39 protein-coding genes are annotated in these 55,891 nt (G+C 50.9%); 23 read left to right on the top strand and 16 right to left on the bottom strand.

All coding sequences use genetic code 11. The features are described from left to right. Positions 1-64 precede the first annotated feature (64 nt). Complete coding sequence (locus J0X19_RS23150) at positions 65-640, bottom strand: hypothetical protein (protein WP_206986797.1); 576 nt, start codon at positions 638-640, stop codon at positions 65-67. 161 nt (positions 641-801) lie between these two features. Between J0X19_RS23150 and dptF the strand changes: the two genes are divergently transcribed. From dptF to J0X19_RS23130, 4 genes are all read left to right on the top strand, one after another. After that, positions 802-2,532: a DNA phosphorothioation-dependent restriction protein DptF gene (gene dptF / locus J0X19_RS23145; protein WP_206986796.1), complete on the top strand. Its 1,731-nt coding sequence runs from the start codon at positions 802-804 to the stop codon at positions 2,530-2,532. Position 2,533: 1 nt separating this feature from the next. Continuing rightward, positions 2,534-3,940 carry a DNA phosphorothioation-dependent restriction protein DptG gene (dptG, locus tag J0X19_RS23140; RefSeq protein WP_206986795.1) on the top strand — a complete coding sequence of 469 codons (1,407 nt, stop codon included), beginning with the start codon at positions 2,534-2,536 and terminating at the stop codon, positions 3,938-3,940. A gap of 7 nt (positions 3,941-3,947) precedes the next feature. Next, positions 3,948-9,110 carry an FtsK/SpoIIIE domain-containing protein gene (locus tag J0X19_RS23135; RefSeq protein WP_206986794.1) on the top strand — a complete coding sequence of 1,721 codons (5,163 nt, stop codon included), beginning with the start codon at positions 3,948-3,950 and terminating at the stop codon, positions 9,108-9,110. A 252-nt stretch (positions 9,111-9,362) separates the two neighbouring features. Further along, entirely contained in the window at positions 9,363-10,508 is a 1,146-nt protein-coding gene (locus J0X19_RS23130) for a cysteine desulfurase family protein (protein WP_206986793.1), read from the top strand. Between the two features lie 4 nt (positions 10,509-10,512). Here the strand turns inward: J0X19_RS23130 and J0X19_RS23125 are convergent, their stop codons facing one another. The 6 genes from J0X19_RS23125 to J0X19_RS23100 all read right to left on the bottom strand — a co-directional run bounded on the left by J0X19_RS23125 (position 10,513) and on the right by J0X19_RS23100 (position 18,809). Beyond that, positions 10,513-11,751 carry a DGQHR domain-containing protein gene (locus tag J0X19_RS23125; RefSeq protein WP_206986792.1) on the bottom strand — a complete coding sequence of 413 codons (1,239 nt, stop codon included), beginning with the start codon at positions 11,749-11,751 and terminating at the stop codon, positions 10,513-10,515. Beyond that, positions 11,732-12,331, bottom strand: coding sequence for a hypothetical protein (locus J0X19_RS23120; RefSeq protein WP_206986791.1), 600 nt, complete (start codon positions 12,329-12,331; stop codon positions 11,732-11,734). The genes J0X19_RS23125 and J0X19_RS23120 overlap by 20 nt, the downstream gene beginning before the upstream one ends. A gap of 23 nt (positions 12,332-12,354) precedes the next feature. Continuing rightward, positions 12,355-13,914 carry a DndE family protein gene (locus J0X19_RS23115; RefSeq protein ID WP_206986790.1) on the bottom strand — a complete coding sequence of 520 codons (1,560 nt, stop codon included), beginning with the start codon at positions 13,912-13,914 and terminating at the stop codon, positions 12,355-12,357. Between the two features lie 14 nt (positions 13,915-13,928). After that, positions 13,929-16,034 carry an AAA family ATPase gene (locus J0X19_RS23110; RefSeq protein WP_206986789.1) on the bottom strand — a complete coding sequence of 702 codons (2,106 nt, stop codon included), beginning with the start codon at positions 16,032-16,034 and terminating at the stop codon, positions 13,929-13,931. A 66-nt stretch (positions 16,035-16,100) separates the two neighbouring features. Continuing rightward, positions 16,101-17,489 carry a DNA phosphorothioation system sulfurtransferase DndC gene (gene dndC / locus J0X19_RS23105; protein ID WP_206986788.1) on the bottom strand — a complete coding sequence of 463 codons (1,389 nt, stop codon included), beginning with the start codon at positions 17,487-17,489 and terminating at the stop codon, positions 16,101-16,103. Between the two features lie 231 nt (positions 17,490-17,720). Further along, positions 17,721-18,809, bottom strand: coding sequence for a GIY-YIG nuclease family protein (locus J0X19_RS23100; RefSeq protein ID WP_206986787.1), 1,089 nt, complete (start codon positions 18,807-18,809; stop codon positions 17,721-17,723). 178 nt (positions 18,810-18,987) lie between these two features. Between J0X19_RS23100 and J0X19_RS23095 the strand changes: the two genes are divergently transcribed. The 5 genes from J0X19_RS23095 to J0X19_RS23075 all read left to right on the top strand — a co-directional run bounded on the left by J0X19_RS23095 (position 18,988) and on the right by J0X19_RS23075 (position 24,862). Continuing rightward, positions 18,988-19,134, top strand: a complete 147-nt coding sequence (locus J0X19_RS23095) for a hypothetical protein (protein WP_206986786.1) — start codon at positions 18,988-18,990, stop codon at positions 19,132-19,134. Between the two features lie 57 nt (positions 19,135-19,191). Beyond that, positions 19,192-19,509, top strand: a complete 318-nt coding sequence (locus tag J0X19_RS23090; protein ID WP_206986785.1) for an FtsZ/tubulin family protein — start codon at positions 19,192-19,194, stop codon at positions 19,507-19,509. Between the two features lie 462 nt (positions 19,510-19,971). Next, on the top strand, positions 19,972-20,877 hold the full coding sequence (locus J0X19_RS23085) for a helix-turn-helix transcriptional regulator (RefSeq protein ID WP_206986784.1): 906 nt from the start codon (positions 19,972-19,974) through the stop codon (positions 20,875-20,877). Positions 20,878-20,938: 61 nt separating this feature from the next. Then, positions 20,939-22,699, top strand: coding sequence for a DUF262 domain-containing protein (locus tag J0X19_RS23080; protein ID WP_206986783.1), 1,761 nt, complete (start codon positions 20,939-20,941; stop codon positions 22,697-22,699). Positions 22,700-22,711: 12 nt separating this feature from the next. Then, positions 22,712-24,862 carry a DUF262 domain-containing protein gene (locus tag J0X19_RS23075; protein ID WP_206986782.1) on the top strand — a complete coding sequence of 717 codons (2,151 nt, stop codon included), beginning with the start codon at positions 22,712-22,714 and terminating at the stop codon, positions 24,860-24,862. A 130-nt stretch (positions 24,863-24,992) separates the two neighbouring features. Here J0X19_RS23075 and J0X19_RS23070 read toward each other — a convergent pair whose 3' ends face one another. After that, on the bottom strand, positions 24,993-27,467 hold the full coding sequence (locus tag J0X19_RS23070; RefSeq protein ID WP_206986781.1) for a DEAD/DEAH box helicase family protein: 2,475 nt from the start codon (positions 27,465-27,467) through the stop codon (positions 24,993-24,995). A gap of 354 nt (positions 27,468-27,821) precedes the next feature. Here J0X19_RS23070 and J0X19_RS23065 point away from each other — a divergent pair, with 354 nt between their 5' ends. Further along, positions 27,822-29,462, top strand: coding sequence for a hypothetical protein (locus tag J0X19_RS23065; protein ID WP_206986780.1), 1,641 nt, complete (start codon positions 27,822-27,824; stop codon positions 29,460-29,462). 95 nt (positions 29,463-29,557) lie between these two features. Here the strand turns inward: J0X19_RS23065 and J0X19_RS23060 are convergent, their stop codons facing one another. Together J0X19_RS23060 and J0X19_RS23055 are read right to left on the bottom strand one after the other, a co-directional pair. Continuing rightward, positions 29,558-32,047 (bottom strand): Hsp70 family protein, encoded by a 2,490-nt coding sequence (locus J0X19_RS23060; RefSeq protein WP_206986779.1) that lies wholly within the window; start codon positions 32,045-32,047, stop codon positions 29,558-29,560. Between the two features lie 32 nt (positions 32,048-32,079). After that, positions 32,080-32,508: a hypothetical protein gene (locus J0X19_RS23055; RefSeq protein ID WP_206986778.1), complete on the bottom strand. Its 429-nt coding sequence runs from the start codon at positions 32,506-32,508 to the stop codon at positions 32,080-32,082. Between the two features lie 731 nt (positions 32,509-33,239). Between J0X19_RS23055 and J0X19_RS23050 the strand changes: the two genes are divergently transcribed. Beyond that, positions 33,240-33,881, top strand: coding sequence for an IS1 family transposase (locus J0X19_RS23050; protein WP_206986777.1), 642 nt, complete (start codon positions 33,240-33,242; stop codon positions 33,879-33,881). A 169-nt stretch (positions 33,882-34,050) separates the two neighbouring features. Continuing rightward, positions 34,051-35,301, top strand: a complete 1,251-nt coding sequence (locus J0X19_RS23045; protein WP_206986776.1) for a PDDEXK-like family protein — start codon at positions 34,051-34,053, stop codon at positions 35,299-35,301. Between the two features lie 156 nt (positions 35,302-35,457). On the opposite strand, the gene J0X19_RS23040 is transcribed toward J0X19_RS23045, so the two are convergent. Then, positions 35,458-36,468 (bottom strand): helix-turn-helix transcriptional regulator, encoded by a 1,011-nt coding sequence (locus tag J0X19_RS23040; protein WP_206986775.1) that lies wholly within the window; start codon positions 36,466-36,468, stop codon positions 35,458-35,460. Between the two features lie 330 nt (positions 36,469-36,798). On the opposite strand from J0X19_RS23040, the gene J0X19_RS23035 reads away from it, so the two are divergent. The 5 genes from J0X19_RS23035 to J0X19_RS23015 all read left to right on the top strand — a co-directional run bounded on the left by J0X19_RS23035 (position 36,799) and on the right by J0X19_RS23015 (position 43,814). Next, positions 36,799-37,212, top strand: a complete 414-nt coding sequence (locus tag J0X19_RS23035) for an exodeoxyribonuclease X C-terminal domain-containing protein (protein ID WP_206986774.1) — start codon at positions 36,799-36,801, stop codon at positions 37,210-37,212. A 348-nt stretch (positions 37,213-37,560) separates the two neighbouring features. After that, entirely contained in the window at positions 37,561-38,841 is a 1,281-nt protein-coding gene (locus tag J0X19_RS23030) for a reverse transcriptase domain-containing protein (RefSeq protein ID WP_206986773.1), read from the top strand. A 46-nt stretch (positions 38,842-38,887) separates the two neighbouring features. Beyond that, positions 38,888-39,856: a hypothetical protein gene (locus J0X19_RS23025; protein ID WP_206986772.1), complete on the top strand. Its 969-nt coding sequence runs from the start codon at positions 38,888-38,890 to the stop codon at positions 39,854-39,856. A gap of 13 nt (positions 39,857-39,869) precedes the next feature. Continuing rightward, entirely contained in the window at positions 39,870-41,987 is a 2,118-nt protein-coding gene (locus tag J0X19_RS23020; RefSeq protein WP_206986771.1) for an ATP-dependent DNA helicase, read from the top strand. A gap of 15 nt (positions 41,988-42,002) precedes the next feature. Further along, on the top strand, positions 42,003-43,814 hold the full coding sequence (locus J0X19_RS23015) for a DUF7017 domain-containing protein (RefSeq protein WP_206986770.1): 1,812 nt from the start codon (positions 42,003-42,005) through the stop codon (positions 43,812-43,814). Between the two features lie 540 nt (positions 43,815-44,354). Here J0X19_RS23015 and J0X19_RS23010 read toward each other — a convergent pair. The 3 genes from J0X19_RS23010 to J0X19_RS23000 form a co-directional block, all read right to left on the bottom strand. Next, complete coding sequence (locus tag J0X19_RS23010) at positions 44,355-45,464, bottom strand: Fic family protein (RefSeq protein ID WP_206986769.1); 1,110 nt, start codon at positions 45,462-45,464, stop codon at positions 44,355-44,357. Positions 45,465-46,060: 596 nt separating this feature from the next. Then, a complete protein-coding gene (locus J0X19_RS23005; protein WP_206986768.1) occupies positions 46,061-46,330 on the bottom strand; it encodes a hypothetical protein in 270 nt (89 codons plus the stop codon). 1,056 nt (positions 46,331-47,386) lie between these two features. After that, entirely contained in the window at positions 47,387-47,563 is a 177-nt protein-coding gene (locus tag J0X19_RS23000; RefSeq protein ID WP_206986767.1) for a hypothetical protein, read from the bottom strand. On the opposite strand from J0X19_RS23000, the gene J0X19_RS22995 reads away from it, so the two are divergent. The 5 genes from J0X19_RS22995 (at position 47,562) to J0X19_RS22975 (ending at position 51,081) form a co-directional block, all read left to right on the top strand. After that, positions 47,562-47,888, top strand: coding sequence for a hypothetical protein (locus J0X19_RS22995; RefSeq protein WP_206986766.1), 327 nt, complete (start codon positions 47,562-47,564; stop codon positions 47,886-47,888). The genes J0X19_RS23000 and J0X19_RS22995 overlap by 2 nt on opposite strands. Positions 47,889-48,009: 121 nt before the next feature. Continuing rightward, positions 48,010-48,612, top strand: a complete 603-nt coding sequence (locus J0X19_RS22990; protein WP_206986765.1) for a hypothetical protein — start codon at positions 48,010-48,012, stop codon at positions 48,610-48,612. A gap of 542 nt (positions 48,613-49,154) precedes the next feature. After that, positions 49,155-49,373, top strand: coding sequence for a hypothetical protein (locus J0X19_RS22985; RefSeq protein ID WP_206986764.1), 219 nt, complete (start codon positions 49,155-49,157; stop codon positions 49,371-49,373). Positions 49,374-49,766: 393 nt separating this feature from the next. Next, positions 49,767-50,636: a ParA family protein gene (locus J0X19_RS22980; protein WP_206986763.1), complete on the top strand. Its 870-nt coding sequence runs from the start codon at positions 49,767-49,769 to the stop codon at positions 50,634-50,636. Next, a complete protein-coding gene (locus J0X19_RS22975) occupies positions 50,626-51,081 on the top strand; it encodes a hypothetical protein (protein ID WP_206986762.1) in 456 nt (151 codons plus the stop codon). Before J0X19_RS22980 ends, J0X19_RS22975 begins: the two co-directional genes overlap by 11 nt. Positions 51,082-51,280: 199 nt before the next feature. Here the strand turns inward: J0X19_RS22975 and J0X19_RS22970 are convergent, their stop codons facing one another. Further along, positions 51,281-52,558 carry a type II toxin-antitoxin system HipA family toxin gene (locus J0X19_RS22970; protein ID WP_206986761.1) on the bottom strand — a complete coding sequence of 426 codons (1,278 nt, stop codon included), beginning with the start codon at positions 52,556-52,558 and terminating at the stop codon, positions 51,281-51,283. A 4-nt stretch (positions 52,559-52,562) separates the two neighbouring features. Then, a complete protein-coding gene (locus J0X19_RS22965; protein WP_206986760.1) occupies positions 52,563-52,886 on the bottom strand; it encodes a helix-turn-helix transcriptional regulator in 324 nt (107 codons plus the stop codon). Between the two features lie 656 nt (positions 52,887-53,542). Here J0X19_RS22965 and J0X19_RS22960 point away from each other — a divergent pair. Continuing rightward, complete coding sequence (locus J0X19_RS22960; protein WP_206986759.1) at positions 53,543-53,878, top strand: recombinase family protein; 336 nt, start codon at positions 53,543-53,545, stop codon at positions 53,876-53,878. Positions 53,879-55,891 lie beyond the last annotated feature (2,013 nt).

The raw sequence follows: 55,891 nt of genomic DNA, 5'->3' as shown, positions 1-55,891 counted from the left end.
GCTCGCCCCATCAATTTGAAGCTGACCTGTTCCAACACCTACCTTAGCTCCCTGTCCGTTTCCACTAGACCACCCCAAGGATTGAACTATGGCTTCGGAGGTAATCAGCCCAAGCATCATGTATCTCAATTGCACCGTTTGTAAGTCGGTATGGAGCGCGGGCACTTGTGGCAGCTAATTCAGCTATTCGGCCGTTGACCTTATGCTCAGGCAGTCCTCGCGTCTCTGAAGCAAAGAAAGGGCGAATGAATCGGTAAGGTACCCACCGGAGCAACTCTCCCACTTGCTTGTAAAGCATTTCTAACTCCGTGGATGAAAGTGATAGCTTGAGTTGAGCCAAAAGGCTTGGTGCAGTAGGCCGGTTATCAACGGTTAAATAACTTGAGATGGTATCGGCTATAGGCTTAAATCCGTCCTGCTTACCGAAGGAGAGTTTGAAATAATCGAGTGGATACCACACACCTGCCATCATTAGGAGAGACAGCTCACGCAAAGTGACGCGGTTATTAGAGCTGATTTCTAAGCTCTCAAGTATGGCAAGCAACCAGTAAAACTTATATGAGTTAGTAGTATCCCCGAAAACAGCGGTGAGTTTCGCTATGTCTAATCGGGCATCTTCAGGTAGCGGTATGTCAAACATCTTATTTGTCCAAGTTCGGTTTCAGCCTACCTTTAGCTAGTTTAAGTAAGCCTGAAAGCAAAAGGTATAGCTTAACATACACATCTACGACGCAATCAGAAAGGGTATTACTACCCTAAGCTGCTCTTCTGCAGCAGACTCGTTACCCTTGCCATCTATATATGAGCCTGAAAAGTCTACTTGATACCCTTCGTATTTCATCAAAAGACGCCATAGTAAACGGCGATAGTGCCACTACCGGGGCTTTGAAAAACTACTTGCACGTCAAACGTAGCGTGGAAGAGCGGCTGAGTTCAATTATATCCCTAGGAAGTGCCCAAAGCAAGCCTAGGTTAATATTCGTCATCGGCAATGTTGGTGATGGCAAGTCACACCTCATGTCTAAAATGTGGGAAGCCCATGCTGCGGAACTTGGCAGGTACACCTTGCACAATGATGCCACAGAGAGCAATGACATTAACAAGACCTATATCGAAACGCTTTCTGAGGTCCTGGCTCCTTTCAACGACGCACAGCTCGCGGATACCTCAAATACCTCAAAGACGATAGTCGCGATAAACCTAGGCACCTTAGCTAACTTCCTGGCTGCAAAAGGAGATCTTTTCACCATACTGGGCGAGTATATCGAGAAGAATAATATTATGGAGGAGGGTGGGGCGGTAGCAGAAATAGAAAGTGACTATTTCAGTTTTATAAACCTTGCTGATTACCATATTTTCTCCTTAACTAAAGAAGGAGCCAAGGCTGACATCTTATTGGAATTACTGGAGAAGATAACAAAACCAAGCAAAAATAATCCATTTTACAATGCTTACCAGGAAACGTATGCCGAAAACCAGAATCTTGATAACTGCCCAATTAAATACAATTACGATTTAATTTCTGATAAGAAAGTTCAAGAATCACTTTCGAAGTTAATAATATTCATCCTTGTAAAGGATAAAGTTATCATCTCAATCAGGCAACTGTTGAATTGGATTTATGATATTCTCGTCGCGCCCAGATTTGCTAATCTTCCTTATGACAAAGTAATCGACTTATTAGATGATGGCACTGGAAAACACCAGTTCCATTACGACATATTACCATCCCTCCTTTTCGACAACGCTGGCACTTCAAATATACTAAAGCTTATAAGCAAGTACGACCCGATAAAAGAGGGAAATGAAGAGCTTGATAAATTAATAACCACGTTAGGAAAGACCCGGGCTCCGCTCAAGCACTTTATCAATGAAGGCTTAGTTCAAGGGCATTCACAATTATCCGCTTCGATAGAGACTGTTGATGTACAAGAGCGTGTCAAGCTATTTGTCCGGCTCAACTACCTATTGCAAAGCAATACAGACTTGATTGACAAGAATGAGAGTTTCACAGAATACACTCGAATACTATTCAGCTACCATTCTGGAGATAAAGCAGGTCTTAAGCCGCTTTACAACAACATGATGAATGCTATTTACCGTTGGAATGGGACAACCAAGGATAGTGGCAAGTCAGTGAATATTGGCGTGGGTAAAGACCAAACGGCCTATAAGATTACTCACGAGCTCGTTTTGGAGTTCAGCCCTGCTGTTCAAAGTCAAAACAGCACACCATCAATATACCGATTCGTAAAATTTGCCCCTATTTCGTTTAAAATAAAAAATGATTCTACGGTTTTCGATACAACAGTAGACTATAACCTTTATAAGCTTGCCGTGGATATGAACAAGGGCTACCGTGTCAACTTAGTAGACAAACGAGAACATCTTGATTTTTCAACCTTTGTGGACCGTATTAGCAATCATCAATCTTCGACTAAGGACTTAACCATACAGGTTTACCAGGGACAAATACAAGAAACGCACACTCTGAAATACGATGCAGGCTTTGATACCTTCCAATTCGAATAATATGTCAAGTATCTCATTCGACCTGGAAGGGGTCAAGAAAAATATGCTCGCGAAAGAGGGCACATTCAAGCACAATACCGGCAAACGAGCAAAGCTTTTTCCATTTGCTGCCAATGACGCCAAAGTCTTTAAAATGGAATATGACTTAGTAGACTTTGGAGGAATAGCAGCTGCTTGCTACCGCGAATGCGCTGCGCTTTCGCATAAAACCAATTTCAACAAAGCTGAGTTTATTCAGCAGGCTTGTTTAAAGGCTAGTGCCTCGAACCCTGCGGCCTTGACCGACATAATAGAAAAAGTCGCATTTGATGACAGTGGCCGACTGTATGCATATGACACCGAAGTGTATGCTTATTTGAATTTTGCATACCCAATCGAGGCACTTACAAATATAGCAAGGTACATCACCTCTCTGCTATTTGACGATGAGCTGAAGGCAGCGTTTCGAACCATGGCGAAAGGCGAGCCTCAGAACCTGCTTTACAAACTGCTTTCCACATCCTTCCCTCCTACAGTCCAGGAATTGAAAGAAGATGAGCATTTTTACATGCCCTCGGAAACTATCAAAGCAAAATTTAAGGATGATTTTAATTTTTTAATAGCTAACAACCATAAATATAAATTTGTCGAGTATTTTCCGACGTTGATAAAATTTTATTTTTTTCGATCTGTAACAGATTTAAGTTTAGAGCTAAATTCTTTTATCGCTCAAGCTAAAAAGCCAATAATATTTTTCTCGCTGGATTGGGAGAAGCTTCAGGCTTCTCGTCCTGCCTCTAATAATGGCTGGAAGTTGTTTGACGCCATGTTGGACTCAATGTTTATACATGCCAACACCTTTGAGCTTCTCAGTTACATCAACCTACCAATTGCACGTACCGGCTATAATGAAATAGAGTCATTTGTGAAACAGTCAGCCGATGCTGATCATCGGCAGCTGGCTAATACCATCGACCAAGTTACTGTATTCTATAAAGAGAAGAACCCCCAGGTGGAGTGGGCTAATCTACCGCTGAGTCATAATGATGCTGAGAGGATGCCAGTTCAAAGGGCAATCAATACCCTTTGGAAATCCATCGAGTATCAGTTCACAACGACAAAGAAACGCCAGCTGAGGGCTTATAAACACCTGTTCGTTCAGTTTGCCAAATTCAATTTCGGCAAGAAAAGAGGACCAAATGGTTATTCCTTAAGCCTCAAGCACGCAGACGTACTCTTCCTCACTACCCTGAGCATTGGGGCCCAGGACAAAGTTCGCTTGAAAGACCTCCGAAAGGAGTTTGAAGACCGGGGCATATTTCTGGACGGCATATCCTGGACCCATTTGATTGACTATTACGAAAAGGTGAACATGCTAGAAAAGAAGAGTGACAGCGGCGATGGGCAATATGTTAAACACCTGAACTAGTGTACCCATGCACAACGCAAGTTTTTTTGAATATACAGCTGGGGTTATACTAGACTTCTTCGCAAACTCGGATTTCCTGGCAGGAGACCATTACCAAGTATCCTTTGAACATCGTGATGATGTTCTCGGTCAGCAGGCTGGCTTACAGGCAAAAGCTATTGATTACGAGGGGGTTGAGGTTGGAAAATTCTCCTATAAGAATTATGAGACGCTGAAACTTGTCTATAAGGGCTGCGACCTAATTATTGCAACCAGTAACAATGTAGAAGGAGACTTCCTAACGGCGCTCCGAAACAGGGTTGTGGAGCAAAGCACCCCGGAGTTCAAAGGTGCAGCGGTGTTATTCATACATAACACCTCGCTGGACAGCATTATCGGAGGTTGTAAAAACCTTATGGATGCCGGCATGCCCTTGAACTACCAGTCGCTTCGACAGAACATCACCGAAGATGCGGCAAAATCAACGAGCTTAAAGAAATACGAAAAGGTTATTTTATCTGAATCGCTGAATCGGCTTGGAGTAGAAGCCGACGAGAGCTACAACCTCTTTGACTTCGAGGCCTACTTCTCCATTTTGGAGCAAGGCACTATTACCTTAAAGGACTATGCAGCTTTGAGTATATTCCCTGATCAGGACCTTGCCAATACTACCAAGGAGGCCGAGATAAAGAAGAGGCTGCAGAAAAATGAAGAATGGTATACTGAGATAAATAACGGCTTCCAGTATGGAGGCGTTGAGAATGTTCTAGATAAGCACTTTAGCACCGCTGGTGTAAGTAAAATAATCAAGAACGAGGACCATTGGAAGGAGACCGACTTCGTTGACCTGGTGAAGTGGAACGATGACAAAAATAAGGTCACCATTCCTTTCATCCTTGAAGACAAGGGGGAAACAGAAGATAAGCTCATCTGCTGGAGTAAGGTTGAGGGTGACACGGCAACCCAAAAGAAACGGCGTCACATCATCATTTTTAATCCTGATGGTAAAGAGGTCATATCCCACTCCATCGATTTCAATGCAAAACTGAAAGATGGAACGCCCAAATCGACCTGTTTAAATAGTAGTACAACAATACAAATAGTCCACAAGTCTATACTCTTCGATATTAAGCTCCAAAATCCTAATGAATTAGCGTATTCTAAAATTACTTATAAGCACAAGAACTACACTTTCGTCTTTTTCATTCTCATCCTACCTATTGAGCACACTTTGATTGAAGGGCTTAAACCCCACTACCTAGTTAAGGAGGCTAAGAAAAGTATTCACTTGGCTCTTGACACCGAAGTGCTCAATTTGAGGCAGGGATGGCCTCCGTTGTTGGTGCAGGACTTAGAACTGGGTACCGAGTATCCTTTTTCCACTGAGCCTGATGCTTTTGTTGAAGTCAAGGAAAGCTCCTACGAATTTGACCAAGAGCTCAAAGAGATCAATCTGGTGTTTGAGGGAGTGGTACTTCCCGCACGCATCACAACCCATGCGAATCGGGCGAAAGAGATATCAGGCCTGGATGTGTGGAATCTGAAGCGGGTACATTCAGAGTCTTTCAGAACTTATGTGTCGGAGTCTAATGCGGGCTACGAAACCATAATTCTCACCCAGGGTACCCATAAGTATTATCCAGTTGCTGCCTTCAGAAATAATCTCAAGCTTGAAGAGCAACTAATCCGCTCATCGGCTCTGGCACACTACCAGTTACTTGATGGGACGTTGGAAGTGCGGGACTCTATACCGAATGAAGACCCCATCTACCAAACTTACCAGAGCATTATCAACTACTTCGTCCGCAAGGGCTTGTTACCGAGCCTGGCGTTTATTGATGATGAGCTCGCCAACCTGTATGCTTCCTATGTAGAAACCTTTATTGACCGACTCCAACGGCTAGAAGATAACAGCGCCGTGAGCAAGAGTGATAAGAAGCTACTCTACATTGGGACGGTGCAAGAGCTGGTGGCAGAGCGAATGCTCATATGCACACCGCTTCATCCTCTAAATGTTGCTTATCAGCTAGCGATAAGAAACGAGGTACAACATCACTCCTTGCCGAAATACTTGTTGAGCAAGTTTTCTCCGGCCAATCTTCTTCCCTTCATCAAAGTGGATGTTAAGGGTCGGAATTCAAATTATCTGTATTATCAGACCCTTAGCCAGAGCCATTCGCCTGAGTGGCAATACTACTATTCCGACGAAATAAGTAAGCATTCGACTCGTGACTTCATTCCGAGGCTGGTACTTGAGAAGATTGAGCAATTTATCACTCACTTCTCGGTGTTGTTCGTTGACAACAAGCCTGCACTAAAAATCAACGTTATTAACCAGGGGGATTGCCAGGAAGTGCTGCAGGGCATACTGGATTATTATGCCAAATTCTTAAGCAAGAGCGCTAAGAATGGCGTTGAACACGCCTTAGCGATAAGAGTCAATATCTATGGTTCGACCGATTATTCTACGAAGTTTGAGGAGATAACATTATGGAATAATCCCAACTTCGTCGAAAAAGAGATTGGCGTAAAACTTAATGTGGCTCCCGATACGGTTACAGATTTGTTAGAAGCCTTCAATACCAAGGTGTCGTTTTTCAAGCTAGAGGATGAACAGTACGCCTACTCTCATCTTTCCTTCTATGAATTTGACCCTAGCGAGGTAAAAAAGTCACATTACAGCTCTGATAATATTCCAACGGGAATTAGTCTGAATGGCTTGCTTTCGGACGTTCCCTCCGTTCACGAAGCGGACTCTTACCGTACGGGGTTTGGCACAAAGCATATATCATCCAAGCGAGGCTTGTTAACGTCATTAGCCTCCTTGTATAATGCTTATGCTACGGTTGCAGTTACTGAAGACCCATTTTCGCAGGGCGTAACCAACGCTTTAGTAGTAAGCAAAAACTCGCGCAGCACCTTTGAAAAGGTAGCCTATTCTTCGTTATGGGTCACCTTTATCAACCCACGGGTTGACCTAAGCTTTTTCAAGAACTTTAAAGATGTAGTAATCATACACTACAGTGACCAGTACAATAATGCTAGTGGGTATGATGCTATAACCATAACAAGCAAGTGGGAGCCCTATCGGGCAACCATTTTGGAGTCTCTTCAAGCAGAAGGCGTTGACGCGACCCGGCTAGATATCGTTCACATCATTAACATGTTTAATGCCGTGAATGGGAACTGGTTACTTCACATGCATGATGCTACCGTTACAGGTGACCACTCTAAACTCGAAAAGCTTAGCTTGCTAAGTGCGGTTAAAACCGCTTTGGCCGTTTTCCATCACGAGAACATCACCTGGATACCAATATCGCTAGAAGAAATCCTGCGCATTTCGCGTCCAATTGGATTAACGCAAGCAGAGGGTCTGTTTTCGGTAAAAAACCTGGAGGGGCAGGGTAAATTCACCGATGACATCCTCCTAATTGGCTTAGAGCAAAGGGATCATCAATTGCTGATGACCCTGTATCCACTGGAAGTTAAAATCGGGAAAAATGATGCCAGCGTTGAGCGTAAAGCATTAGAGCAGGGACGTAAGACCCTGGAGCTACTGAACAGCTATCTTATCGAGGACAAAAGCTTCACAGCGAAAATTTACCGCAATTTTTTTGCAAAGCTTGCCCTGATAGGTGCAGAGAAATACGCGCTATATGAAGTATGGCCAGCATATCAGGAAAAGTGGCTGAAAGTAGCGGAGTGGCGCAAGGAACTGCTCAACGACCAATTTATAGTCAGCAGCCATCTACAAGAATACATTGGTGAATACGCAGTTCTTAAGTACACGTGGACTGATGAGTTTATGGTTCGCTCGTTGCGGTACGAGGACGACGCATGCATTATAGAATTACTCAAGCAGGATGCCCTTGATTACATCACCGAAAGCATTGATGATTTGAAGGTGCGGTTTCATGAAAGCAAAGTGCACACTATAGAAGCACGGCAGCTTTTGTTTAGCAAGTATCACCCTCACAAAGTCACTCACCACGAAATCCGTCCACAGGCTACGCCTCAGGTGGTTGCTATTGAGGTGGAGGCTTCCCTCCTTCCTAGGGTTGAACATAAGGCAGTGGTGGCCACTAACAACAAGCTGGTATTTGATAAGATTGATAAACAAGAAATTTTATCCATATATGAAGCAGTTTATAGTAAACTGACGGCGATTAATGTTGCCATTAAAAAGGACATAGCTTCGGAAATCAACTTTCTGGAGGGGCCGGCATTTTATAAACTCGAGGTGCGTCCGCAGCCTAGCACGACCTTTAAAAAGATAGTAAATGCAGGCCAGGAGTTGAACATTGCCCTCAAACTGAATGCTGGCCAGCAGGTGCGGGTTTTTCAAGACAAAGGCAAGGTGTGGGTTGAAGTACCGAAGCAGGATAACCAAAAGGTGGTTGTTACGACAGCCCATATATGGGGAAGCTTCACAAAGTCGGATGACTTTGAAATTCCGTTTGGGATGGATGTAGACGGTAATGTGGTAAACCTCAACTTCTCTTCCTCGAACTCTCCTCACCTCTTGCTAGCGGGAACTACGGGTTCGGGTAAGTCTGTGGTGCTTGATACGCTTATACGGGGGGCAGCCCAACTCTATGAGTCGACCGAGCTGAACATGTTTTTGGTTGACCCCAAAGGCAATGAGCTCATCGATTTTGAAAGTTTGCCCCACGTTCCGCAACCGAACGGTACAACTTCAGCTGACGCCATTGCTTTGCTAGAGGGCTGTGTTCAGGAGATGGAGTCTCGATACCAAGCTTTTGTGGGGAAAGAGTTGCGCGCAGCCCATAATAAGGCGGCGAAGGACATTGTGCAGTACAACCAAATGGTCGCTGAGCCGGGCAAGAAGATACCCCGCTGGTTGGTGGTGCTTGACGAGTACTCCGACTTATTGGACGAAGACCCGGGCAATAAGCCCATCATTGAAACGCTACTGCGTCGATTAGCGCAAAAAGCGAGGGCAGCTGGCATTCACGTAATTCTAGCCACTCAAAAGCCTCTGGCTACTATCGTGAGTTCTGTGATCAGAGCTAATCTACCAGCAGTCATAGCACTGAAGGTGAGGACAGCGGGAGACAGCCGCGTTATACTTGATGACAGTGGAGCCGAAACGCTTGCCGGCCGAGGCGATTCACTCTTCAAAAACGGCGCAGGCGACCTAATCAGAGTTCAATGTGCTATTCATAAGTAACCTGATTATGGTTTGACATACCGTCCAGGTGCACTAGATCATTTACCGGGCTCCAATCATTTGATTGGAGCCCTTTGTTATGTATTCCTATCGAAAGCAAGTTTCAAGCAAACATGATCGTCAAGTGAAGGCAACCCCAACAGGGAAGTTCTACTGACAAGAGCAGCAGAGCAGGACATTTCATGAAAAGGAGGTCAGTTTGTTATACCTACAAGACATCCTTGGGTACCTTTGCCGAATAGCTCAGCCGCCATGATTTACCTCGATAACAACGCCACAACCCGTCTTGATCCGCGTGTATTGGAAGCTATGATGCCCTTCTTGACGGAAGAATACGCTAACGCAGCTTCAACCCACCCATTCGGGGTGCGGGCCCATGAGGCAGTGAAGCTAGCCCGACAACAGGTGGCCCAGCTGCTGGGATGTGAACCAACTGAATTGATCTTTACCTCGGGTGCGACGGAGGCCATTAACCTAGCCATTAAGGGAGTAGCAGATAGTTACGCTAGCCGGGGTAAGCACATTGTAACTGTGCAAACGGAGCACACCGCCGTACTAGATGTATGCCGCTACCTGGAGGGCCGCGGCTACGAAGTGACCTACCTGCCGGTGCAGCCGGACGGATTGTTGGACCTGGCTACTGTGCAACAAGCCATCCGGCCGGACACTATCCTGGTTTCGGTCATGGCGGTGAATAACGAGACTGGGGTAATTCAGCCGATTCAGCAAATAGCAGAGCTGGCCCACGCGGCGGGGGCACTGTTTATGACGGATGCCACCCAGGCGGTGGGCAAAATGCCGCTGGACGTAGAGCAGCTGGGGGTAGACCTATTGATGTTTTCAGGCCACAAACTGTATGGGCCCAAAGGCGTGGGCGGGCTTTACGTGCGCCACCGCAAACCGCGCCGCGTGAAAATGGATGCGCTGTTACACGGCGGCGGGCATGAGCGGGGGATGAGGAGCGGTACGCTCAATGTGCCAGGTATTGTGGGCCTAGGGCAAGCCGCCGAGCTGTGCCGCCAGACCATGAAAGAGGAGACAGTACGGATAGAAGCCCTGCGGGATGAGTTGGAAGCTGGCTTACTCGCTATACCTGGCACCCGAGTGAATGGGAACCGTGCGCATCGGCTCTACAATACCACCAACATTCTCTTTGAGGGCTGCGATTCTGACGCCATGATTATGGGGCTGGAGGGTATTGCTGTTTCAAATGGGTCGGCTTGCACTGCCGCGTCTGTGGATCCTTCACATGTGTTGTTAGCTATGGGGCTAAACGAAACGGAAGCATTTTCATGCCTCCGTTTTAGTTTGGGAAGGTTTTGCTCAGAAACTGATATTAATATATGTGAAAGTTTGTTGGGTGAAGTTGTTGGTCGCCTCAGGAGTTATGCTTTATAGTTTTTTACTCACTAAATACCAAGTTGATCAAATCCTCGCTAAGCTTGGTTTTACCTACGCTACTGTAAGCGTAAAGACTCTCGTTATTGTTGTTTAGCAAGGTTATATTTTTAGCTCTAGAAAGATGGTTTTCAAAAAAACTAGTTGAAATATTTTTATTCTCAAGACTGGCTGGAAATATTTTTACAAGTAAGTCAATAAGAGCTAAGTATCCTATTGTTCTTTGAAGTGGATTGTCAGGTGTTTCCGATGGCTCCCACCAACTTTTCCCATTTTTGTCTTTGAATACTCGCTTAACTGCGGTGAAATAATTTAACAATGTCAAATAAATTAAATTGTCTTTGTTGGTTGCGTAGAAAGATCTGAAAATAGTTCTGCCACTGCCGCCATTTGTAAAATAGCTTCGCTCATAGTTCCTTTCCTCTTCTGATAATTTAATATTAGGTGAAATTAATGTGAGAATTGATTTTATAAACATTCCTTGCGATATTGGGCTAAAGTCCCCTTTGTCCTTTTTGGCTAACAGCCTTATTCTTTTATAAAATGGAGCAATTTCAGCGGATTTAGAATCTGTATATTTTAGACCATTTAATTGTAGGGCAATTGCTAATGAAGTTTTTTGCGGTGAATCTTTTTGGGTTAAACCAAATAAATCAAATACCAAATCTTGCGAAACTTTAACTGGTGTTCTATTGATAGTAGAGAATATCATTGCTTGATATTCTATCGGAGCATCTATAAAAAAAGATACTACGAATTCAAAGTTGTTTAATTTTTCTAATGTTTCTGTATCACCGTTATTAAAGGATTCTTTTATAGCCTCTTGCATTCCTTTGAATCTGTGTTGCCCATCAAATATCTGCAAATATACAGGCGCTTCCTCCGAAGAAATATTTACCTTAGATAGGTCAATGTTTAAAGAAATGTTATTGCCGTCTTCAATTTCGTTTAAGATTAGTGCAGATGGAACTGATACAAGGATATTACTGGGGAAGCAAGCGTATTCATCTTTAAGCAAGTACTCTTTGATAGAATCAACTCTAATAGGACTTGGTTTTCTTTGAATCTGTTTGTTGTATAAAGGCATCCCATTATTGTCATAATCGACAATTATTCTATGATTGACCGTTGATAGGTTTAAAAGCAAAGATGCCTTTATTTTGCCAATGACAAAGTCAACATTATTCTGATGAACTCGTTGGCAGTCAATAGTCAGGATTGAATTACTCTGTTGTGAAGCCATCGGTATTATCTCTGTCGTTCAAGTTCTTTCTATCCTGGTCAAGCTTCTCTCTGTAGCTTAAAATATAACTCTTCTGTAGTAAAAACATTTTCTTACCACATGATATAGAATACCCTAAAGTTAAAGTCGATATGATTAGAGAAATCCATAAATGGGAATAGTTAAAGTTGCTTAGAAAGTTAGATTGAAATATGTATAATATAGTAGATGTTATCAGTATTATAAAGCCGATGGTTAGAATAGTAGATTTGAGTGTATCATATGAGTCAACTTCTTCTGGTTTTAAATCGCTAGGAATATTTTCTTGAAGATAGAATAGATTAGTCGCAACAATACTCATGCAAAGTATTGGCAATGAGCCGTTGTTGAGAAAGCAAAGAATATTACTGTTGTTGATAATTGCTTCAACTATAGCAGCTAGTATGAAAGGAAATATATTGATGACAACAGAAGTCAAAAACCATTTCTTTGACTTGCTCCTATGTCTACTCTTTAAACCATCGATAACTTTAACCTGATCCTGATCAGGAAAAAACAACCAGTTCCAAACCCAAAAGGAAAATTTATTAAGAGCAGTCATTTGCATATAAGCTATTTCCGGGACTATTCAATTTCAAACAATTCACCACGCTTAAACTCCTTCACGTTAGTTACGGCCAACCCCTTCTTAATCTTGCTCACGCTCTGTCCTAACAGGCGGGTTTCGGCTTCGCTGAAGCCTAGGAAGCGCGACATAGATTTCAGATTCAAGCGGTCTTTGATTTCGAGCAGCACGGCGTTTTCGCACATGCTGGAGAAGTCGAAGGCGGGTTGGTTGAACTCTTCGATGCCTTGGGAGAGCAGCACCACGGCCACGCCCTTCGAGCAGATTTCACGCAGCATGCGTTCCAGCAGGTCCTGGGACTTCTTGTCCTTGAACAGCACGTGGGCCTCGTCAATCAACAATACGTAGCGCATGGCCTGCACCCCGTCGTTGATGGGGGCATTCTCCATGTTCATAAAGGTGTTGTAGATGTAGTAAATGGTCAGGAACGTGGCCGTGAAGCGGATGGTCTTGTCCAAGTCGCCGGAGAGGCTGAAGTAGTAGTTCTGGTTGAGGAAGCTACCCTTAGAATCGGCCTTGCTGGCGAACAGCTTGTAGTCGCTCAGGCTGCGCATGATTTCGGTAAGCGTGTCGGGCTTGCTTCCGGTAATCTCCAAAAGGCAGTCGCTAATGTCGCTTAGAGACGGATAGTTGCCACCCTTCTTGCGGGCAAAAGCCTCTTTGGTGGCATCCTTGAGCTGCTGGGTTTGAGTGGCACCCGTCCGCTGAGTGTACGTAGTGATGATGTCTACGAATTTGCTAATCCCAGTGAGCCGATTCTTCTCATTCACATTGTCTATGAACATGAGCGGGTTAAGCGGGATGGGTTTCTGCGGAACGTCGATGAACGTAGTCTTGGTTCGGTCAAAGAACGGCTGCAAGGCTTTCACATCCTCGTTCTTCAGTTCTTTGAAATCGAGAAAGAGGTAATTGAGGCTACCGTTTGAGATTTCAACAACCTGCTGCAGCAGGTTCAACGCAAACTCTGTCTTACCGCTATCAGAATCACCCACTACGGCCAAGTGTGCATTGTTACGCACGTTGGTATCGTTGAGCACCACGCGAATGGGGGTGCGGGCTTTATCTAGCGAATGACCGAACTGCAGCGTAAGCGGGCCAGCGAAGTGACCTTTGCTCGGTGTTGGGTTCTTATCGTTGATGATGGCGCCCGCGGTTACGTCCTCGAGTGCCTCGGAACCCCGTTCGATGTGCTCAATCAGGAAGTCGAGGCCAGTGTAGCTTTTGCTCTCCGTGAAGAGCTTATTTAGCTTTTCCAAGCCATCATCGACGTGCATTTTTAGGTAACGAGGCAGGTTAAGGTCTTCCTTGTGGATACCATAATGCTGGCAAACGAGGGCTACGTAATAGGGCTTGTTCGCACCGAATAGGGTTTCCTCCTTGTACTCCTTACCCTTGCTGTCGCGAATGTCTTCCAAATGGAGGCGGGTGCCTCGGGAAATGGAATAGGCTAAAGCAATGCGCGAAATGACATTCTCTGACTGACCCTGCGGGAACATCCGCCGGGTGAGTTCCGATATGATGGTCTTATTGGCCTCGGAAGTTCTAATGTGTAATACCACGGGTATTATGCGGCTTAGGAGTGGTAGAGGGCAGAATACCGCTCGAAAAGTTGATCTGGTACTACTTCTTCGAAGCCCGACTCATCCGAATCCTTGTTGATGATCAGGTAGGACTTAGCCACCCGGGGCAGCAGCAAGTCGTATTCACGGGCCGAGAGTTCCTTGTTGATGAGCGGAAACAGAATGACTTGATCGGCAATGCTGGGGTAGAAATGCTTGACGATATTCTCGGCGTGTTGGTCATCGAATTTCTGCATGGGAGAGTCGATGAAAACCGGGAAATCGAAGTCGGATTCTTCTACCAGGCCGTAGAGCAGGGCGGTAGCATACAGCTGCTGCTCCCCTTTGGACAGACCTTCCTTCAGAATTACCTCACCGCGCTTGTTGTAGAGCTCAATTTCGATCAGGTCGCCCATGATGCGAACTTCTACATTTTTGACGAAGCCCTTCTTGTGCATGAGCATGCCCAAGCCCTTCAAGATTTGCTGTTCGAGTGACTTTTTCTTGCGCTCTTTATAGAGCACGATGTAGTCGCGCAGGCGTTGGGACAAGGCTTCCGTCAGCAAGTCTTTCTCTTTGTCCTGCTCGGAAGCTTTAAGCTTTTTGCGCAAGCCTTCCAGCTGTTTTTCTCTTTGAACGATACTATTTTGGTGCCCTTCGTTGGCTTGGTTCAGCCGGCCAATTTGTTCAGCGAGGCTTTCGATTTGTTCGTCCAGCTCCCGCTTGCGCTGACGATCAGCCTTTACTACGGCATCCTCAGACAGCGATTCGGACTCAACAATGCGACGATTGATCTGAATGAGCTCGTTGCGGGTTTGGTTGTATTCAAAGTGCAACCGTTTGAACTGTTCGCGGAACGACAGTTTTAGGTTAGTCACCATCGTCAGCAGCTGGGCTCTTTCCGATTCCGTTAGGTCATGCAGCAAGCGAAAGTCCGCCGGAAAATCCGGAGCGTCGGAAATTAGATGCTCTTTGATCAGCTTGCGGAAGGTGGTGTTGTAGAAGTCGCGGAGGCTATCGTCGGTACTGATACCGGAACGGTGGATTTCTTCTGAAAGACCGTTCAAGATCTTCTCTTCAATGACCGAAGCGTTGCCTTGCTTGTAATGGACCTCTTTGTATTCGGCTTCCAGATTTACCTGCTCTACTACCTCCCCAAGTTTGCTCGCAGCAATAGCGAAGGGCACCAAATCGTAGGACTTGGCTAGCTCAGCCTGAACTTCTGAGAGGCGGGTTTCTAATGTTTGACCAGTAGAACGTAATACTTCGAGTTCTTCTAAGGTAATGAGGTTGTTGAAGCGAATCAGCTTCTTCTGAATTTCATCGGATTCAAAGCGGAGCGCCGTTCGCTCGTTTTTCAGATCTTCAATCTTCCGGGTATTGCTGTCGATAGAGTCGCGGAATCCAGTGATTTCTGCATCGAGCGTATCGATGATTCCCCGTTCCCGCGCATTAGCCGTGCGGGCGCGAAGACGCAGCTGGGTTTCCTCGATTTCGGTTTTGGTGTCCTCGTATTTCTTGATGCCGAGAATCTCCGAGTAAGCGCGGCTCAGCTTTTTACGCTGCTCGTTGGTGTTGACTTCGGCCAAGCTTACAATCTTCTCGGCGTCGAAAAAGAAGAACTTGGCTATTTCGATGGGCAGCAGGTAGTCGCGGATAAAGTGCTCCTCGCCGCGGGCCTTTTCATCACTAAGGCCCTGAATCAGCTCGTTTTCGAAACCATCGATTAAGATTTCTAGATCCTCGCTGGCTGTGCGCGTGTTGTAAGTACGCTTGATGGTGATTTCACTGCACGTCAGCGCCGGAATGATGGCATCGGTCAGCGTAAGCTTTACGGAGAAGGAAGTATCCTCCTCCGCCTTGGCCTGACGGTTAAGACTCGTAACGATGTACTTAGCGTAACCACCCTTCTCATCTATTTCCCGCTTGTAAAGGTCATCCACTTCGTGCATCTGCCGCCCGTAGAGGCACCAGACCAACGACATGAGGAAAGTGGTTTTACCGAATCCGTTCTTACCGCTAATGACATAGATGTTTTGGCCATCCTTTGGAGAGAGGTCCACCACATTATGTCCGCGGTAAATGCGGAAGTTGTTAAGCTCAATACTTTTGATAATCATGCTACTACGCGATTAACGCGCCATCAAGAATGACGCGTTGACTGGCAAAAAGGAATGAAACGGCGATTAAACCGTTGCGGAAACCGATAGCGAGTCACTGGAATCGGCGAGGTTCATGGCGTCGAGCTCTTTGCCTTCGAGCTGCTGGGCTTTGATATACTCATCCAACAAGTTTTCAATATCATTCTGCAGACCCCGTTTGCGCTGCATAAGCGACTTGGTCTTGATGATTTTGACGGCATTCTGGATGAGGTCGAAATGATCGAGGTTGTCTTTGCATACTTCCCGCATCCACTTTTCCTCTTCCCGGATCTTGTTGGTATACTTACTCATATCGAGGTGGGTATTGAACACAGCGTTATAAATATCCGCTACGTTATAGTTAAAAATACCGTCTCGATACCAAGTAACTTGTATAGCCACTAGTTCTTGGTGGGTAATAAAAGTCATCGTTGGATCGTATTCGTCGCGAATGACCTTTTGTGCCTCCAGTAGGCGCTTCAGAATTTCGGCCCGCGTTTCGGGTAAATATGGCCCCCAAAAGCCTTCTCGGATGCTGCCGTTGCGCAAGTGCTTCTGGCGGTACTGCTCGGGGTTATCACGGGCTTCGATAAGAAAGTCGCGGAGCTCTGACAGAGGCTCCATCCATCCTTCGCCATTCATGATAAGCCCGTCCATGGACTTATCCTTAACGACGACGGTGCAGACCCAGCAGCCAAAACGGCTTTTACCGCATGAAGGCGTCTCATCATCGATTACCAGTGGGCAGTCGGCTTCCGTGCTGGCATTTCGGTACAGCGTGATCAATTCTTTGTGTGTTCCACCCCATGGTGGTGGCACCTGGCTCAGGTACTGCCACAGCTCGTTGGTTTCAATGTCCTTGATGGGAGCGTACACATATGCATTCGGCAGCACGTGCTTACGCAGTCGGTGGCCGTGGACGGCGTGCTTGGCCATGGACCGGGAACGACGGGAGCTTTCTGCTGACCGAGTACCTAGGAGGATGATTACCTCACCCGCGTCACTGATCTTAGTGCGAATGAATTGGGTAGTTGGGTTAATCTTTAGGCGCTCGGTGCACCAACGGAAGGTGCTAGAGGGTGCTGGGTAGCCTTTGCCTAATAGATTGGTCCAGAAGGAATCTTCGAGGCGCGGAATGGTGCGCTGCACCAAGAAGGGCATGCTTTGAGCCGTAGCAGCACCTTCAATGCGGTGCAGGGTATCTTCAATGAACCGAACGATGCGCGGGTTTTCCACCATGGTGTCGTTGCACACAACGTACACGGGACGGTGGCGAAGCTCTTCAGGTAGTTTCTGCACGGCTTTCCAAACCAGTTGGAGAAGCATCGTGGAGTCCTTCCCGCCGCTGAAACCCACAATCCAAGGCCGGTTGTTGTCTTCGGCCAGGTATTGGTCTTGGATTTCTGATTCTATAAAGGGGAGGATTAAAGCCATTTCTTTGGAGTAGGTCCATTGCTGTTCTGCCACTAGACAGAATTCATGCAACATTTTCAAAGGTACCTAAAGTAGCTCGCCAAACTAAACAAACTAGCTGTCGACTTAGGCCCTAGCTGTGCATCTCTTTACAAACCAAGAGGATGCTATACTTATTTAAACTAAATGAAATTGCTATACTGAATAGTGAAAGAAGGAATCTAACGCTCGCTTAAATTGTGACAGTCGCCATCATTCGTTGATTGGTTTCTGGTTAAGCCCGTGAGCGCGGGAACCGAGTTTTTTCATAAAGAGGTATTCGCGCTTGATGACTTCGGGCCGGGTCATGGTTTTGGGCAGGGTCATCAGAACCGTGAATTGGAAATGTCGGCCGTGCTGCGCGTCGACCGCCAAAAGTTTTATTAGTTCCGCGTTGCCCCCGTGGCCACGCGTGGCCACGTAGTCCTTCCACCGGCCCCAAATACCTTCCGTGCCCGAAGCAGAGCCAATGTATTGCTTCCCGCTGGACTGGTCCAGAATCAAATACACGCCGGCCGTTGCCGAGAGCATCCGGCACCACTCGTCGCGGGGGGACTGGCTGGAGACTAGCTGCGCCAGTTCCGCGAAGGAGAGTGTGAAGTCCAGATAGTCGGTGAAAGGCTGGCTGAACGGCTTGGCCTGAATCTCCAGCACGGTTCTGCCTGTTTCCGGGCGTAGCCATTGATGCCAGCTGAGCGCGGCACGGCCCCAATCGAAGATGACCCGCTCTTTCAGGTCGTCAAAGCCGGGTACTTCAACTAGGTTGTAGTACAGATGCTCTTCCGTTCTCCGCTCAATACCCAGCACTTGGAAAACGCCCACGAAACGGGACCGCCTACCTGACTCACCCAGGCAGGCCACAACGAATTCGCATTTGTCAAAAACAGGATTTCCCTGCTGGCGCTGGTAATCAAGGAAGGCGGGGCGGTGGTTGCGGTACAGGTCGTGCAGGTCCAGCCCACCACTGGCATCCCGGTGCCGGACGAGCTTCACCATCTTGTCCTGGCGGGGCAGGCCGCGAGCATACAGTAGCTCCTGCAGGGTGATGGGGTTGCCGGACGTGCCTGCTTGCAGGGTATCATTATACCGATAGGCGCAGCCATTCAGAACCCCTTGGTCTAGGCCAGGGTGACTGAAGACAATCTCCCGGCCATCGGCATTCCGTAGAATGGCGCACAACTGCTCCGGGCCAAAGCCCATCATATACGAGGCGGGGCTTTCAGCTTTCGGATACCGCTGGTGGTAATCATTGAGCAAAGCAGCCAGTTCGCTTTCGGAAGCTACAGAGGATTGGTCGGTCATCGAATTAGGGCATTCTAGTTAGTAGTCCGGCCTAATAAGGGGTAAAGAATGCGTCAATGCAAATCGAATATATTCCGAATATTTAGCTCGTAAACGGCCTATAATTTCAAGCGGAATGAGAACGACATGTTTTGTCGCTGTGGGCTTGCAACTTCGTGAGAAATTAGCCCAGCTCCTCATGCAAGCTCACCCTATTCTGCCTCATCCTGAGATTCCAACCCAAGCAGAGGCGCTATTGGCGTATTGGAAGCAGGAGAGAGTTGGCCTGCCCGCCGTGCAGGAGCTGACGCCCGCCACAGAAAACAGTCTGCTGACAGTCCTGTAGCATATTCTGACGGATACCGGCGAAATCAACGTGGACCACCAAGACGTGTGGGAAGTTATGAGCGACGCAACTTCTCTGCAATTTGGTTTGGCAACTGGGGAAGGCCACAGCCGCGCTGAGGTAGCGGGCCAGCAGTTGTGGACTAGTTCCACGGCGCTGGGCGATGGCTCCCTGTCAGCCCACCGAATGTTGCTGGCCATCCAAAGTGGGGGCTCTGCTGAGTTGGAAATGGATGAGCTTACGCAGATTCTGGAGTATCTGATGGACCAGACTGGCCGCCAAGCCGAAGTCGTGTTTGGGCATGGGCTTGAGCCTGCGCTCGGCCAACGTATCCGGCTGCTGCTACTCGTAAGCCGGCGAATCATCCTGACTTAGCTACAGCCCATGCTACATGCTATTTGAATCAAAAAGCCTAGTACCGAGGCGCACAAGATACCTGCAGCCAGTTCTGCCGTTCCCGCTGCGGTAGCGCTCTACGTGGCTTCCGTGGCCAGTCGATATCAGAATCAAGGGCTTAGCCTAGCTGAACTGGTAGCAGCCGGTGAAGAAGGATGGCAGCAGGCACAGCGGCATTACGGGGCTGCCTCTGAGCAGTTTGAACGATGGGGCGCAGGTGGGTAATGGAAAGGACTCTGCAGGTGCTGGAAACCATGAGACTTTGTAGAGACAGTACTATATAAATGCCTGTTTGTGGTTCATTGCCAATCCTTATCTTGCACTTTGCCTAATACAGATTTACGGCTTTCTGATAACGCTATGCTATTCTTTAATCTGTCAGTTACGCCAAACGAATAGTCTGCTTACTTCATCTATCGCACGGTAGCTCCTATCCTTTTCGTGACCACCCACGCCCACTTTCTTCGCCAGCTACTGCTGGTACTGCGTCTGCAGAGCCTTCGCCGTGCTGTTCCTTTTGAGGAACTACGCGACTACTTGTTGGAGCAGACTTCGCTGCGGGACTTGGCCGCTAATTATTCGCAGCGCACCTTCCAACGGGATTTGCCCAAAATCGCGGAGCGCTTCGGCGTTACCATTGCGCATGACAGGCGAGCAGGCGACTACGTGATTGCCTCAGCGGACCCATTGCCGGAAGGCTACCAGCGGCTGCTCGATGCATTTGAGCTACAGGAATTTCTGAGGCTCCCAACGGCACTGAACCCATTTGTGCAGTGGGAATCCCGGCGGCCACTGGGCACGGAATGGCTGCAGCCACTGCTGCGCGCCGTGCAGCAGCGGCGTCAGGTAGCTTTTCAGTACCACAAGTTCTGGGACGATGAGCCCTCGACCCGGACCGTCTCCCCGCTGTTGCTCAAAGAATTTAAAGGCCGATGGTATCTGCTGGCCCACGACCAAGCTCGGGATGTCCTTCGGTGCTTCGGACTAGACCGCATCCAGGCGTTGGAATCGACAACTCATTCATTTGAGCCTCCTGCGGACTTTCAGCCCGAGGCGTACTACGCTCACAGCTTCGGCATTATTCGGCCCGACCATGAGCCCCCGGCCGAGATAGTCTTGGCATTGGAGCCGACCCAGGGGCAGTACCTTAAATCGTACCCGCTTCACACTTCCCAATGCGTGTTGGTAGATACAGAAGAGGAGCTACTGATTCAACTCACCGTGTACAATACGCACGACCTGTTGATGGAGCTGCTCTCGCTCGGTGACCAGGTGCAGGTACTAGCCCCGGCTTCGCTACGGGCGCATGTCAAGCAAATCCATGCTGCTGCGGTAGCGCACAACTAAGAGTAGCCTAATAGTTGGTTTTTCACTGCCTCTCTTACCCTCATTTCCTGCATTCATTCTCATGACAGAACTAGTATTCAGTATCAAGGATATTTTTGATGATAGTGGTCAAGACGGTTGTTTGACGCAATACCAGAGCAAAGCCTACCACATCCCGGCTTATCAGCGGGGGTATAAGTGGGGGGCTGAGCCCAGCGGGGCCGTCACCATCCTACTGCAGGACCTCTGGCACGCCTTCAAAGCATTTAAGCATCAGGGGAAGAAGGAATACTACCTGCAGTACATCACGGTTAAGAAAGGTACCATGGTGGTTAAGGGCAGCCCGCAGGACTGCTTGGAAGTGATTGATGGCCAACAACGCCTGACTACGCTATCCATTATTATCTCCATGCTCTCTGCGCTTCTTGGCAAACCCAACCTGAGTGCCGGCAAGCTGCACTATGCCATTCGGCAAGACTTCTTTTCGGATTACATCTACCGAAGTGATGACTTAAAAGCCTTTGTAGGTAAGGAATGGCAGGAGTTGGAGGCCGACCCGGACATGAACAAACAGGATATCCATTACCTGCATGCCGCAGCGCGCAGAGCCGGTGCCTTCTTCCGGGAGCGTCAGGCAGACGACTTGCTGGCCTTCGAGCAGTACCTGTTGCGGTATGTAAAGCTGATTGTCAACTCCGTTGAGGCGCATATTCAAAGTGAAACTGTATTTAAAAACTTGAACAGCAACAAGGTTCCGCTCAGCGAAACCGAGCTTATCAAAGCGCTGGTGATAACCAAGGTTGGTCGGGCCGGGGCAACAGCGGAGCGGAAGGGGTTTAAGGAGGTGATGGAGTCTCGGCTTAACCTGGGACGGCTGTGGGATGAGATGAGCAGGTGGGCGAACAAGCCGGAAATCAACACCTTCTATTTTAAAGGCCGGGCAGATGGCATGTACCAGCTCCTGCTGCTTACCGCCCTTTGCCTGGGCGGCAAGGAGAGCGAGTTTGAGGCCTCCAAGCACAGCACTGGCCTCTTGCTCTTCAATTTTTACAATCAGTACGCGGATATCGGCCAGGTATATACCACCATTAAGGATGTGCAGGCAGCGCTCACGAACTGGTATGCCGACGTCCATACGTACAACCTCATCGGCTATTGCCGATTTGTTAAAGGCAGTGGCAACAACAACCTGACGTTTCTAAAGAATTGCCTGAATTGCCGAACCAAGCCAGCATTGCAACTCTTTTTGGGCGAATCAAAGGCAAACCTGTTGCCGACGCAGGACCTTTCGGCGTTGCGCTACGGGCAGGACGATAACCACATCCACGCGGTGTTGCTGCACCTGAGTGTGTTTGTGAAAGGCAAGCCCATCCGGTTCAACTTTCACGAATTCATTACCGAAAAGTGGTCCTTGGAGCACATTTTCCCCCAAAGCCCCGAGGGGAAAGAAGCGGTGCTGGATAGTGACCAGAAGACGGCCGTCAAGGAGATGCTGGGGGCCAGCTTGGATGATACCCTCGTTCAAATTCTGGACAAGGCGAAACGGAACGATGACGAGAAGCAGCTTTACTACCGGGCCCTGCAAAATGAGAGCCGGCTCAACTCCATTGGCAACATGTGTTTGCTGACCAGTGGGGATAATAGCTCCAATGGCTGCATGTTTTTCAAGGAAAAGAGGCGCAACGTGCTGCGGCTCCTGCAACAAGGCAGCTTTGTGCCCCAGCACACCTTTGATGTCTTCAGCAAGATGATGCGCCAGCTCCAGAGTGACGACCTGAGCAGCTGGACCGCAGCGGACATCGACCACCACCGCGAGCACATTACCCAACTCATCAGCAATTAACGACCGGACAATATGAAGACTGGCAAGTATACCATCAAGGATTTCTTTGTGAACCGCTACCTGAAACAAGTCATTGTTCCGGAGATTCAGCGCGATTATGTCTGGCAGGAAGAGCAGCTGATGGGGTTGCTGAACTCGCTGCTCGCGGACTTCTTCAAGTTCTCCACCTACGAGACCATCAACTTCGATTCCGCGCTGCGACCGGAAGACAGGGAGTTGGCGGAATCTTTCAATTCCTACCGCAAGCGGCTGACGTGTGCCTCCAATATTGGGTTTATCTATGCCTACAACGACGAAGAATTTGCCGGTCGGTATTTCCTCATCGACGGGCAGCAACGCATAACCTCCGCGTTTCTGATACTGCTGACGCTGGCGCACCGCAACCCGGGGTTAACGGAACGATTCCGGAGTACCTACTTTGAAGAAGGAACCCTGAAGTTCGACTACAAAGTGCGGGATGCCTCGCATGATTTTCTCTTCAAGCTGGTACCCTATCTGCTGGATACGCCGGAGGAAAAGGTAGACGAGCAGATGTGGATGTATTCTAATCCGGATGCTACCGTCCAGAACCTGTTTAACAACTTCCGCTCTTTACAGCGCTTCTTTTCAAGCCCTTCTTTCCAGCAATCCCTCCTGAAGCGTAACGTTACCGAAGAAGCCCTCTACGGCTACCTGGAGGAGTACACGGAATTCTACTACTTCGACACAAACATCAGTGAGCAAGGAGAGGACCTGTACATCTACATGAACGCCCGGGGGGAACAGGTGCAAAGCAACGAGAACGTAAAGGCAGACCTGCTCAGCCGGTTAAGCACGTTAGAGGAAAAGAACGAGTACGGGAAAAAATGGGAGTCCTGGCAGGACTTTTTCTGGCAACACAGGGGCACAAACAAGAATGCGGACGCCGGTTTCAACGAATTCCTGGCCTGTATCGCGGGCTTAACGAATCTGGCAAGCGGTAACACTAGTGGTTTTTACAGCCCGGACGAGTACAAGGCTAACGGTGGAATTAAGACCAGCCAGATTCTCTCCGCTTTGGACCTAGCCACCATTGAAAAGTACGTTGAGTGCCTGATGTTTCTGCAGGAGAACAAAGACACATTCAAGAGCCGCTACACCAACTGCGGGTGGGTTGATACTTGTCTGGACACGATGTGGAACATCTTCAATAGCAGTAAAGAGAAGACTAACTGGTACGCGGACTACAACAACGATAACCGAGGGACGGAGCGCAACCGGATGGCCTTTATCTGGCCTGTCCTGCGCTTTATAGTAAGACGCAGCGAGGTTGTGCTGCCCATCAACGAAGCTTTCCGGGTGCTTAGGATTCATTACCTGCACTTCACCAACTATGACCGCTCTGTTGCTCAGATTGAGAAGGAAGTAGAGGACCTGTGCAATTTAGGCCCCTTCGTTGCCTTCGGAAACGCGGAGGAGAACCTCAAGCATGCGCTGTACACCTCAGTCGACCCCAGCTTGGTCAAGCAATATGAAGAACTCATTTGGGAAATTGAGGACCATAAATTTAACCTGAACGGCAGGGACGTTGGTGGCATCAACATCAGCCATTTAGTTGACCTGAATCCCGTTCCCTCGCTGGCCGACCTGCAAAAAGTGAGAAACCGTTTTTACGAGTTGTTCCCACTTGACAAGCAGCGCTACAAGACGCTACAGAACGCATTGCTGTACTATGGGCCATATCAGCACCGAGAAAATCCCGGGTATTACTTCAATTACAACTTTGGTGATTGGAGGCGTACCATTCGCGGCAAAGGCAGTGAAGAGTCAAATAGGCCTGAAAAAGCCTTTAAAGGTTTTTTCGCCGATTTTCTCAGGTTTGAAGGCACGTTGAATGACTTTCTACGAACAATGAGAGCAACCGTACTTCGCAAGGAGGACGCTCAGGAACACTATCAAAAGGTGCTCTGGTACAGTCAGTATTTGGAAAATCGGACGTGGAGTAAAGGGGATTATATTGCCTTCTCTAATGATTGGGACGGTCAAGACATGCATTTTCCTGACTGTCGCATCATTTACAATACCCGAGGTGATTTTAGGGGCTATTTTAACTGTAAACTTCAGGACTTGCTGCCCGTAGACACCACAGAACAGGTAACGGCACTTGAGTTGCCAGCTCTGCTGGACAGCAACACATTAGACTAAAGGGGCTGAATGGCATCACGAGTGACCATGTGCTCGGTCTAGCTAAATGTCGGGTAGTGGGTGCTAATCAATACAGCCCACTACCCGACATGCTTATTTTCTGTGAGTAACTCGTAGAAAGCCCGTTAATTCAACGTGCTCCTTTGAAAGCATTTTGCTTTCGGGTCAGTAACTGCAGGTTCTCGAAGGTGGTTAGGCCCCCGTTGCTTATCGCTGTGATGTGGTCCAACTGAAAGTCAAGCTTGTTTTTGCTTCGGTAATCGCCTTCCGCGCTGTGGTAATACCCTTCGGCATCGCGGTGTTTCTCGTACACTTGGTCACTGAGCCATTTCCAGTACGTCGGGTTCTGCTCCCGGATTTCACCCATCGGCAGTTCCTCTAGCCGGCGTAGCTCCTTCCGGTCGGTGGGAATGATGGTAGGGCGCTGGTATAGGTCCGGGTTGCTGATGCGGCGAATGGCCAAATCGACTTCATGCAGGAAGTAGCGCTTGTCGTGGCCAAAGAATGTTTTCCACTGCGATTCATGCTTGTCCCACAGCTGGCTTTTGTAAGCTTCTTCCTGCGAGCGGCTGTAGTCGCCCGCCAGAATATCCTTGGCCACGTTGGTTATATCGAACTTAGCCCGGTCCTGCAACTCGATGTAACTCGGTAGCGATTCGCTTTGGTAATAGAACTGCACGATGTCCTTGACGTCTTGCCGGCTGTAACCCGGATACAAGTCGTGACCGAAGAAAATCTGGTTCTCGATGACCGCGCTCAGTTCTTGCAACTGTGCGTCTGAGAGGTAATCCGCCACCGGAGCTTTCAGCCCTGCTAAAAGGGTGGGGAGCGCATGCATCAAATCGGCATAAGGCTGCTTGAGATTGCTGTACACGAGGACCTCGCAGTTCTTCTCCCGGGCTTCCTCCTCGAACTGACTTAATAGGGAGAAGTGATAGATGCCGAGCGGCAAACGCTCAATGAATGGCATGTTTTCCAGCTTCTCTTTGTCGGCTTTATCGAGGTGGTCGTTCACCAACACCGCAAATTCTTCAATTTTGCTGATGGAGATGAGCCGGACGAGCTGCTTCTGGGTATTCTTATGTGTGTCGTTGAAGTCCGTGTTTTCTTCAATAATCAGCCGCTCGGGGTTGACCCAGGCAACCTTGTCCTCCCAGTTATCAATGAAGCTGACAATATAGGCTTCCTTGGTGCCACCGGCCTTTTCGCCGCGCAGCCCCCGCCCAATCATCTGCGTCATCAGCGTCGGCGAGATGGTCGGCCGGGCTAGGAAAACGGTCTGAACGTTGGGCAAATCAGTGCCTTCCGTCAGGATGTTGACGTTTATCAACACGTCCAGATCCCCGGCCCGAAAGCGCTGAATTATCTCTTTATTGCCCTTGCTGGAAATGGTAACGCCGGTGGTCTGGTCCCGAATAGAAGAGAGCACGTACTCGCAGCGGACGTCCTTGAGCTGAAACAGCTTTTTCAGGGCAATGGCGTTGTCCTGGTTGAGGGCGAACACGATGGTCTGCTTGTACTTGGCTTTGTTCTCGCAGTAGCGGTTGACAATGCACCAGTTGCGATGGTCGTTTTGGGCGATAGTCTTGGCCGTCCCCTCGCCAATGCTACCAATGTCGAAGTAGTTCAGCTTGTCCAGTTCCTGCTGGTTGAAGAGACTCAAGACGTTAAAGTCGGTTTCGACACTCTCAAAGACGGGTTCGGACAGGATGCCGCGGGTAATGAGCTTCCGTAAGTCAATCTTATAGATGATGTCGTCGGGAAAAACCTTGGCCAGCAGCCCTTGCTCTTCTTCCACGGTACGGAAGGGAGTCGCGGTCAGCCCAATCATCCGAAACTGCTTGACGCTGCCGCGGATGCTCTCGATGAGCTTCCGATAAGTGCGGGCTGTTGCGTGGTGCGCCTCGTCAATGATGAGGAACACTTCTTCCTGGTTGACCAGCCACTTATCCAGCAGGTATTTGAATCCGGCATTCAGGCTATCCTTGCTGGCAATGATAAGGTCATCCGTGGGCCGGATGTGCACCGGCTTGTCGTGAATGCCCGAGATGATGCGGTAGTTGAACGAGGGCTTGTTGCGCAGAATGTCCTGAAAAGCCAGCCGTTCGTGGAACGTCGTCTTAGCTTGGTCTAGGAGTTCGTGCCGGTGGGCAATCCAGAGAATTTTCTTGTTCTGGTTGAGCAGGTTCGTGCACAGCCAATGAGCTGCCGTCAGGGTCTTCCCGCCGCCGGTCGGCAAGACGAGCAAGCCGGCAAAGGGTACCTTGCCGGACTTGGTGATTTTATCGTTCAACTGCTGCAGGGCCTCCTTCTGGTGGGGATAGAGCGTAATGCCGCTGTCCTGTTTGGCGACCTCGATGGTGCCGGCATTGTCGTAGCTTATCTGGTCCTGGCCGTTCTGCATGTTTTTGGCTGCCCCTTCTAGGCGGAAAGTAATTCGGTCTGTGGTGCGACGGTCAAAATGGGCAATAGAGCTTTGCAACTCGCGCTTACACCAAACGGTAATGTTGTTGGCTTGTAAAAAGGTGTCAATGATAGCCATCCGCTCAATGTTGCGGCGGAAGCCCATCCCGAACCAATTCAGAAAATTTATATACTTCAGCACCAGTAGCTTGCGGTGACGCTCCTTTATTAACCCTAAGAGATGTTCACAAATGGCAATTACTTCAGCCTCTTCCATAAGAATAAGATGCAGGTGCTAGGAAAGAGCACAAGATAGAAGTAGCATTTTCATGAAGGGCTTTAGTGCACATCCGGCTCCGTCAACATTTCAGGTCGATGCAATTCACAGAGTGGCCATGCAGGCAGCTTAAGTAGAAAAACCCTCCTACATAAGCAGACTTAAATTGATAGCCGATTTGGTGCATCCCCCTTAGAAAAAGTAACTTTATCCACTTTGTGACCGAACTCATATCAAAGTATCTATACCCTCCACCTCCCGACAGACAAGTAGCATTTTATGGATTTCATTAACCCCGTGGAGGTGCTGTCGTTGGGCACTGGCAACAATGCGGCGATTGACACCTCAGCGCTGAAGAAAGCAAAACGGAGAGTTCAGGCCGAAATTGAGTTGTCCGATGATGGCCATTTGGACTACAGGGGCAGAAAGATTACGCTGTCCGACTGCGAACCCTTCTTCAAAGAGATAGAGCAAAACAACCTATTTACGTTCTATTGCTTTCTGGCCGAGACGCAGGACCTGAACGACTTTCTGGCAACCGGAAGCCCACGCATCTTCTCTTCCTTCCGTCAAGAGTCCATCTATAAGGATACGGATTTTGTCAGTTTTATCAGTCCATATTTTGCTGCCCAGTATGATAAGGCTCTACTCCGTGCCTTTGCTGATAAAAATGCGGAGGAAGTCGCTGCTGTTGCCAGTCTAACGCCGCTTGTTAGCCTGTCTTATCTGGATGCATGCTATAAGTCGGTCTTCTTCCAACTGAAGAACCATACCACCCAGCTAGAGGAGGCCACAATGAAGTTAAAAGCGGATGTGTACGCCCCGGCTTCCGCTCCGATTGCTGCCCTGTTGGCAAACTCCCAAGCTGAATTTTCACCCGTTCTGGTCAATAAGCTGCCTGGCTACTTCCAGAATTCGCTTAATACGCTTGCCCAAGCCTTACGTAATCTAGGGGTTCACCTTTTTAATAAAGGCGACGAAACAACAACTTCTCTCCAGTACTTAGAACTGGCTGTAGCTGTGCGTGCTGATGAAGTCGTTCATGAGGATATCGACAAGGTTTATAAGCAAATCACGGCTATCCGTGACAAGCGAGTAGAGCAGGAGAAGTATCGGCCATTGATTGAGCGATTCAACAATGTGCGCAAATCGCTCAATGACATAAACACGAAGCTGAATACAAATGCAGGCTCAACCACGGAGTTGCTGGCCAGGCTGGATTCACTTTTTAGTATTGAAGAGTTGAATGCGCTGCCAGAATCATTGATTGATGTTCGTGACCAAATAGCCATTACTCTGCGTAATCTGTCGATTTCTGCTTGGAACAACGACAACGACATATTATGGTCTGCCAAGCTGATTAATCAAGCGCTGACTATCCATGTCAGCAGTGATATGCGCGCTACCCTGCAAAAGGAGAAGGGGGAGATAGCCGCGTTGGAAGTAAAGTATAAAGATATTTTGTCCTGCTGGTTCTGTGAAGACAGTATGCTGGATAAGGATGCGACCTACAAAAAGGAAGTATACAAAGTGACGCATCGGTCCTATAGCGGCAGAACCCGAAAGGTCAGTTATGCGATAAAAGAACTCTCTTTTCCGCGTTGCAAGCATTGCAAGCGCACCCACTTCAAAGGGACGATGCGCTACTGGCTCTCATTCATAGGAAGTGGCTTGCTGGCCCTAGTGATTGGAGTTGGCTTGGCACAACTCATTTGGGGTGGTAGTTCAGACGTGGAGGGAGCTGTATGGGGAGCATTTGCACTAGCGGTTGTGGCCGGTCACCTGATTGGTCGACTCATGGAGAAGAAGCTTCTCGCTTCGTTAGGAGTGAAAAGCAAGTACACAAAGACCTTGTCCACGCATTCAATGATGGAAAGCCTTAGAAAAGATGAGTGGAGTTGGTCTAAGCCGGCTGCTTGAGAAGGTCTGCTCTATATGTGTAAAAGCAGAAAAGGGCCGCCATCTTTAAGATGGCGGCCCTTTTCTGCTTTGGTCAGAACCGTTCAGCAAACCGTCTAGAAACCGATTTTTTTGCTCACGGTTTGCTGAATCTCACGTGGTAACAGGTTCATAAGCTCTTGGTTGACGCTACGCAGTTGCCCCCAGTCCTGTGCTTGTATATACTTGCGTCCACCCTGAATTAGAATAGCTGCTTGGTCCTGATTATTCATTCTAGTGGACTGCTGTTCCAGGTTGCTAAACAGGCGGGTGAGGTAGGCAGGAAGGCGCCACAGAATACCTATCCGAATGCTCAGGAGGCGGTCGGTCAACTCCTGAATGCGGGTAGCATTATCCGAGCCGAGCAGCGCTGGCTCCTGCATTTCTACATCCCGTAAGTATTTGCGTTCTTGGTCGTTACCATGTTCTTCAACCAAGCTGTGGCACAATTCTTTCTCTTCTTGATACTCGGCACGGATTTCGGCGATACGGCGTTCCCGCGTCGCATCGTGAAGTTGTTGGGCGAGTCGCCGTTTGCGGTCCTCCAACTGATACTTTTTATCGGTTACGTCATCGCCGGTTAGTTCCCCTGCCTCAGTGCCCAGGTCGCCGGCCTCCTTGCGGAGTTTCTTCAGGACGCCGGCTGTCTCATAGTCTTCCCGTTCTTCAGCGGCTTCAATTTCACTGCCAATCTTTTGATTGAGGTACTTTGCTTCGCGTTGCACAAGGGCTACGGAAGTGGCCCGGACTTTTGGCGTAAAGACCTGCTTAAACTCCTGATCAATCATCGTCAGGTAGGCTGTAATGGCCAAGTCCCGGGATTCAGTCATTTCCAGCGTTATTTCGATTTCTGAGCCGCGTTGCACATCGCGTCGTAGGTTCGAGCTTAGGATGCCCATATGCCCAATAAGCTTATTGGCCTCCGCCAACGAGGTTTGCGGACCTTCCAATACGTTAATCAGGATGCCCTCGCCATCAGCGCCTTTGATGATGGTTTTATTTAACGGAAACGACAGGGTGCGTCGAGCTGGCAACGGCGTCATTCGCTGAAATACACAGAGCAGACGGGTATTACCCGGATGGTCTTCGTCATCTACTTCCAAGCAGATATCCTCCGGGAGAGGTTGGCCACTGATGCTGAATCCGGAATTGATGGCTATTTCTTCCGCATCGTTGGCGACGAGATTGTTCTGCGCATCATAGATGGCGAGCCGGAACATGTTGTATGTATCGGCAACCAGGGGCAAATCCTCATTGATGCGCTCTGACAACGCTTTTATGCCCGTATCAAAACCACCGTCTCCGCGGGTGATGCGATAGGAAAGTCCGGTAACATCGCCCGTGATGCGGGCAGAAAACAACTCGTCTGGTTCGCGGGATGTCTTTTGGTACGTGGTTTTGATGCTCAAACGTGAGGCCCCTTGAGCATTAGCCTCGGGCTGTGGTTTTTCGCGGCGCTTGCCGGAAGCATAGTATGCCGCTCCAACGGCTACCGCTGTGGTGGGGTCTATGTCGCAGTTAACAGGTGTGCCCAGTGATTCTTCTACCCGCTGCCGAACAAACGGGATATAGGTAGTGCCTCCTACCATTAGCGTGAACAGTAGGTCGCTTGCCTGAAAGCTGTTTCGGGTAAGGATGGTCTTCACCATCGAGACGGTACTGTCTACAGCTGGCTTTATCAATTCATTGAATTCGGAACGGGTTACGACCAACTCCACATCGATTTCATTGTCGTCGTCATCCGTCATCCCGTCTACGACAACTTCCGCGCTGGTCTTCGTTGACAGCTGAATCTTAGCCTCTTCAGCTCGACGGAGCATGACGTGGTATTGTGCGTTGAAGCGGCCTTTCTCGCTTTTAAGCTGGTCTTCCAAGTCAGTAAAGTTGAATTGAGCATTGAGCTTTGGGATAAGAATTTGCTCGACAATTAAGCGGTCAAAATCGGTGCCACCCAAGAAATTATCTCCTTCATGGTCCAGTACCCGCATTTCACCTTGATGGATTCGCACCAGCGCTACGTCGAAAGTCCCACCCCCAAAGTCATATACCAGCCACTGTCCATCAGGCAGCTCACGCTCCTTCTTCATATTAGCGTAAGCCAGGCTTGCTGCAATCGGCTCCTGCAGCAACACTACCTGCTCCAACCCTGCAAGCCGTCCTGCTTCTTTCGTTGCGTTGGATTGCAGCGTATCAAAGGATGCCGGAATTGTGATTACCGCCGCACTCAGCGTTTCCCCTACTGGTAGAAAGGTTTTCAACTCTTTCAGAACCATTGCCGATAAGTCGACAGGAGTCATGGATTGTCCCGTGGCTTTGATTTTGTAGCTCTCACTGGTCCCCATCCGCCGCTTAAAAGCGCCAACCACGCTACGTGGGTCCCGCTCCATTATTTCTTTGGCTTTGGTGCCAACTATAATCTTATCTTTTTTAAAGCCCACTACAGAGGGGAGTGTACTTCTTCCATAATCCGAAGGGTTGTTGAAAATTTGCACCTCACCCTTAATAAAGCGGGCCAGTGCAGAGTTGGTAGTACCCAAGTCGATACCGTAATTGATGTTAATGTCCATGTTAGGAGATGTGAGGAGGCTTGGTATATGGATTAATTGAATGCGGAATCAATGCGTGTTTCCGCTACAACTACCGCTTTCTGGACCAATGCTTTGGGGCCGCCGCCAATGGCCAACCACACAATCGGTTTGATGACTTCCGTAATCCACAGATTTTCCGTGCCAGCCCCAGCGATGCTGGCATCGCAATCTGTCCGGGTGTCATCGTAGCGCTCTCCAATAGGATTATGATAGGTAAAACTTACTCCTGTGTTTTGCTGAAAGAAGGAACCTGGTACCTCATTTTCAAACAGGTTGCGGAGTCGGTTAACGTTCCGTTGGATTGAGTTAGACTCCTTTAAGTCGGCCGCCTTTTTCTCAATTTCAAAGGCCTGATTGACTAAATCTAGCAGAAAACGGTATTCGCGGGGAGTATGACCTGTACTATGCATGAAGTGGTTTATAGCTGGGAAAGGCAGCATTGAGATATGAACCTTTATGCCGTGGTGCAATTAATGCATTACCCGATAAACAGAAGCAAAATGCCCAGCCAAATTTTGGCCGGGCATATAGGTCGACTAAAAGATTCATCCCTTCTTTATCTGTTTTGCTAATGATACAGCGCAGAGCACCTGTTAAAAGGTTATGTGATGTTCCCAAACACATATACCGCACTATCCTGCTTCCTTCTGGAGATTTTTGCCATCCAGTAGTATAGCACAAGTGATTCCTAAGACCGCCTTAATTCCATCGATACTAGTTAGGGCGGTCAGGTTGTCGCTCCGCTACATAGTGCAATTATACTTGTGTCCTACCGGCAGCATCCTGTTGTTGAACAGTAGGTTTCGATAATGAAAGGTTATCGGAACCTACTGTGGTTGTAATCTATAACTTCGGCAACCTTGTACTAAAGAGTACGCTTGTACTTTTAAATAGTGGATGTGCTTCATCATTCGTTGATGCCTGCAAACTTTTCGGTTTGGCAAAGATTAGCTGAAACTATGCATTGCTACTAGATACCAAGCATGCCAGCTTGATTAAGCAAATCGAGGTTAAGCTACCTTCCAAAGTTTATAATGTCCTATGGTGTTCATTTCGTGCGAATCGACTTCGCGGCTCATCATGCAGGCAATTTATCTTTGACCAACGCGAAAAATACAGGATTAACTATTCTGGCAGTGGTAAAATAAGGGGTGATTCTTAATTTCGGTGTATGCTTCAAACCACGTTCACGTGTGGTAAGTGCGGCAGCACGGCCTTGCGCAAGAATGGCAGCCGCAACGGCCAGCCCAAGTACCAGTGCACAGCCTGCCGCTATCAGGCTCTGTTTGTTCCGGCTGCGGTCGGCAAAGCCGTTCAGTATGCGCAGGTCGAGTTGCTGCTATTGGAGCGGGTTTCGCAACACGCACTTGTGCGCTTGACGGGTGTCTCGCGCCCCACTATTGTCAAACTGGCAAAAAAGCGCAGACCACGCCGCAGTTGCGGCCCAAACCGAGCAGGCTACTGGGTACTCAAACTGGATGAGATGTGGACATTTGTTGGCCGCAAAAAGCGCAAAGTCTGGCTCTGGTTGGCCACTGAACGGCACAGCCGCCGGATTGTGGCTTGGGTGCTGGGCTGCCGGGGCGCGGCCACCCTGCGCCGTCTGTGGGCCACCTTGCCTGAAGACTATCAAACCGGTACCTGGTACTTTACGGACGAGTGGGAGGCCTACGGCCAAGTGCTGCCACCGCGAGCGCATCGGCCCAGCCCCAAAGGCAGTGGCCTGACCAGCATCGTGGAAGCCATCAACTGCTCTTTACGGCAGAAGTGCGCGGTGCTTGTGCGAAAACCTGCTCCTTTAGCCGCTGCTTAGCTATGCATCACATGCGTATTCAACTCGTCATTGATGAGCATAACCGCCGGCTAACCACAACTTAAAATCACCTCCCGTTTTACCACCGCCACTATTCTATAGATGTAAGTAAAACTATTAACTGAAATGATTTAATATGTTTATTTAGGGTGTCGATTTATGATGACCAATGGGAAGAATAGCTGAGTTAAAGCGTGAATTTTCAAAGCTTTTAGATGATTTAGACTTTGATCGCGTAAGTCTTGAATTACAGAAACCCAATATCTTTCATATTCTGGGGATAACCCGGACCGAAATTCGTCATTCTAATTTTTTGGCTTGGCTACTAGATCCTAACGCCAATCATGGTTTAGGGAACCAAATAGTAAGTCGGTTTCTGCGGTCAGTGCTGGCCGACCAACGGGTGGAAGGCATTGACGAATCGGATATTGAAGGGTTAGAGTACAGCACGATGCGTGTATTCCGTGAGTGGCACCACATCGACATTCTGTTGGAGTTTTCCGACCTCATTGTATGCATTGAGAATAAGGTAGATTCTGGGGAACACTCCTATCAACTAACCCGCTATCGGCAATTAGTGGGAGAGCGTTTTCCCGGAAAGCGTTTTGCATTTGTTTATCTAACGCCTACCGGTGCAGCCTCGGTGCAGGAATCGAACTTCTACGTGGAGTACTCTTACCAGCAACTGATTGATGTGTTGGATAGAATCCTGGCGATTTACAAACTCCGTCTGAGTCCATTAGTCATCAGCTATTTGGAGGGTTACACTACAACTATCAAACGCGAAATCTTGGAAAACGACGAATTGAACCTATTAGCTGCTAAGCTATACCGTAACCACCAAAATATACTTGATTTTCTATTTCTGCACCGTCCTGATCGCGCTAGCGAGATAGGTGGGCATTTGTACAAGATGTTGAGTAACGAGGGTATGGTGCGGGCGTCGCCTAATAAAGGGTATGCTCGATTTCTGCCGCAAGAACTAGATAAGATTATCCCACGCACTGGAACAGGTTACCCTAACAAGGAAGCTTTTATGTTTGAATTAGATTTCTTCTGGCCTAACCAAGACAAACAGAAAAAATTGACTTTTCGGACGATTATTGCTCCTGGTAATGAGGAAGTCCGCACGGTATTAAAAGAGTGTCTAGTAGGGGTGCCGAAAGCCAAGAAGCCAGCTGGACAGAAATTTGTAGTTCACTTTTTGGACAGTTACCCTTTCAACCTTGAAGAGATACAGCAACAGAGCGTTGAGGAACTGACCTTGACTATGGGAAAGGTTTGGCAGCACATCAAGGCCACGGTAGAGTCCGTAACCAAAGCAATTCTTGAGCGTGAACATGACCTGCTGGCTTTGCGTAATCAGTTAGAGAAGCCGGAGCCAAGTTCCGGAGCCAGCCTTATAAATCCTTTGTTATAACCTATTGAATCTCAAATCCTATTAAATAAAGTCATGGGTGTTCATTTGTATAATGGTCATGAAGCCAACTTATCATGGTGCTAGGCTGAGCGAATGACAGTAGCAATACCTTGGAGTGCATATAGCAACCAAACTAAGTCAGGTATACCGTAGGATTCAATAGCGAGTTAAAGCGGTTCGTAGTCGATCTTGCAAACGAGTTCTTAAGACGGCAGGGGCCAATACTTCTACATCCTCGCCAAAGGCAAGCAGCTGGGTTTCCAACTCCCGATTTAGGCGGAGGCGTAAACACAGATCTAATACCTGCCCGTCGTGGTGTAAAATCTGCTGGCTGGCGTGTAGGGGCTTCGTGCGGACGTACTGCCCCCGGTCGTTATGGAAACGCAGGTGAATTTCCTGCACTGGCTCCGCTTCGTTGAACGATACCCCGATAATTTCCGCAAAGCGGGCGGGCAGGTTGGTTTCCGGCGGAAGAAAGGTTGTTGTTGCATTGGGCTCCGTAGCCAGGATACGGTCAAGGGCGAAATTGCTAATGCCGGCCCGGCCGGAAGCCAGCCCAATCAGAAACCAGCGGTTGTTGTACTGTTTCAGCAGGTACGGATGCACGGTTTCCTGCCAGCTGTGTGCGGCGTCGAATGACTGATAGGTAAGCTGCAGAACTTGGCGGCTGCGGATGGCCCGGTGCAGTACCTGCAACTTGGGGGTGCCAGTGTAAGCGGGCACCTGCTCAAACTCAATGGCCGTTGGCGCATCAGCAGTGCGGTTGTCGCGCAGGTTTTTCTCGATGCGGCGTACCAGCGTGTCGAGCCGTTCACTCAGGCCCAGGCCCTGAAACTGCTGCAAAACCAGCAGCACCTGCTGCAGAACTTCGGCGTCCTCGGCCGTGAGGGGGCTCAGGAAGTATTTGAAATGCGGGTCTTCGTAATAGTAGTTACCCTCGGCGTCGCACAGGATAGGGGCCGGGCCCTCCCCGCCGATACCCTTGCGCATATTGCTGATATCCGTATCCAACGTGCGCTGGCTTACACCATCGGAATAATCAGACTGTTCGCGCAGGGCGTGGCTTAGTGCATCAAGCAGCTCTTTTTTCGACCAGCGCCGGTAAGGGCGTTGAAAGCACGCATCCAGCACCCGGTAACGGATAAGTGGGTTCTTGATAAGGGGCATAAAAAAAGTGAAAGTTTTTTCACCAATGCAGAAAGACTGCATTGGCGGGGCTGAAGTTTGTCGCAACGATACACAAAACCCCGTGCCGATGCCGCAAAATCAACCATTAGTAGCAGCCCCGAGCCTGTCATCTGTCCGTAGCATTACCTGCCCGCGCTGCCAGGGACGAGGCCGTTTGCCGAAGTACCGCCACGTGGAAGCTGGTGTGCTTCCGGTGCCGCGGGGCTCGGGTGATTTTGACCCAGGGTTAAAATTTTTTCCGGCAATGCAGAAAGACTGCATTGGGCCTGACGTGCTTTGTTCCACTCTTCCACCAATTGGCTGACGACTATGCGTTTCTATACTCTCGATACCGTGTTCACCTTCGGCCGTCATCAGGGGCAGACGGTGAGCCAGGTGCTGGTGGAAAATCCCGGCTACCTCAACTTCTGCCTGCAGGTGCTCGACCACTTTGCTTTGCGACGGGAAGACATAGAGGCTTGGCAGCAGCAGTATCCACGGCTACAGGAGCAAATGACCGATGCCGCCTGGCAAAAGCTGGACGAGAAGGAAAGCCATCTACAGGCTGAGCTAGAGCGACAGCAGGCAGCTGACGATGATAATGATGACTACGATTCCGGCGACTACTATAGCCGGGACGATGCTGACCGGGACACGTTCGACGCGCTGACGGACGGGCAGTATGGCGACTACGACGACTTCAATGGCGACTTTGATTCGTTGCGCGACGCGATGGGATATTAGTTTTTTCCTCCCGCACTAACGTATTTGCGGCGTTAGGCTACTATTTCAACTTTGGCCTGCCCGATAGGGGCGGCCGTTACGCTCTTTGAAAATACCTGCGACAGGGTTTTTTACCTCGTGCGGCGCTGTGCCGTGCTCGTAACCCACTGCTTCGGCAGTGGGCCCAATGGCAGTCATAACCGACTCGTTAATTGATTTCATTGATTAATCGATTGGAGTTGATTATTGATTTATGCTATTGATTGTCTGCTTCTTACTAGGAGCTCTTGTCTGATCTTGTTGTATCAGGCTTAGAAGAACACCGGCAGGTATTTTCATTGGGCATTATATTGTTTGCTCTCTATTTCCATGGCCGAAACGCCTGACCAACTCCCTACTCCGCCCCACGACAACGAGCCCGCCGCCGGTGGCCCAGCTGACCATCCGGGTAACCCGCTGGCTGGCTTCGTTATCAAAAATGGGTGGCTGCAGCAGGTGAAGCCCGGCTACCAGCCGGCGCTGCCTGCGGCGGAGGAGTTGGCGGAACTAGCGGAGCATTTCCGGGCAGTTACCGATGCCATTTCGTTGGCGCGGGTGCTGAATGCTGCGCTGGAGCTACACCGTAAGCAACACCCCAAGGGCAGCCCCAAGACTGTTTCGCCGGGTTTGCTGCTGTACTACGCGCACCATAAGAAGGAACGGTATCAGACGTTTCAGGTGCCCAAGCGCACCCGCGGGCAGTTCCGCGACATCAAGGCACCTGAGCACGGCCTGCGCCGCATTCAGCGGCTGCTGCTGCTGTGCCTCACGGCCGCTTTCACTACCTGCGACGAGGCAGCGCACGGCTTCGTGCCCGGCCGAAGCGTGCTGACCAATGCACAGACCCACGCCGGCCGCCGCTTTGTGCTGAACCTGGACCTGAAAGACTTTTTCCCGAGTACGCGGGTAGGACGGGTGTTGAAAGTGCTGCAACTGGAACCCTTCGACCTGCCGAAGGAAGCAGCCCACCTGATAGCCAACCTGTGTTGCGACCAGGGCAGCCTGCCGCAGGGGGCGCCTACCTCGCCCCTGCTTACGAACGTGGTATGCGTGTGGCTAGACCGGAAGCTACGGGCGTTGGCTAAGCGCCACCGTTGCCACTATACCCGCTACGCCGATGACATTACCTTTTCGAGTCAGCGGCCGGCTTTCACGGCGGCCTTCCAGGCCGAGCTGAACGCGGTGTTGGTGGATGAGGGCTACGAGCAGAACCCGGCCAAACAGCGCCTGCAGACGCCTGAAACCCGCCAGGAGGTTACCGGGGTGGTGGTGAACGAACGGCCGAACGTGCCGCGTGAGTTCGTGCAGGATATTCGCTTTCTGCTGCACGTGTGGCAGAAACACGGCTATGCGGCGGCTTCGAAAGCTATGGGCCAGAATTATGGCGGCAGCAAAGCACATGCTCGATACAGAGGCAATATTCCTAAGTTGGAGAAGGTGCTAGCCGGGAAAATTGCTTATTTGGGGATGGTAAGAGGAAAGAAGGGCATTGTCTATGCTTCTTTGTATGAACAACTTCAGGATTTGAATGGCGTCACTGCACTTCATATATTGGAAGAATTGACAATAATTGGATTGCAAGTAGAATTCGACAAGAATCAAAATTTGTAAGCACAAGCTCTAAGCTTAATTCTTGCACTAAATAGCTTAATGACTTATGGCCAAACCTATCATTTTGCCTGAAGTTCTTAGAGAGAAAATATTGCGCTTAAAGAAAAGAGGTCAATTTGACCAGATAGAAGATTTAAAAAGAAGATTACCGGCACAATTGCATTGTTTGCTGGATAATGCTGCTATAATTAATACAGATCAATTAGATGATAAATCAATACATATACACATTGAAAATAATGAATTTCATAGAAATGACAACAAAAACAAGAAAGGCATTATAGAAGATCCAAAAAATAACATTAACTATCAAACATTGATTAACGATATTACAGAAATCAAACGAATTGCTTTATCGATACAAGGAAGTATTGGATTAAAAGTTGGTCCTTCAATTTCCTATGAAGGGATTCAAGAGCAAGTGAAAAAGCAACTTTTGATCGATAATATAAGAATGGAAAATTCTTTACTTGACATAAGCACTTATGAAAGGTACGGAGAAGAATTGGCTTTTAGACGTTTTTGCGTATTTGCATTTTATCAAGTGGAAGAGTTGCTAAACTTATACTATGACACGAAATACAATAATAACATATTTACAATGCGTACTGATTTTCGAAGACTTGGTATATCTATAAACGAGGAATGTACTTCATTAACTGCAATACCTATTGGAACTAAGATTTATGCTTATTGCCTCTCAACAAGCGAAGGAAATACTATGCACTCATTGCGCCATGTGCGAAACATGGAAGAACATAGATGTACAACAGTTTTACGCAAATATGCAAGTGACATTAGGAAACTTCAAGTTCAATACGATGCATTAAATTTAAAAAATAAGATAAACGAAGCAAAGAAAAATGGCAAAATATACAATAAAACATCAGAAGAAAAGGAAATTGAAAGTCGCTTAGAAGCTATTAAATTTTTAGTAGAGCCAGGATCTAATTCCGTTATAGTAAGAGGGTTATTAAAAAGGCTTTATAATGCCGTTATGTTATTGAAAAAATAGATAAAGTATTAACATGAATCTCACCCGAGCCCAACAAGCCGCCCTCACATTCTTCCGCCAATTTCTGCACAACCCCAATGAACCGGTATTCCTGTTGCGAGGCTACGCGGGTACAGGAAAGACCTTTCTACTGAAGACCCTGCTGGCGGAGCTGCAGCAGCCGGCGGTACTGCTGGCGCCAACGGGCCGGGCAGCGGGCGTGCTGCGGCAGCAAACCCAACTGGAGGCCAGCACCATTCACCGGGGTATTTACGACTTCTCGCACCTGAAGCCGCTGCAAACCGGTAAGGACGATGCGGACAAGTCGTTTAAGTTCTTCTTTGGCCTGGCCAACAACGGTTATCCCGTTGGGACGGTGTTCGTGGTGGACGAGGCCTCGATGGTGGGCGACGCGTTCAGCGAGTCGGAGTTTTTCCGGCTGGGGACAGGGCATCTGCTGGCAGACCTGTTGCGCTACGTGCGGCCTACGGCTCAGAATGGCTACAAGCTGCTACTGGTGGGCGACCGGGCCCAACTGCCGCCCGTGGGTGACCGGGACTCGTGGGCATTGGACGCGGCCGAGTTGAGCCAGCGCCTGGGCGGCGCGGCCGGTGTGCCAGTGCGCGAGGTGGAGCTGACCGACGTGGTGCGTCAGCAAACCGACAGCGGCATTCTGGCCAATGCTACCATGGTGCGCGACGCCCTGCGGCGCGGGTACTTTGCCGGGCTGCGGCTGAACCGAACGGCTGATGTGCAGGATGTGGCCCCAGGGCAGCTGCTGCCGGCCTATCTGGCGGCGGGCGGTGGCCCCGATGCCGCAGACCGGGCTATTATCATCACCTACTCCAACAACCTGGCCCGGCAGTACAACGAGTTGGTGCGGGGGCATTTCTTCCCCGGACGCGCTGACGTAGCCGACAATGACCGGCTGATCATCACGCAGAACAACTACCTGAACGACGAAGAACCGATCTATAATGGGGATTTTGCTACGGTGCTGTCGGCCGGGATGCCCTACACCCGGCAGGTGCGAATCCATGTGAACAAGACGCCGGTGTACGTGCCGCTCACCTGGCGGCCGGTGCGTCTACGCTTCACCTGCCCCAATGGCAGCACCTATGCGGAAGAGCGTCTGTTGTTGGACGCCTTTCTGACCAGCCCTGACCGAGCCCTGAGTGCCAATGAGGTGAAGGCACTCTATATCGACGCCGTGCGGCGCTGCCGCGAAAAGCACAGCTTTGATGACCGGCATCCTGAGTTCAGCAATTTTCTGCGCCAGGACGCGCATTTTCACGCCCTGCGGGCCAAGTACGGCTATGCCATTACCTGCCACAAAGCCCAGGGAGGGACCTGGCACACGGCCTTTATTGATTTTGCGGGCTTCAGCGGCCGGCGCCACGCTCACTATTTTCGGTGGGTGTACACGGCGCTGACGCGGGCGAGCCGACAGGTGTACCTGCTTAATGACCAGAATTTCACGCCGTGGGAGGCCATGCGGCTGTTCGACCCGCAGGCCAAGCCGCCGCTGTCAGTTCCTGTACCGTTGTTTGCAGAGGTAGTGCGGGAGCAAACCGCGCAGTTTGACGAGCTGACCGAGCTGGAAGCCCGGCTTGGCATCCGAAGCCTGCCGAACACGCAGCTGCAGCAGGTGCGCCGGGTAGCTGCCCAGCTCACCGAAGCTGGCGCCGAGGTAGAGCAGATTGCGCCAGTGCAGTACGGCTTGCGCTACCTGCTGCGGCGTGGCAAACAGCGCGGTCAGGTGACGGTGTACTACAAGGATTCGGTGCCCTTCAGCTCGGTGCAGCCCGCCGGCCCGGCTACCGAGCTTACCCAGGAGGCGGTACAGCGGCTGCGGGAGCCCCTGCCAGCCGCCGCGTCAGCAGTGCCCGTGCATTTTGACGCCGCCACCTCACCTACTCTGGCCGCTTACCACGAGTTGTTTGCCGAAGCGGCGTCGGCGGCTGGTATCAGCATTCTGTGCGTGCGCCACAAGCCTTACGCGGAGCATTACCAACTGCAGCACGAGGCAGGCCGGGCCAACCTCATCTTCGACTACGGTAAGAAGGACTGCATCACCGGGGTGCGAGTAGACCAGCACGATTCGCCGGAGCTGCTGGGAAAACTACACTCCATCCTGCAGGCGCTGAATTAGCCTCAATCCATCACCATGCCGTCCGTTTCCGAACTCTGCCGCACCGGGCAGCTCAAAGCCGCTTTTGCTCAAGCTGAAGCTTATCTGACCGAGTACCCGACTAGTGCCATTGCTCACGCGGAAATGCACCGGGTGATGCTGGCATACTTAAAAAAAGCCACGGCGAAGGTAGATACTTCGGCGGCTATCCGGTGCCTGAGCAAGCTGGCAGATTTGGCCCTGCCGGCGCACCCCAGTCGCGACGAGCAGTTGTTTTGGGAAGTGCGGGCCTTGGTTGCCGCGCTGAGCAAGAAGCAGCCGGTGCCGGGTGAGGCAATCAGTGAGCTATTGACAGTGCTGGCTACAGTGCCCGTCGGGGCAGAACCGTCGAAGGGCCGCTCGGTGCTGCTGCAGGCGTCGTTGAAGTGCAAAGAGCACCTCCCTTTTACCTGGTGGGCGTGGTGGAATCTGGATTTGCTGCGGCCGGAGGATTTTGAGCAGGAATCGTTTACTCCACACGGAGCAAGTAAACCGGTGCACCTCCCGGCGGTGGCCGAAACTGCGTATGGCACCTACGCCGCGCAACTCATCAGCCGACTGCAGATGGGGCGGCAGCCTGGTGCACCGGCATGGCTGCAGACTACGGGCCAAGCCGTGGCCGCACAGACGCGGGCGAGTGTGGATGCACTGCTGCCGCGGTTGGAGCAGCTGGCGGCCACGTATCCGCAGTATGGCTGGTTGGATTACCGCCGGGCCAAGTTGTTGGCGGCTCTGGGCGAAGATCTGCCGACCACGCTGGCGGTGCTGCTGCCCGTGGTCCGAAGAAAAAGCAGTGAATTCTGGGCTTGGCGGCTACTGGCAGAAACCCTGGATGCAACTGACGCCGCTACCGCCACGGCCTGCTACTACCGGGCTACCACGTGCGGGGCCGAGGAAAAATTTCTGCGGGGGCTGCGGCTGACCCTGGCGAATCGACTGCAGAGAGATTTTCCAAGCGAAGCCCGCTGGCAGCTGCAGAAAGCCGAGAAAACCACGAAAGCCGAGGGCTGGCCTGTACGCGGTGAAATGCTCAGCCTGCTGGCACAGTTGGCACAGCATCCGTCAGCGCCGGCAGCGGATGCCCGCCGCCGATGGTTGGAAACCGCTGAGGCTGCCGTATATGGGGACCTACCGTGGCAGTCAGTGGTGCTGTCGTCGGTGCGGGCAGATGCACCGGATAAACCCGGCGCCATTTATCTGTTGCCACCCAGCACTGATGGATTGCCACGGTCCCTCTCGGTACCTCTGCGTCGGTTCAAGTGGGTAGCCAAGCTGCCGTTGGGTACGCCGTTGCAGGTACGCAGTGAGCTGGTGAATGGGAAACCCAGGGTACTGCAGGTACAGCAGCGCCCGGCGGGACAGGCCTGGGACTCATTGCCGCCGCTGTTGGGGGTGGTGACGGGGTGCACGCCAGATCGGGCCCGGGCCTTTGTTACGGTAAGGCCCGGGTTGCGCCTCTCGTTTGCTACCGCTGATTTCGGATTGGCAGAGCTGGGGGCTGGTGATGCCGTGCGGCTGTGGCTGCAGTCACGAATAAAAGACGGCAACACATTATATTCGGCAGTGGCCGCTGAAAAAACGACTGAGCAGCCTGAGGCAACTATTTATCGGGAATTTGCCGGGCCGCTTCAGCTGCACGCCAAGGGCTTTGGATTCGTAGATAACATTTTCCTGCCTCCGCATCTGATTACCCGGCAAGGCTGGCAGGATGGGGAGCAAATAAGTGGGCGGGCAGTGTTGAGCTATAACAAGCACAAAGAGAAGGAAGAGTGGAATGTGCTCGTATCCTCAGATAGAATTGCTAAATGACTAATACTTCTTTAAAGAAATATTAGCAGCATGGCTAAGAAACTATCTTTATGATAAATTTTTCAATGCTTAATAAGGAACGATAAGTAAACCTTATCAGTCCTTATGATTTTCACCCTGCATAGGTAATTGTACTCCGCAAGTGAGGATGGTTGCATCACCTATGTTAAGAGACCCCTCGTTTGTTTTACATAGGTCAAGATCATATGTAAAGAAAAATCAAGTTTCTTTACATAGCTAGCTTGCATCCCTTCCTGGCTATTTCTTATTCTGCGCGCAAACAAACTGGCAACCTCAAGTTACTACGTAAATCAGCCGCTGTTTGAACTTCTCTCACGATTAGGTTAAGGTCTAGAATCTTAGTTGAGCTAACTAAGAGAGAGCAGGCTGACGTAAAACTTAGCAAGCTTGCTGCTGCAAGAACCACTGGGATTAAGTAGGTTCCGATAAGGAAACGTTATCGAAACCTATGCTGCCACGCTAGTGTACAGTCGGAAACGGCCGCGCAACCTTTCGGGTGTAATCGCGCGCTACTGCGTCTTACTCCAGCGGCGCCAACCGGTAACCCGTACTACGGCCGCCCGCGCTTTCTTTCAGCAGGATGCCTTTGCTGATCAGGTCGGCAATATCGCGGCCGGCCGTATCCTGAGAGCACTTGGCCATGCGGGCCCACTTGCTGGTGGTAAGCTTGCCTTCAAAGCCATTCAGTAAGCGCTGCACCAGCAGCCGTTGCCTCTCGGTCAACGGCGTCAAGCGATGCCGCTCCCAGAACCGAGCCTTGACCATCACTTGCCCTAATGTGTGCTCTGCCCGAGTCAACGCCCGGCCCAGGCATTGCAGAAACCAGGTAAGCCACGGCGTTATATCCAGGGTACCCCGCTGACTTGTTTCCAGCAGGTCGTAATACGTCTGGCGTTCGGCCTGAATCTGCGCCGACATACTGTACCCGCGCGGGGCCATACCATCTGCCCGCGTCAATTGCAGATCGGCAATGGCGCGGGCGATGCGTCCGTTGCCGTCGTCGAAGGGGTGAATGGTGACAAACCAGAAGTGGGCCACGGCGGCTTTCAGCACAGGGTCTAAGTCTGCCGGCGCGTTAAACCATTCAAGGAACCGGTGCATCTCGGCGTCCAGCTCCTCTGCGGCCGGGGCTTCAAAGTGTACCCACTCACGGCCTAAGGGACCGGACACGACCTGCATGGGTCCGGTGCGCCACGCTCCTACGCGCACCGCGTACATACCACTGTACCCAGTGGGGAACAACGCGTGGTGCCAGCCAAATAAGCGTTCGGCCGTTAACGGTGCTTGCGCCCGTTGCGTCGCATCTAGCATCATTGCGACAACACCTTCCACCCTTCGGTCTATCGGAGGTAACCCCGCTTGGTTCAAGCCCAAACGGTATGCCAAGGAAGAGCGCACGGACTCAGGTGGGAGCACTTCCCCTTCAATTTCGCTGGACTTGAGCACATCCAGCGCCAGCGACTCCAAGGTAGCTTCGGCGCGTAGCTCAAGACCAAGCGCTTCCAAGCGACCAAGCAGGTGCCCTTGTTGGTGGCGCACTGTGCCCAGGGTTGATTCCAGCGTAGCATGGTCCCAATGAAAGTGAGGCCAGCTTGGGAGTTGATGAATAAATAAGCTGATTCTCCGCATAATGTGCGGTGAATATACAGGTTATTCTCCGCTCAGATTCATACCCCGCGCGACTTTGTGCAAGCATTTTGCTGTCGTGAATGATACTCATGCTTATTGTACAGTTACCCAAAGCATGAGGAGCGGTCAACAGCAACTAAAGAATGATAATTGAGCATTATCAGCCCTTATGCTAAGCATTAAACATATCGCTGTGCTGACACCAAGGTTTGGTTGTTCAAACGAGTCAAGGCCCCAGCGGCTATTACAAATACCTCTGGTCCCCAGGCGCGGCCTATAGAACTCGCGCAGCAGATGTAGGCCCTACATGAGGCTGTGCAGCAAGCCGGACAGTAAATGGATTTGGAGCAAGTAGCAGCATACTTCCGTCGAACCCGCCCCGAGAAGGTCTGGCCTCTATTCGATACTCTCACGGCCTTATCCTTACTGTGCTTGACGGATAACGGCTATACTTTCTAACTAGCACAGAACAGCTGGGTGCCCCAATACTTGCTTGTGATACTATCGCTTACGCAAGCAGCTGGTGGGCACCCAGCATGTTTTTGGCCCGACAGGGCCACTTTCTTTAAGTACTTCTAGGTCAGAAAAATATCTCTTTATGAGGTCGGCTGCGCGTCCAGGCCGGAGCGGTGGCTGATGACGGGGTCGGGATAGAGGTGGCTAAGTAGTGGCAGCCAGTGTCGGCGCACGAGCAGGGCTGGATCCGTAGTTAAGTCGGAGGTATACACCCGCGGCAGGAGTTCTCGCAACTCCCCGGCCCGGCGGGCCTGTTGAATGCGGCGGCTGGTGGCTTTATTCGAGGTGTCAAAGACCAGCAGCAGCCAGGGGCTCCTTTTTCCATTACGGTCGCCATGCTGGCAAAACATGGAATATATTTTCTAATAAGGAGTTAAAACTGACGAATAATTTCCATTAATGCTCTTAACAGTTCGGTCCATGTTCGAATCGAAGGGATGTTGAGTAATAGATAGCAGCCCCTCATCGTAATAACGATTCTGATGCGGCTCCGCTAACCAGTATACAGTATCTGGTACTGCTGCCTCCGCCACTGTATTTCAATAATGGTGGAGGAAGTGGGAAGCTATTTGAGCGGACAGTAAAGCTCCGCGTAACTTATAGACTTCCGTATAGTGGGCTATTGATACCCTGTTCACTTTGGTCACGAGTTGGCCTATTGCCAGTATTAAAGCGGCTAGAGGTTGATGACCGGGTACGACCCAATACTGGCCAGGGCCTGTATTCTGCTGTTCACTACTGTGAAGATCAAGTCGGAATTCTTAAACGCATCGTCGTCTCAACGCCATCTACCGAATGACGGCCTGTTGGATTTGCTAGCCACACCAGAAGGAAGTGCTGCATAATGTCTACTTAAAAGGGAAAGCAATTCTTCTTCTCTTTCGAGTTGCAAGCAATTGGCAAAGCCGTTGCGGGACTGTCAGTGCTAAGTATTTTCATTCGTTCTATTCAGATTATACCCAGCCGTCGAGCTTCATCCTTAATGAGTAGTCGAACTAGGGCAGAGAAACCCAGACCGCGCTCTTTCGCTACTTTCTCAGCCAACTCCTTCTCTTCAACAGTTACCTCTAAGCCTACTTGCTTTTTACCCGTACGCTCGGTCTTCTCCTTTTTCATTGGGTAAAGATAAAATCTCTAACGAGCCAGTATCAATACATTTTAGGTGTTTTAGTATAAATAAGCTTGTTGTACCATAAAAGTATTGATACTTTTATGGTACTCAGATTGAGTAACCAACTTGTAGTAAGCAAAAAGAGGCCAGTCGCTTGGAACGACTGACCTCCGATATAGCACCTGTTACTAGCAGGCACTACAAGTTGGGTCATTGCAAACCCTACGTACCCCAAAATTACATGGAAAATCATGTAACCGGGCACTGTGTGCTTGGCGAACTCCGTCATGCCCTGTCAGCCGTCCTTTTCGGCAACCCGCTCCTTTTGCCCCAGGAGCAACTGCTCGCCAACCACCGCATCCATGAATGCGAGGATGCCGGGCAACTTACCCGCTGGCTGACCAACATTCCGACGGCCCTCGCTGGTCGCCAACTGGCCAGTTCCCCTATAACCATTTTGCAAGTTGGCCATGTGGTATAGCAAGCAGCTGCGGCAGGTGCGCCGCGCCCGCAAAGCCGTCCGGGCGCAGCAGCAGCAACTCCTGGCCATGGAACTGGAGGGAATCGTGGCCCTCACTCTGCACTCCGTTACCCAGTCGCTGACTGTGGCTACGGAACGGGAAGCGGGCGTGCAGGTCATCGACCTGCTCGGCCAAGCCCTGCGCGAGCGCCGCCAGCTTCTGCAGAAGGAAGCCCGGCAGTTGCGGCAGGATTGGCAGGAAAGCGAACGGCTACGGGCCCCCAAAGGGCAGCCCCTCCCCGACCAGCCCCCGGCCAGCGAAACCCCCGCGCCCTAGCGCCTTCCGCCGCCCGTTTCGTCCCGTGCCTTCCGCACCTCCAAGGGCTGCGCATTGCGCCCGCTTGCCCTTTTCGATAGCTATTCCCTCCCGTTCGCTCTTCCCGCGTCCCCTCCTTGCTATGGCTGATTGTTCCCCTTTTTCTGCCCCACCGCCCGGCGTGTGCCTCCCCTACCACCAAGCCACAGCCACCCAGCGGGCCTTGGCCTTGGCCTACCTGCGTGACCGCCTCGGGCAGCACTTCCCCACCCTATGGTCCAGCACCTGGTCCCAGGCCCTGGCCGAATTCCAACCCGACCTGTGGCTCACCGGCGCAGCAGTCGTACTCGCTTATCAGGACCTGACGCAACTCGCCCAGCATCTGGCCGCGGCCCCGGAGCTTCCCATGCTGGACCCACCCGTCTATGGGCTGCCGGCCCTGCAGCTGGCCCAACACCGCCTGCAGATTAGCGAGCTGGCGGCGTGGGTAGTGCCCGAAGTAGCCGCCACCGCCACCTGCGGTCCCCGGCTCTATGCGTTGCTCCGCCACGTAACGCGCCCCAGCCCACTCGCTGAGCAGGTGGTGCAGGCCTGGTGCTGGAACTTGGCCAGTGCGCCTGCCTTGCTCCCGGGCATTCCCGGGGGCGGGTCCGTGCCGGGGACTGCCGAGGTCGAGCAGTTGCTGGGTCGTCTCCGGCCTTCCGAAAAACCTCATGCCGGCGAAGCCCCGGCGGATGCTTGTTAGCTCCCAGTCATTCCCGTTTTGTCCGGCGACCGGCCGGTCGCCGGACAAAACCGTCGGATTAGTTGTGTCGCTGACTGGTAGTTACTCCGCGGCGGAACGCGGTGGCATCGAAAACTCAGCAGCCCGCTGAGCGTCAGTTCCAGCCCCTGCGCCAGTGAGGTCAGCACGTCCAGCTTCACTGGGTAGCAGGCCGTCTCCAAGCGGTAAAAGGTCGGCTTGGATACGTCAGCCAGCGCCTTTGGCCAGACCCGCGCCTCGCGTACCCGGCGTAGGGGCTGGCCAAAGCCTTGCAAAACCAACTTGTTTTCCCCCCGGCAAGCTGAAATCAAAGCGCACCCACCGGCCTGCGACCCCGCAGTCTACCAAGTAGTGTGGACCTGACGCTGGTCCGGGTCGGGCCGTTAGCAGCGGCCACCCCCTATACGGCACGTGCGGTGGTCGCCTAGTAACCGCCCCCTGCTGGTCACCCGGGCCGGGAAATGCCTTTTCTTTCCTGTTCACCCCTTTTTCTCCTCTTTCCAGCTCATGCCCCGCTCTTTTCGTTGCGTCCTCCCTCCTCCCCCACCGCGCTCATAGTCCTCCCCAGCGAGCTGCTGGCCGAGTATTCGTCGCCGAGTTCGGCCACTACGACGGACCCGCCCAGTCCCCCATTAGTTGCCTCTGCGCTGGCGGCCAAAGTTGATTCGCTCAACGGTATCCCCGGCCACCTGTTTAAAGAGCCGCTGAGTGCCTTCCCTGGCCTAGCGTTGAGCCCCAACTAAGGGCCGAGCCCCGGACGTATCCCTACTTATCGGCATACCTACTCGTTACCACGTCCCGATCCAGGCGGCGGATTACTAGCGCTGCTGCCTAGTGTTTTCCGAAACCCTCGGCCAAACCATAGGCTGTTATGTGTTTTTAAATCAAGATGTTAACTCTTAATACGCAATAGCATACTAACGTTTATACGTATAAACGTTAGTATGCTATTGCGTGATTATGCTTGTATGTTTTAATGCTATTACATACAAGCGTTATCACGTATAAATGTGTATACGTGATAATGTAACAGCAGTTAAATGTTGCTACGCACGAACGTCAGTATATAAAAACGTATTAACGCCCCAATGTTGTTACGTATAAACGTAAGTATATAAAAACTTATTAGCGTTTCAATGCCTATACATATCAACGTAGTTACAGTTAAACGTAAAAGTGCTTACTTGCGCTCGTTCACCTTTTGGTACCAATACATGCAAACACTATGCTTTTCCAATAACAAGGGGGGGGTAGGCAAAACTACTTCAGCCCTGAACGTAGGTTTAGCTTTAGCCCGCCGGGGACACCGGGTGTTGTTCTGTGACTGTGATCCGCAGCGCAGCCTGACCATCTCATTTGAGGGAGCTGACATTCCTGAACACGTGGGGATGCTGCTTATGCGCAAAGGAGAGTTTAGTCTGGACGATATCCATGCTGTTATTCGCCCGGTAGGTGAAAACATGGACTTATTGCCTGCCAGTGGAGAAATGGAAGCCAATGAAGCGCAGCTACCTGGATGGGATGCTGAGCATTCCACCCGGCTGGCCGACATACTCGAGATGGTAGCTCCGGAATATGATTACTGCGTTATTGATACGAAAGGCAGTATTGGCACCTTGACCTGGATTGCTCTTTCGGCCAGCAATCTGCTTTATATTCCCGTTGATCCGGAATTCTACGGGTTCGAAGGATTAACCAACCTTATCAATACCTGCACTCGACTAAGACGTCGGATTAACCCTAATCTGCGTATTGGGGGAATTTTCTTTACGAAGTATTCTCCCACTTACCGCTCCCGGCTCCGCCACGACGTGGTAGACCTTATCAAAGAACACTACGGTAAGGACGTACCGGTATTCGAGACGACTATCCGCCAGAGTACGGCTATCCCCAATTCCCAGATGGCAGGTACTGGTCTTTTTGACTATGCCCCGGATTCCACTGGCGCCGAAGATTACGAAGCTTTAACCACCGAAATCCTACATCATCTGTCGCATGGCCACTAACTCTCCAAAGATTCCGTCACGGCCGGCGCTGGCTCGCTACAAAGACAAGCCGCGTCCAACCCTCTCTGAGAATCCGGCGGGCACACCGCCACCAGTGCCCGTAATTGAAGGTATTATCGATGTAGAGCCTACTGCTGCTATACCCAAAGCACACTCAGAAAAAGCGTTGCCGGAAGGGGTAGGAGGGAAGCCAAAAGCGGACGATGCTGCTCTTGCGCCAGAAGTCCCGGAGCAAGTGCCATTCAACTCGCAAATTCGCTTCCAAACGTATTTACGCATCAAACAGGCCCAGTTTTATGACCGAGTGAAGATCAAGGACCTGACGGACGAAGCGCTTAATTATTACCTCGACCAATTTGAAGGAGCTAACACGCCACTACCGCCGAAGGTGCTACAAGAGGTTCTTAACCAGGGAAAAATCAAGGGCTACAAGAAGCGAGGCTAACCTGGTTGCCCATGTAGCAACGCTTTCTACGGGCCTGGGATTATGCCGACGAGCAGTTTGACATCTTCCCCGAGCTAGAATACGAGGCATACAAGCAGGGGTGCTTGGCAACGTATGCGGTGCCGGGCTAGCGTTAGCTGCCTGTGGCCCTCGTGCATACAAGCGGCCGGTGGGCTATCCACCTAAGCTACAGTCTAAGCTACTGTGCCGCCTCGAAGGCGCCCGCCATCAACTCCTGCTCGGTGCGCGAGAGCTGGTACCGGCTGGCCACGTCCGGCCATTGCCGCACTGCGGCCACGACCTGCGCGAGCACCGTCTCAGCCTGTGCGGCCGACAGGCGGAAGTAGGGCGCGACCTCCCGGGCCAAGTCGAGGTTCAGCGCATTGTCGGTTTCAGAGATGTTGAGCTTGAGGCCCTGCCCGTAGCGGATGGGATTCAGGTCGAACGCCGGCGAGAGGCGCCAGCCTTGGTGCGTGAGCAGAAAGCCGTGGTTGCGCAGGTGGTCGTCGGTGTTCGAGACGCAGATGTTGAACACGATGCGCCGCCAGAGCTCGGTCAGGTCTTCGGCCACCTGGGCGCCCTGCTGGATGAGCAGGCCCGCCAGCTCCAGGTAGCTGGCCCCGTCCTGGTGGTCCGTGCCGTCCTGATAGCCCAGCAGGGTCATGGCTGAGGCGAAGTGCCGCCGCTCGCCGGTGGCCGTGCGGTCAAAGCGCTGGGAGAGGAAGGTGTGGTGGCGGCTGTTGAAGCGCTGGGCCCGGCCGGTGGCCACCTGTAGGCCGGCGGCCTGGGCCAACTCGTTCACCACAGCTTCCCACGCGCCGACGTCGTGCTCGTCCTGCCCGCTGGGAAACTTGGCAATCCAGAGCTGCCCGTGCTCGTCCACCACGCTGGCCTTAGGGCGCGCACCGCCCAGCGAGGAGCCGGGGGCGACCAGCATAAACAGCCACTTGAGGTAGTCCGGGTCCTGGGGCGCGTCCATCCGCTCCAACTGCAGGCTGGCGTATTCCAACTCCCGCAGCGACGTCCACGGCGGGGCGGCCATGGCCCGGTTGTCGTTGAGGAACGAGCCCGTCGGGTCGGTTTTGAAGCGCAGCCCGCCCATGCGGTGGCCATCGAAGACCCCCAGCAGGTAGTCCGACTCGAGCAGTGGCCGCTCACGGCGCTCCTCCTGCCGGGCCAGGGCGGCCTCGCGCCGGCGCATGAGCAGCCGCCCCCAGCGGTCGGGCGAAGAATCCAGAAAGAGGCCGAAGTTGGATTGGTCTTCCGGCAGGTACTGCGGGCCGGCAAACAACTGCAGCGCGGGGTCCAGCACCTGGGCCTGCGGCAGGGCCAGCCACTGCGCGTCATAAGAGAAGGAAAAAATCTCCTTGCCCCGCACCGGCACGGCCGAGAGGGTGCCCATCAGCCGTGGCCCATCGGCCAGGCCCTGCCAGTCGGCGTACACGTAGAGCTGGCGGCGTGCAGCGGTTTTGGCCATGGAACTACTCGCCAGAAGAATGTTTCGGGGCCCGGGCGCTAACCACCAGCTCGGCATCCTGCAGCTTGCGGCCCAGCACGTCGTCAGCCGCCAGCTGGAGCAGCGTTTTTTCCAAGCCCAGCACAAACAGCACCTGCAGGTACGCGCCCATGCTCACCGTGGAAGCGCCCTGCTCGATGGCGTGCAGGGTGTTGCGGCTGATGGCCGCGCGCTCCGCCACGCGGGCCGCGCTGAGCTTGCGGCGCAGGCGGGCCAGGCGGATATTTTCCCCCATTTGCGTCAGCAACTGTTGCAAACGCGGTAAAAGGACGACTGGGTCTTTGGGCATAGTGCGCAATATAATGAGCAATTATACGCTTCTTTGCCCAATTTATTGCGCATTATACCGCAAGAAGGTTGGCTGTGATTATTCATGGGTTGGATTCTAGCACAGACTTTAGCCTTAGCTTTGACCGCTGAGTGCCCCTTTCATTAACCTTTAACTTCCTTTTTTAGTGGAATAACTGACCAAGTACAACGGTGCGGTCTTTTTTGTGGACCTGCTAGGAATGGGAGCGTTAACAAAGGATGTAGTGCAATAAGAACCCCTTTATTGGAGCCGTTTAACGAAGCGGTAGAGATGCTTCGGCAAGCTCAGCATGACGGTCTAATAGTAACTCAAACAACTTCTTAGCTATTGAGAATGCCAAGTAAAAGCCATCAAGCACGTCTATGTGTTTGGTGGCTTTCGTATTAAGAACAATAGCAAATCGTTGATACTCTCAATAAGGCTGGCTACCGCACCTGAGTGGAGCTCAGCCGTCTTTAAGGTATTGTGCCTAATTCAAGAGAAGAAAAACCAACCCACTGTACGTCAAGCAAGGCCAGTCCGGCCTGGGCCTCGAAGTTCAGTGGGCGGCCGTACACGCCCTTGCGCTCCAGCTAGGCCAGCTGCTGGCTAAGTTTGTAGAAGTGGAGAGCGGCAAAAACAACCGACGACCTTAGTTGCTAGCCGCCATCGTTGCCGGGCGTCAGCTCCAAGCAACTCTGCTCATCGCCAAACCCGAGCAACTCATTCGCAATGCGGGCTTTATTCCTGCGCTTCGGGACCGTGGGGTGGATTTCGTCTGCTGTGACATGCCAGGTACCAACACGCTGACCGTCGGCATTTTTGCCCTCATCGTCCAGCATGCGCGTGAAACCATCTCCCAACGTACCAAGGCGGCGCTCGCTGTCAAGAGGGTCCGAGAGGAACTGAGTGGAGCCCATGCGAAACTGACGCCGAACCTTATTGCCAAGAGCTTGCAGGTACGTCAAGCTAATGCCGACAACCACCCATAGAATCGACAGGCTGACCGATTGGTGGTCTCATCACACAAACAGGGGCTTTCCTTGCAGCGAATGCCATGGAACTTAGTGAAGCCAGTTTTCGCACCCGCCGCTGACAAGCCTAGCTTAAAACGTCCGTGCTGCGACTACAACGTTGGGCAAAAGGCTGACTTGGAAGTCGCAGCAGTAGTAGAAAATGGGATGCCTTTAGCTAACGTAAAATGCAGGCTTCGACTCCAGGTCCTGTAGCTGATAGCAGGGATGGGAAAATTTATAAAATCTATTGAATATCATGGCTTTATACTCAAAATCCAGACCTGTTTTTATTGATAATATTAATACAGTGGGGTTAAATAGCCTGTTAGCCATAAACACTAATAAGCGTGAAAAAGCCCATAATCACAGTCTTTAAAACTGCCTTATAGCAAGTCCACGAGTCAATCTGTAGGTATTGAAAAGGTCTTACTCAACAGGTAAGTAACTAAAGCGAGCGATGCGAATGGCTGGAGTCTACCACGTAAGAAAAGGCCTTTTTAGTCGCTACAATGAACGATCAGTCTTTGAGTGGCTATAGGTGCCCGTTTCAATGCACATCGTTCAACAGAGAGGCTGAAGCCGCAGCAATAAGGCGTTAAACAACCAAGTCTTTCCTATCTGCTCCGGAACAGTCCGCATACTTGGCAGGCAGCCGCAAAATGTCAGCGGTCCCAGCTGGCATTTTACGTCTGTCTTGCAGAGCAGGTAAGATTCGCTAGGTGCCCCTTTCTTAGCTTGAAGTTAAGACAAGTCACAAGGGCTTGTAGAGCCCCCATCCTTGATCGATTCGCGTCAGGTGAACGTCTGGGTGTGCATACGTTCCGTACGCGTGGGTCTCCTGACTACGAAAGAGTATGCAGCCGTAACTCCTTGCTGGGACGTCAAGAGGCGTATGCTATTTTGCACGAAGCGGCCTTACTCATTACCAGGGTGGTTCTATCATGTTGGGGTAGAATCGTCACGAGAGCAGCTGTACTTGCCAAAGCCAAGCGTGGTTGAAGTAATTAACAACCAACAGACCACAGGTAGTTGAGAAGATAATAAAGCGGCTGAAGTTGCAGCAGTGCAGCAGTCAGAGGTCGCGCGCGCAGGAGCGCGCACCCATACACGGGGGCGGACACGTACGCACGCAAGGCACTACCAGAAAAGATTGTTTGCCCTAGGTTGCGGGCAGTCGTGGTAAGGGCAGCAAATGAATTTCCTCTGTCCCTACGGCACCTGATGAAGCGGCTGAGCCATTGTTGGAGACGCGAGTTGGCGCAGACATTATCGAGTCCGGTTTTGTGTGCTGGTTGGCTGGCAGCATCGACTCGTATGCGGAAGGGCACGAGTAGGCTGGCCGGCATGGGAATGCGCTGTGGGCCGGTAGGCCAGTAGCAAGCATGTCGGCGTACATCTGTTTCTGTTGTGGCTGGTCATCCGACGAAAGCTGGCAAGGCTGGCTAGGGTGGAGGGTAGCGAGAAGGGGAGCCAGCTTCACTGGTAGAAGGGGGTTAGGGTAAGTAGGGCATGCGAGCAAGGGCGCTCAGGCGCCTGCACGTATGCATGTGCGCGCAGGCACGCTCGCCTACGTACATGCGCGTGGGAGCGGGCGTGAGGGGTGAGTAGCCAGGAGAGGGGGAATGATAAACACTGCTTTGCCCCTAAATGGCCAGGCGGGGCGAAATCAACGATTGGGCATTGAAGGCATTACGGGCAAGCACACACCGGCGCAGACACACGTACACCGGGGCATACGCGCAGACAGGAGGCAGACCAGGAAAGGGACAGTCGTGATCCAGCTCGCAGGTAACTAGGTTCCGGGTCTACTGGGGCAATCAGGGACCCGCACGAAACAGCAGCAACTGTAGCCGCCACAGAAACTTAGCGCTCTGAAGAATCTGTGGAAATCACAGAAACCCAGATGACGGACTGAGGTGGTCTAGCCGAAACGGACAGCGAGAAGTCTTAACTTCCGCTGCTCATGACCGACAAAAAACTAGTTGACGG

Origin of the sequence: Hymenobacter telluris (assembly GCF_017313265.1) — a bacterium.
Classification (GTDB): domain Bacteria; phylum Bacteroidota; class Bacteroidia; order Cytophagales; family Hymenobacteraceae; genus Hymenobacter; species Hymenobacter telluris.
This window is presented reverse-complemented; position numbering and strand designations above follow the sequence as displayed.

Excerpts from the sequence above, each read along its gene's own strand:
- J0X19_RS23150 (WP_206986797.1), bottom strand. The coding sequence starts at position 640 with ATGTTTGACATACCGCTACCTGAAGATGCCCGATTAGACATAGCGAAA.
- dptF (WP_206986796.1), top strand. The coding sequence starts at position 802 with ATGAGCCTGAAAAGTCTACTTGATACCCTTCGTATTTCATCAAAAGAC.
- dptG (WP_206986795.1), top strand. The coding sequence starts at position 2,534 with ATGTCAAGTATCTCATTCGACCTGGAAGGGGTCAAGAAAAATATGCTC.
- J0X19_RS23135 (WP_206986794.1), top strand. The coding sequence starts at position 3,948 with ATGCACAACGCAAGTTTTTTTGAATATACAGCTGGGGTTATACTAGAC.
- J0X19_RS23130 (WP_206986793.1), top strand. The coding sequence starts at position 9,363 with ATGATTTACCTCGATAACAACGCCACAACCCGTCTTGATCCGCGTGTA.
- J0X19_RS23125 (WP_206986792.1), bottom strand. The coding sequence starts at position 11,751 with ATGGCTTCACAACAGAGTAATTCAATCCTGACTATTGACTGCCAACGA.
- J0X19_RS23120 (WP_206986791.1), bottom strand. The coding sequence starts at position 12,331 with ATGACTGCTCTTAATAAATTTTCCTTTTGGGTTTGGAACTGGTTGTTT.
- J0X19_RS23110 (WP_206986789.1), bottom strand. The coding sequence starts at position 16,034 with ATGATTATCAAAAGTATTGAGCTTAACAACTTCCGCATTTACCGCGGA.
- dndC (WP_206986788.1), bottom strand. The coding sequence starts at position 17,489 with ATGGCTTTAATCCTCCCCTTTATAGAATCAGAAATCCAAGACCAATAC.
- J0X19_RS23100 (WP_206986787.1), bottom strand. The coding sequence starts at position 18,809 with ATGACCGACCAATCCTCTGTAGCTTCCGAAAGCGAACTGGCTGCTTTG.
- J0X19_RS23095 (WP_206986786.1), top strand. The coding sequence starts at position 18,988 with ATGCAAGCTCACCCTATTCTGCCTCATCCTGAGATTCCAACCCAAGCA.
- J0X19_RS23090 (WP_206986785.1), top strand. The coding sequence starts at position 19,192 with ATGAGCGACGCAACTTCTCTGCAATTTGGTTTGGCAACTGGGGAAGGC.
- J0X19_RS23080 (WP_206986783.1), top strand. The coding sequence starts at position 20,939 with ATGACAGAACTAGTATTCAGTATCAAGGATATTTTTGATGATAGTGGT.
- J0X19_RS23075 (WP_206986782.1), top strand. The coding sequence starts at position 22,712 with ATGAAGACTGGCAAGTATACCATCAAGGATTTCTTTGTGAACCGCTAC.
- J0X19_RS23065 (WP_206986780.1), top strand. The coding sequence starts at position 27,822 with ATGGATTTCATTAACCCCGTGGAGGTGCTGTCGTTGGGCACTGGCAAC.
- J0X19_RS23060 (WP_206986779.1), bottom strand. The coding sequence starts at position 32,047 with ATGGACATTAACATCAATTACGGTATCGACTTGGGTACTACCAACTCT.
- J0X19_RS23055 (WP_206986778.1), bottom strand. The coding sequence starts at position 32,508 with ATGCTGCCTTTCCCAGCTATAAACCACTTCATGCATAGTACAGGTCAT.
- J0X19_RS23050 (WP_206986777.1), top strand. The coding sequence starts at position 33,240 with ATGCTTCAAACCACGTTCACGTGTGGTAAGTGCGGCAGCACGGCCTTG.
- J0X19_RS23045 (WP_206986776.1), top strand. The coding sequence starts at position 34,051 with ATGGGAAGAATAGCTGAGTTAAAGCGTGAATTTTCAAAGCTTTTAGAT.
- J0X19_RS23040 (WP_206986775.1), bottom strand. The coding sequence starts at position 36,468 with ATGCCCCTTATCAAGAACCCACTTATCCGTTACCGGGTGCTGGATGCG.
- J0X19_RS23035 (WP_206986774.1), top strand. The coding sequence starts at position 36,799 with ATGCGTTTCTATACTCTCGATACCGTGTTCACCTTCGGCCGTCATCAG.
- J0X19_RS23030 (WP_206986773.1), top strand. The coding sequence starts at position 37,561 with ATGGCCGAAACGCCTGACCAACTCCCTACTCCGCCCCACGACAACGAG.
- J0X19_RS23025 (WP_206986772.1), top strand. The coding sequence starts at position 38,888 with ATGGCCAAACCTATCATTTTGCCTGAAGTTCTTAGAGAGAAAATATTG.
- J0X19_RS23020 (WP_206986771.1), top strand. The coding sequence starts at position 39,870 with ATGAATCTCACCCGAGCCCAACAAGCCGCCCTCACATTCTTCCGCCAA.
- J0X19_RS23015 (WP_206986770.1), top strand. The coding sequence starts at position 42,003 with ATGCCGTCCGTTTCCGAACTCTGCCGCACCGGGCAGCTCAAAGCCGCT.
- J0X19_RS23010 (WP_206986769.1), bottom strand. The coding sequence starts at position 45,464 with ATGCGGAGAATCAGCTTATTTATTCATCAACTCCCAAGCTGGCCTCAC.
- J0X19_RS23005 (WP_206986768.1), bottom strand. The coding sequence starts at position 46,330 with ATGTTTTGCCAGCATGGCGACCGTAATGGAAAAAGGAGCCCCTGGCTG.
- J0X19_RS22995 (WP_206986766.1), top strand. The coding sequence starts at position 47,562 with ATGTGGTATAGCAAGCAGCTGCGGCAGGTGCGCCGCGCCCGCAAAGCC.
- J0X19_RS23000 (WP_206986767.1), bottom strand. The coding sequence starts at position 47,563 with ATGGCCAACTTGCAAAATGGTTATAGGGGAACTGGCCAGTTGGCGACC.
- J0X19_RS22990 (WP_206986765.1), top strand. The coding sequence starts at position 48,010 with ATGGCTGATTGTTCCCCTTTTTCTGCCCCACCGCCCGGCGTGTGCCTC.
- J0X19_RS22980 (WP_206986763.1), top strand. The coding sequence starts at position 49,767 with ATGCCTATACATATCAACGTAGTTACAGTTAAACGTAAAAGTGCTTAC.
- J0X19_RS22975 (WP_206986762.1), top strand. The coding sequence starts at position 50,626 with ATGGCCACTAACTCTCCAAAGATTCCGTCACGGCCGGCGCTGGCTCGC.
- J0X19_RS22970 (WP_206986761.1), bottom strand. The coding sequence starts at position 52,558 with ATGGCCAAAACCGCTGCACGCCGCCAGCTCTACGTGTACGCCGACTGG.
- J0X19_RS22965 (WP_206986760.1), bottom strand. The coding sequence starts at position 52,886 with ATGCCCAAAGACCCAGTCGTCCTTTTACCGCGTTTGCAACAGTTGCTG.